This window comes from Pseudomonas sp. HPB0071 (assembly GCF_000478505.2).
In the GTDB taxonomy this organism is placed as follows: domain Bacteria; phylum Pseudomonadota; class Gammaproteobacteria; order Pseudomonadales; family Pseudomonadaceae; genus Chryseomonas; species Chryseomonas luteola.
The window spans coordinates 2818301-2875257 of the sequence record NZ_KI517367.1; the positions used below are offsets into that span (position 1 = coordinate 2818301).

The 56957-nt window shown below is 54.1% G+C and carries 52 protein-coding genes and 3 tRNA genes (2 of these 55 running past the window's edge); 28 read left to right on the top strand and 27 right to left on the bottom strand.

What is annotated here, in order from left to right; translation table 11 throughout:
• A protein-coding gene (gene radA, locus HMPREF1487_RS13195; protein WP_010797156.1) for a DNA repair protein RadA crosses the window boundary here: on the top strand, positions 1-786 show its 3' portion. Its footprint begins 576 nt before the window's first position; only the last 786 of its 1362 coding nucleotides appear in the window; its start codon lies beyond the left edge, outside the window; its stop codon occupies positions 784-786.
• A 10-nt stretch (positions 787-796) separates the two neighbouring features.
• Here radA and HMPREF1487_RS13200 read toward each other — a convergent pair whose 3' ends face one another.
• The gene (locus HMPREF1487_RS13200; RefSeq protein WP_010797157.1) at positions 797-1162 is read right to left on the bottom strand and encodes a PilZ domain-containing protein; all 366 of its coding nucleotides are present in this window, start codon (positions 1160-1162) and stop codon (positions 797-799) included.
• 308 nt (positions 1163-1470) lie between these two features.
• Between HMPREF1487_RS13200 and HMPREF1487_RS13205 the strand changes: the two genes are divergently transcribed.
• The 3 genes from HMPREF1487_RS13205 to yjiA all read left to right on the top strand — a co-directional run bounded on the left by HMPREF1487_RS13205 (position 1471) and on the right by yjiA (position 4799).
• Positions 1471-3537, top strand: coding sequence for a carbon starvation CstA family protein (locus tag HMPREF1487_RS13205; RefSeq protein WP_010797158.1), 2067 nt, complete (start codon positions 1471-1473; stop codon positions 3535-3537).
• A 12-nt stretch (positions 3538-3549) separates the two neighbouring features.
• Entirely contained in the window at positions 3550-3753 is a 204-nt protein-coding gene (locus HMPREF1487_RS13210) for a YbdD/YjiX family protein (RefSeq protein ID WP_010797159.1), read from the top strand.
• Positions 3754-3821: 68 nt separating this feature from the next.
• On the top strand, positions 3822-4799 hold the full coding sequence (yjiA, locus tag HMPREF1487_RS13215; RefSeq protein ID WP_010797160.1) for a GTPase: 978 nt from the start codon (positions 3822-3824) through the stop codon (positions 4797-4799).
• 49 nt (positions 4800-4848) lie between these two features.
• Here yjiA and glyA read toward each other — a convergent pair whose 3' ends face one another.
• Entirely contained in the window at positions 4849-6102 is a 1254-nt protein-coding gene (gene glyA / locus HMPREF1487_RS13220) for a serine hydroxymethyltransferase (RefSeq protein ID WP_010797161.1), read from the bottom strand.
• A 110-nt stretch (positions 6103-6212) separates the two neighbouring features.
• Positions 6213-10382 (bottom strand): EAL domain-containing protein, encoded by a 4170-nt coding sequence (locus HMPREF1487_RS13225; RefSeq protein WP_010797162.1) that lies wholly within the window; start codon positions 10380-10382, stop codon positions 6213-6215.
• 296 nt (positions 10383-10678) lie between these two features.
• Between HMPREF1487_RS13225 and ettA the strand changes: the two genes are divergently transcribed.
• Entirely contained in the window at positions 10679-12343 is a 1665-nt protein-coding gene (ettA, locus tag HMPREF1487_RS13230; RefSeq protein WP_010797164.1) for an energy-dependent translational throttle protein EttA, read from the top strand.
• 47 nt (positions 12344-12390) lie between these two features.
• Here ettA and HMPREF1487_RS13235 read toward each other — a convergent pair whose 3' ends face one another.
• From HMPREF1487_RS13235 to HMPREF1487_RS13245, 3 genes are all read right to left on the bottom strand, one after another.
• Entirely contained in the window at positions 12391-12888 is a 498-nt protein-coding gene (locus HMPREF1487_RS13235; protein WP_010797165.1) for a gluconokinase, read from the bottom strand.
• Positions 12889-13836, bottom strand: a complete 948-nt coding sequence (rhtA, locus tag HMPREF1487_RS13240) for a threonine/homoserine exporter RhtA (protein ID WP_010797166.1) — start codon at positions 13834-13836, stop codon at positions 12889-12891.
• A gap of 107 nt (positions 13837-13943) precedes the next feature.
• Positions 13944-14324 (bottom strand): hypothetical protein, encoded by a 381-nt coding sequence (locus HMPREF1487_RS13245; protein WP_010797167.1) that lies wholly within the window; start codon positions 14322-14324, stop codon positions 13944-13946.
• Between the two features lie 283 nt (positions 14325-14607).
• Between HMPREF1487_RS13245 and HMPREF1487_RS13250 the strand changes: the two genes are divergently transcribed.
• The 5 genes from HMPREF1487_RS13250 (at position 14608) to HMPREF1487_RS13270 (ending at position 19263) form a co-directional block, all read left to right on the top strand.
• Positions 14608-17040: a Lon protease family protein gene (locus HMPREF1487_RS13250; protein WP_010797168.1), complete on the top strand. Its 2433-nt coding sequence runs from the start codon at positions 14608-14610 to the stop codon at positions 17038-17040.
• 156 nt (positions 17041-17196) lie between these two features.
• Positions 17197-17538 carry a PA4575 family protein gene (locus HMPREF1487_RS13255; RefSeq protein WP_010797169.1) on the top strand — a complete coding sequence of 114 codons (342 nt, stop codon included), beginning with the start codon at positions 17197-17199 and terminating at the stop codon, positions 17536-17538.
• A gap of 120 nt (positions 17539-17658) precedes the next feature.
• The gene (locus tag HMPREF1487_RS13260; protein ID WP_010797170.1) at positions 17659-18153 is read left to right on the top strand and encodes a TIGR00645 family protein; all 495 of its coding nucleotides are present in this window, start codon (positions 17659-17661) and stop codon (positions 18151-18153) included.
• A gap of 61 nt (positions 18154-18214) precedes the next feature.
• Positions 18215-18532: a DUF6482 family protein gene (locus HMPREF1487_RS13265; protein WP_010797171.1), complete on the top strand. Its 318-nt coding sequence runs from the start codon at positions 18215-18217 to the stop codon at positions 18530-18532.
• Between the two features lie 113 nt (positions 18533-18645).
• Positions 18646-19263 carry a BamJ family beta-barrel-assembly machinery protein gene (locus HMPREF1487_RS13270; protein ID WP_010797172.1) on the top strand — a complete coding sequence of 206 codons (618 nt, stop codon included), beginning with the start codon at positions 18646-18648 and terminating at the stop codon, positions 19261-19263.
• A gap of 26 nt (positions 19264-19289) precedes the next feature.
• On the opposite strand, the gene HMPREF1487_RS13275 is transcribed toward HMPREF1487_RS13270, so the two are convergent.
• Together HMPREF1487_RS13275 and HMPREF1487_RS13280 are read right to left on the bottom strand one after the other, a co-directional pair.
• Complete coding sequence (locus HMPREF1487_RS13275; RefSeq protein WP_010797173.1) at positions 19290-19544, bottom strand: PA4570 family protein; 255 nt, start codon at positions 19542-19544, stop codon at positions 19290-19292.
• Between the two features lie 162 nt (positions 19545-19706).
• Complete coding sequence (locus tag HMPREF1487_RS13280; RefSeq protein WP_010797174.1) at positions 19707-20678, bottom strand: polyprenyl synthetase family protein; 972 nt, start codon at positions 20676-20678, stop codon at positions 19707-19709.
• Positions 20679-20989: 311 nt separating this feature from the next.
• Between HMPREF1487_RS13280 and rplU the strand changes: the two genes are divergently transcribed.
• The 4 genes from rplU to proB all read left to right on the top strand — a co-directional run bounded on the left by rplU (position 20990) and on the right by proB (position 24045).
• On the top strand, positions 20990-21301 hold the full coding sequence (gene rplU, locus HMPREF1487_RS13285; protein WP_010797175.1) for a 50S ribosomal protein L21: 312 nt from the start codon (positions 20990-20992) through the stop codon (positions 21299-21301).
• A gap of 23 nt (positions 21302-21324) precedes the next feature.
• On the top strand, positions 21325-21582 hold the full coding sequence (gene rpmA / locus HMPREF1487_RS13290; RefSeq protein ID WP_010797176.1) for a 50S ribosomal protein L27: 258 nt from the start codon (positions 21325-21327) through the stop codon (positions 21580-21582).
• Between the two features lie 107 nt (positions 21583-21689).
• Positions 21690-22916, top strand: a complete 1227-nt coding sequence (gene cgtA, locus HMPREF1487_RS13295) for an Obg family GTPase CgtA (RefSeq protein WP_010797177.1) — start codon at positions 21690-21692, stop codon at positions 22914-22916.
• A 10-nt stretch (positions 22917-22926) separates the two neighbouring features.
• Positions 22927-24045 carry a glutamate 5-kinase gene (gene proB / locus HMPREF1487_RS13300; RefSeq protein ID WP_037030764.1) on the top strand — a complete coding sequence of 373 codons (1119 nt, stop codon included), beginning with the start codon at positions 22927-22929 and terminating at the stop codon, positions 24043-24045.
• A gap of 104 nt (positions 24046-24149) precedes the next feature.
• Here proB and rpsT read toward each other — a convergent pair whose 3' ends face one another.
• Complete coding sequence (rpsT, locus tag HMPREF1487_RS13305; protein WP_010797179.1) at positions 24150-24428, bottom strand: 30S ribosomal protein S20; 279 nt, start codon at positions 24426-24428, stop codon at positions 24150-24152.
• A 236-nt stretch (positions 24429-24664) separates the two neighbouring features.
• Here rpsT and murJ point away from each other — a divergent pair, with 236 nt between their 5' ends.
• The 6 genes from murJ (at position 24665) to ispH (ending at position 32009) form a co-directional block, all read left to right on the top strand.
• The gene (murJ, locus tag HMPREF1487_RS13310; RefSeq protein ID WP_037030013.1) at positions 24665-26203 is read left to right on the top strand and encodes a murein biosynthesis integral membrane protein MurJ; all 1539 of its coding nucleotides are present in this window, start codon (positions 24665-24667) and stop codon (positions 26201-26203) included.
• A gap of 99 nt (positions 26204-26302) precedes the next feature.
• On the top strand, positions 26303-27247 hold the full coding sequence (gene ribF, locus HMPREF1487_RS13315) for a bifunctional riboflavin kinase/FAD synthetase (RefSeq protein ID WP_010797181.1): 945 nt from the start codon (positions 26303-26305) through the stop codon (positions 27245-27247).
• Between the two features lie 10 nt (positions 27248-27257).
• The gene (ileS, locus tag HMPREF1487_RS13320; protein ID WP_037030766.1) at positions 27258-30089 is read left to right on the top strand and encodes an isoleucine--tRNA ligase; all 2832 of its coding nucleotides are present in this window, start codon (positions 27258-27260) and stop codon (positions 30087-30089) included.
• Entirely contained in the window at positions 30082-30585 is a 504-nt protein-coding gene (gene lspA / locus HMPREF1487_RS13325) for a signal peptidase II (protein WP_010797183.1), read from the top strand. The genes ileS and lspA overlap by 8 nt, the downstream gene beginning before the upstream one ends.
• Positions 30578-31024: an FKBP-type peptidyl-prolyl cis-trans isomerase gene (locus HMPREF1487_RS13330; RefSeq protein WP_010797184.1), complete on the top strand. Its 447-nt coding sequence runs from the start codon at positions 30578-30580 to the stop codon at positions 31022-31024. Before lspA ends, HMPREF1487_RS13330 begins: the two co-directional genes overlap by 8 nt.
• 40 nt (positions 31025-31064) lie before the next feature.
• Positions 31065-32009, top strand: coding sequence for a 4-hydroxy-3-methylbut-2-enyl diphosphate reductase (ispH, locus tag HMPREF1487_RS13335; RefSeq protein WP_010797185.1), 945 nt, complete (start codon positions 31065-31067; stop codon positions 32007-32009).
• A 56-nt stretch (positions 32010-32065) separates the two neighbouring features.
• Here the strand turns inward: ispH and HMPREF1487_RS26790 are convergent, their stop codons facing one another.
• The 7 genes from HMPREF1487_RS26790 to HMPREF1487_RS28375 all read right to left on the bottom strand — a co-directional run bounded on the left by HMPREF1487_RS26790 (position 32066) and on the right by HMPREF1487_RS28375 (position 39576).
• The gene (locus tag HMPREF1487_RS26790) at positions 32066-32524 is read right to left on the bottom strand and encodes a type IV pilin protein (protein ID WP_312482355.1); all 459 of its coding nucleotides are present in this window, start codon (positions 32522-32524) and stop codon (positions 32066-32068) included.
• A gap of 8 nt (positions 32525-32532) precedes the next feature.
• Positions 32533-36492 (bottom strand): pilus assembly protein, encoded by a 3960-nt coding sequence (locus HMPREF1487_RS13345; protein WP_010797187.1) that lies wholly within the window; start codon positions 36490-36492, stop codon positions 32533-32535.
• 2 nt (positions 36493-36494) lie between these two features.
• Positions 36495-36968 carry a pilus assembly PilX family protein gene (locus tag HMPREF1487_RS13350; RefSeq protein WP_010797188.1) on the bottom strand — a complete coding sequence of 158 codons (474 nt, stop codon included), beginning with the start codon at positions 36966-36968 and terminating at the stop codon, positions 36495-36497.
• Positions 36965-37939 (bottom strand): PilW family protein, encoded by a 975-nt coding sequence (locus HMPREF1487_RS13355; RefSeq protein WP_010797189.1) that lies wholly within the window; start codon positions 37937-37939, stop codon positions 36965-36967. Before HMPREF1487_RS13355 ends, HMPREF1487_RS13350 begins: the two co-directional genes overlap by 4 nt.
• Positions 37936-38397, bottom strand: coding sequence for a type IV pilus modification protein PilV (pilV, locus tag HMPREF1487_RS13360; RefSeq protein WP_010797190.1), 462 nt, complete (start codon positions 38395-38397; stop codon positions 37936-37938). Before pilV ends, HMPREF1487_RS13355 begins: the two co-directional genes overlap by 4 nt.
• Entirely contained in the window at positions 38394-38873 is a 480-nt protein-coding gene (locus HMPREF1487_RS13365) for a GspH/FimT family pseudopilin (RefSeq protein WP_010797191.1), read from the bottom strand. Before HMPREF1487_RS13365 ends, pilV begins: the two co-directional genes overlap by 4 nt.
• A gap of 115 nt (positions 38874-38988) precedes the next feature.
• Complete coding sequence (locus HMPREF1487_RS28375; protein WP_083603038.1) at positions 38989-39576, bottom strand: GspH/FimT family pseudopilin; 588 nt, start codon at positions 39574-39576, stop codon at positions 38989-38991.
• A gap of 33 nt (positions 39577-39609) precedes the next feature.
• On the opposite strand from HMPREF1487_RS28375, the gene thiO reads away from it, so the two are divergent.
• Positions 39610-40719, top strand: a complete 1110-nt coding sequence (thiO, locus tag HMPREF1487_RS13375) for a glycine oxidase ThiO (protein WP_010797193.1) — start codon at positions 39610-39612, stop codon at positions 40717-40719.
• Here thiO and HMPREF1487_RS13380 read toward each other — a convergent pair whose 3' ends face one another.
• From HMPREF1487_RS13380 to HMPREF1487_RS13395, 4 genes are all read right to left on the bottom strand, one after another.
• The gene (locus HMPREF1487_RS13380; protein WP_010797194.1) at positions 40720-42060 is read right to left on the bottom strand and encodes a sigma-54-dependent transcriptional regulator; all 1341 of its coding nucleotides are present in this window, start codon (positions 42058-42060) and stop codon (positions 40720-40722) included.
• A gap of 2 nt (positions 42061-42062) precedes the next feature.
• A complete protein-coding gene (locus HMPREF1487_RS13385) occupies positions 42063-43646 on the bottom strand; it encodes a sensor histidine kinase (protein WP_010797195.1) in 1584 nt (527 codons plus the stop codon).
• On the bottom strand, positions 43636-43875 hold the full coding sequence (locus tag HMPREF1487_RS27945) for a PP0621 family protein (RefSeq protein WP_010797196.1): 240 nt from the start codon (positions 43873-43875) through the stop codon (positions 43636-43638). The genes HMPREF1487_RS13385 and HMPREF1487_RS27945 overlap by 11 nt, the downstream gene beginning before the upstream one ends.
• Before the next feature lie 216 nt (positions 43876-44091).
• The gene (locus HMPREF1487_RS13395; protein ID WP_010797197.1) at positions 44092-45105 is read right to left on the bottom strand and encodes an outer membrane protein assembly factor BamD; all 1014 of its coding nucleotides are present in this window, start codon (positions 45103-45105) and stop codon (positions 44092-44094) included.
• Between the two features lie 157 nt (positions 45106-45262).
• Here HMPREF1487_RS13395 and rluD point away from each other — a divergent pair, with 157 nt between their 5' ends.
• From rluD to HMPREF1487_RS13425, 6 genes are all read left to right on the top strand, one after another.
• Positions 45263-46225, top strand: coding sequence for a 23S rRNA pseudouridine(1911/1915/1917) synthase RluD (gene rluD, locus HMPREF1487_RS13400; RefSeq protein WP_010797198.1), 963 nt, complete (start codon positions 45263-45265; stop codon positions 46223-46225).
• Complete coding sequence (gene pgeF, locus HMPREF1487_RS13405; protein ID WP_010797199.1) at positions 46222-46965, top strand: peptidoglycan editing factor PgeF; 744 nt, start codon at positions 46222-46224, stop codon at positions 46963-46965. Before rluD ends, pgeF begins: the two co-directional genes overlap by 4 nt.
• Before the next feature lie 136 nt (positions 46966-47101).
• Positions 47102-49666 carry an ATP-dependent chaperone ClpB gene (gene clpB, locus HMPREF1487_RS13410; protein ID WP_010797200.1) on the top strand — a complete coding sequence of 855 codons (2565 nt, stop codon included), beginning with the start codon at positions 47102-47104 and terminating at the stop codon, positions 49664-49666.
• A gap of 191 nt (positions 49667-49857) precedes the next feature.
• A tRNA-Asn gene (locus tag HMPREF1487_RS13415) sits at positions 49858-49933 on the top strand.
• A 10-nt stretch (positions 49934-49943) separates the two neighbouring features.
• A tRNA-Pro gene (locus tag HMPREF1487_RS13420) sits at positions 49944-50020 on the top strand.
• Between the two features lie 6 nt (positions 50021-50026).
• Positions 50027-50102 (top strand) — tRNA-Lys (locus HMPREF1487_RS13425).
• Positions 50103-50289: 187 nt separating this feature from the next.
• Here the strand turns inward: HMPREF1487_RS13425 and HMPREF1487_RS13430 are convergent.
• Together HMPREF1487_RS13430 and HMPREF1487_RS13435 are read right to left on the bottom strand one after the other, a co-directional pair.
• A complete protein-coding gene (locus HMPREF1487_RS13430) occupies positions 50290-51588 on the bottom strand; it encodes an NAD(P)/FAD-dependent oxidoreductase (RefSeq protein ID WP_010797201.1) in 1299 nt (432 codons plus the stop codon).
• Positions 51589-51693: 105 nt separating this feature from the next.
• Entirely contained in the window at positions 51694-52176 is a 483-nt protein-coding gene (locus HMPREF1487_RS13435; protein WP_010797202.1) for an MOSC domain-containing protein, read from the bottom strand.
• Positions 52177-52379: 203 nt separating this feature from the next.
• Between HMPREF1487_RS13435 and HMPREF1487_RS13440 the strand changes: the two genes are divergently transcribed.
• A complete protein-coding gene (locus tag HMPREF1487_RS13440) occupies positions 52380-52853 on the top strand; it encodes a hypothetical protein (RefSeq protein WP_010797203.1) in 474 nt (157 codons plus the stop codon).
• A 90-nt stretch (positions 52854-52943) separates the two neighbouring features.
• Here the strand turns inward: HMPREF1487_RS13440 and yacG are convergent, their stop codons facing one another.
• The 5 genes from yacG to pilB all read right to left on the bottom strand — a co-directional run.
• Entirely contained in the window at positions 52944-53147 is a 204-nt protein-coding gene (yacG, locus tag HMPREF1487_RS13445; RefSeq protein WP_010797204.1) for a DNA gyrase inhibitor YacG, read from the bottom strand.
• On the bottom strand, positions 53140-53754 hold the full coding sequence (gene coaE, locus HMPREF1487_RS13450) for a dephospho-CoA kinase (RefSeq protein ID WP_010797205.1): 615 nt from the start codon (positions 53752-53754) through the stop codon (positions 53140-53142). Before coaE ends, yacG begins: the two co-directional genes overlap by 8 nt.
• Complete coding sequence (locus HMPREF1487_RS13455; RefSeq protein WP_010797206.1) at positions 53754-54623, bottom strand: prepilin peptidase; 870 nt, start codon at positions 54621-54623, stop codon at positions 53754-53756. Before HMPREF1487_RS13455 ends, coaE begins: the two co-directional genes overlap by 1 nt.
• A complete protein-coding gene (locus tag HMPREF1487_RS13460) occupies positions 54623-55840 on the bottom strand; it encodes a type II secretion system F family protein (protein WP_010797207.1) in 1218 nt (405 codons plus the stop codon). Before HMPREF1487_RS13460 ends, HMPREF1487_RS13455 begins: the two co-directional genes overlap by 1 nt.
• Before the next feature lie 131 nt (positions 55841-55971).
• Positions 55972-56957 carry the 3' portion of a type IV-A pilus assembly ATPase PilB gene (gene pilB, locus HMPREF1487_RS13465; protein ID WP_010797208.1) on the bottom strand. 700 nt of this gene lie beyond the right edge of the window, so 986 of the gene's 1686 nt are visible here — the last part of the coding sequence; its start codon lies beyond the right edge, outside the window; the stop codon is at positions 55972-55974.

A 56957-nucleotide genomic window follows, 5' to 3' on the forward strand; every position in this document is an offset into this window, starting at 1 on the left:
GAAAGCGCGGCACTTCTGGTGCGTTTTGCCAAACAGACCGGAACGGCTGTGTTTTTGGTCGGACATGTGACGAAGGAAGGTGCCCTGGCGGGTCCGCGCGTGCTTGAGCACATGGTGGACACTGTTCTGTATTTCGAGGGCGAATCGGATGGCCGTCTGCGTTTGCTTCGGGCAGTGAAAAACCGCTTCGGTGCTGTAAATGAGCTGGGTGTTTTCGGAATGACCGATAAAGGCCTGAAGGAAGTATCCAACCCGTCGGCCATTTTTCTGACCCGTGCACAAGAGGCCGTGCCAGGCAGTGTGGTCATGGCGACTTGGGAAGGCTCTCGACCAATGCTGGTTGAGGTGCAGGCGCTGGTCGATACCAGTCACTTGGCCAACCCGCGTCGGGTGACGGTCGGTCTCGATCAGAACCGTCTGGCCATGCTGTTGGCCGTACTGCACCGCCATGGCGGCATTCCCACCTATGACCAGGACGTGTTTATAAATGTCGTTGGCGGTGTGAAGGTGTTGGAAACAGCTGTGGACCTGGCCTTGATGGCAGCGGTTATCTCCAGCCTACGTGACCGCCCCTTGCCCCACGACCTGCTGGTCTTTGGCGAGATCGGTCTTTCGGGTGAGATTCGTCCAGTGCCCAGTGGACAGGAGCGCTTGAAGGAAGCCGCCAAGCATGGCTTCAAGCGCGCCATCGTACCTAAAGGCAATGCGCCCAAGGAGGCACCCGCTGGTCTTGAAGTGGTCGCAGTGACCCGTCTTGACCAGGCGCTGGATGCCTTATTCGAGTAAGCCGCCTGGGTCAGTCCTTGCCAAGGGCCGCCAGTTCGCGCTCAAGCAGGGACTGGTCGCCCAGGTTGAGCTCGACCAGACGGCGCAGGTGGCTGATGGAGTCGAGATCGATCTGCTGGCAGGCAAAGCCCAGCTGTTCGGCTTCTAGCCGTACCAGTTCGGCGCTCATCTCGACCTGTGTTTCCGCGTCCAGTGTAATGACGATCTGGAAGGGCACCTCCTGACGGCCGCTCCAGTCGTCAGGCTTTTGTGTCAGTAATCCCTTCAGGGAAATGTCGTTGACCAGCGCTGTCCAGTGCTGTTCGCCCTGTTGAATCCGCGCCGTGGCGTCAAACGCGAAGCGCTTGAAACGCCGACGTTCGGTTGAATCAGTCATGTCGCTACTCCTGAATGCGATAGAGGTGACTTCACCTCATTCTATCGGCCCAAGGCGCGGCGTCTAAAGTATTGCCGCTTAGCGTTACAGCTTAGTCAACGAACGGCAGGTTGTTCGACAAAAGGTCCGGGCTTGGTCTGCTGATGCAAGCGGGTGTCTGCATGACTATCCGGCATCTGCCTTCTGCGGTATGAATATTCAAATGACCACTACAAACCAAACGCTCTAGACCAAGGTCTGATGGCGGAATTGCTAGCTTGAACTAAGCTTGAGCGGCAGCTTCTTTGTCCGTTTGTCATGGAGCCTTTATGAATAATAACAAGAGTGTATTCCGCCACGTGCCCTGGGCCGTGGTCGCGGCTGTAGGGGCTTGCGCCTTGGGAGTGGTGGCCTTGCGCCGTGGAGAGACGATCAATGCGTTATGGATCGTCGTTGCAGCCGTCGCGCTCTATCTCGTTGCCTATCGCTATTACAGCCTGTTCATCGCTACCAAAGTCATGCAGCTGGACCCGAACCGGGCAACACCGGCTGTTCTCAATAACGATGGTCTGGACTACGTACCGACCAACAAGCACATACTGTTCGGTCACCATTTCGCTGCCATTGCAGGCGCAGGCCCGCTGGTCGGCCCGGTACTTGCCGCGCAAATGGGCTACCTACCCGGCACACTCTGGCTGATTGCCGGCGTGGTCTTTGCCGGTGCGGTCCAGGACTTCATGGTGTTGTTCATCTCCACCCGCCGTAACGGCCGCTCGCTGGGCGAGATGGTCCGCGAGGAGATGGGGCAGATACCGGGAACCATTGCCTTGTTTGGCTGCTTCCTGATCATGATCATTATCCTGGCGGTGCTGGCCCTGATTGTGGTGAAAGCGCTGGCCCACAGCCCATGGGGGATGTTTACCGTTCTGGCAACGCTGCCCATCGCGGTATTCATGGGCGTTTACATGCGTTATATCCGCCCGGGCCATATCGGTGAGATTTCTGTGGTCGGCCTGGTATTGCTTCTGGCCGCCATCTGGTTTGGTGGCGTGATTGCGGCTGATCCGGTATGGGGGCCGCGGCTCACCTTTACGGGTGAACAGATTACCTGGATGCTGATCGGCTATGGCTTCGTGGCTTCCGTGCTGCCCGTCTGGCTGCTGTTGGCGCCCCGTGATTATCTGTCGACCTTCCTTAAAATCGGCACCATCATCGCGCTGGCTATCGGTATTCTCTTCATTGCACCTGAGCTGAAGATGCCAGCTGTTACTCAGTTTGTAGACGGTACCGGCCCGGTCTGGAAGGGTAGCCTGTTCCCGTTCCTCTTTATCACCATCGCCTGTGGCGCTGTTTCCGGTTTCCACGCGCTGATCTCGTCAGGCACCACGCCCAAGCTGCTCAGCCGTGAGACAGATGCCCGTTACATTGGGTATGGCGCCATGTTGATGGAATCCTTTGTGGCGATCATGGCCATGGTGGCAGCATCGGTGATCGAGCCGGGCGTCTACTTTGCCATGAACAGTCCGGCGGCCATTGTGGGCGCCGATGCCGCAAGCGTTGCTGCCACGATCAGCTCCTGGGGCTTTGCGGTAACACCTGAGATCCTGACCCAGACCGCACAGGACATTGGCGAAACCACCATCCTGACGCGGGCCGGCGGTGCTCCCACACTGGCGGTCGGTATCGCGCAGATCCTGCATCAGGTGCTGCCGGGTGAAAACACCATGGCCTTCTGGTACCACTTCGCGATCCTGTTCGAGGCGCTCTTTATCCTGACGGCTGTTGATGCCGGAACCCGTGCGGGTCGCTTCATGCTGCAGGATTTGCTGGGCAATTTCGTACCGGCACTCAAGCGTACCGACTCCTGGATCGCCAATATGATTGGCACAGGTGGCTGCGTTGCGCTCTGGGGGTATCTGTTGTACCAGGGCGTTGTCGATCCGCTGGGCGGCATCAATACGCTCTGGCCGCTGTTCGGTATCTCCAACCAGATGCTGGCCGGTGTTGCCTTGATGTTGGGTACGGTCGTGCTGATCAAGATGAAGCGTCAGCGTTACGCCTGGGTAACTGCATTGCCGGCCGTGTGGCTGCTGATCTGCACAACCACGGCCAGTCTGATCAAGCTGTTTGACAGCAACCCGGCGGTTGGCTTCCTGGCTCAGGCGCACAAATACCGTGATGCGCTGGCGGCTGACCAGATCCTGGCACCGGCCAAGTCGGTTGAGCAGATGCAGCAGATCATGATCAACAGTTATACCAATGCGACTCTGACCGTACTGTTCCTGATCGTAGTCGCCAGCGTGCTGTTCTATACCGTGAAGGTGGGTTATGCCGCTTTGTCCAAGCCTCAGCGCACGGACAAGGAAACGCCTTTCCAACCGCTGACAAATGTCTGATGGGAGCTGCGCATGTTCAATGACCTCGCCAATCTTGGAAAGTACCTGGGGCAGGCGGCTCGCCTCATGGTCGGAATGCCGGATTACGACACCTACGTCGAGCACATGCGCGGCAAACATCCGGACCTGCCTGTCATGACCTACGAAGAGTTCTTTCGTGAGCGGCAGGAAGCGCGTTATGGTGGCGGCAAAGGCAAGACCTTCCGCTGCTGCTAAGCACGTCAAGGTGTGATTCAACCGGGCCAGGCCTTTTAGCCTGGCCCGTTTCATTTAAGGCCGCTTATATGTCTACAACCCCCATCCCTGTAACGGTTTTGACCGGCTTTCTCGGTGCTGGCAAGACAACCCTGCTGCGTTACCTGCTTGAAGGTGATCATGGCCTCAAGATCGCTGTCATCGAAAATGAGTTCAGTGAGGCCGACATTGACGGCGCCTTGCTGGGCGATAAGGCTGTACGCATCGTAAAGGTAGCCAATGGTTGCGTCTGCTGTACCGGTAGTAAAGACTTGTCCTACGCGCTGACGGTATTGCTGGAGCAGCTCGACCAGGGCGAGATCGAATTCGACCGACTGGTGATCGAGTGTACCGGCCTGGCCGATCCAGGCCCGGTTGCTCAGACCTTCTTCATGGATGAGGATCTGCGCGAACGCTATCTGCTGGATGGCATCATTACGCTGGTGGATGCTGTTCATGCCCAGGAGCAGCTATCCAGACCCATTGCCCAGGCCCAGGTGGGCTTTGCGGATCGCCTGTTGGTTAGCAAGCGCGATCTGGTGGATGAGACTGCCTTCACGGCTTTGAGCGAACGTTTGCAACGCATCAATCGAAGGGCGCCGGTTCATGTGGTGGATCATGGTCAGGTTGACCTGAGCGTCCTGTTGGATATCAGAGGGTTCAATCTGAACGATCAGCTGGATCGTCAGATGCTTTTCCGCCCGCTAACGCCGGTGCGTACCCAGAAGCCGGACAACATCACTTCGCTGGCGCTCAAGGCCGAACGTCCGCTCGATATCGACCGCGTCAGTCGCTTCATGGAAGGGGTACTTGAGCGGCACGGCAGTAATCTGCTGCGTTACAAGGGTATTCTGGATATTGCCGGAGAGCCTCGAAAGCTCTTGTTTCAGGGTGTTCAGCGGCTGTACGGCGCTGACTGGGACCGGGAGTGGGAGGAGGGCGAAGTGCGAGAAAGCGTGATCGTCTTTATTGGCATGGAATTGCCGGAGGCCGAGCTGCGCGAAGGTCTCGAGGCGGCACAAGTCTGAGGCATATGAAAAAGCCCGGCATAAGCCGGGCTTTTCGTAAGGCTTGAGCTTACTGACCGTAAACCGGCAACTTGGCGCAGATAGCCTGGACTTTTTCGCGTACGCCATCGATCACGGACTCATCGCCCATGTTATCGAGGATGTCGCAGATCCAGCCGGCCAGCTCACGGCATTCAGCTTCCTTGAAGCCGCGGGTGGTAACGGCCGGAGTACCGATACGCAGGCCCGAGGTCACGAAGGGGGAGCGGGGATCGTTCGGAACGGAGTTCTTGTTTACCGTGATGAATGCACGACCTAGAGCCGCATCGGCATCCTTACCGGTGATGTCCTGCTTGATCAAGGACAGCAGGAAAAGGTGGTTCTGAGTACCGCCAGAAACCACATCGAAGCCACGCTGGATAAACACCTCGGCCATGGCCTGGGCATTCTGGATGACCTGCTGCTGGTACTGCTTGAACTCAGGCGCCAGCGCTTCCTTAAAGCATACGGCCTTGGCGGCGATCACATGCATCAGCGGACCACCCTGGGCGCCCGGGAAGACAGCCGAGTTCAGCTTCTTCTCGATTTCCTCATTGGCCTTAGCCAGGATCAGGCCGCCACGAGGACCACGCAGGGTCTTGTGAGTCGTCGTGGTCACGACATCGGCGAACGGAACCGGGTTCGGGTAGATACCTGCAGCAACCAGACCGGCAAAGTGAGCCATGTCAACGAACAGGTAAGCGCCCACCTTGTCCGCAATTTCACGGAAGCGGGCGAAATCCAGTACCTGCGAGTATGCCGAGTAACCGGCCACGATCATCTTCGGCTTGTGCTCAACCGCCAGGCGCTCGACTTCATCGTAGTCGATCAGGCCGTTTTCATTGATACCGTACTGAACTGCGTTATAAATCTTGCCGGAAGAGCTGACGCTGGCGCCGTGGGTCAGGTGACCACCATGGGCCAGGCTCATGCCGAGGATCGTATCACCAGGCTGCAGCAGTGCCAGGTAAACAGCAGAGTTGGCCTGCGAGCCTGCGTGGGGCTGAACGTTGGCGTAGTCGGCACCAAACAGCTGCTTGGCACGGTCAATTGCCAGTTGCTCGACCTTGTCGACGAATTCGCAACCACCGTAGTAGCGCTTGTGTGGATAGCCTTCGGCGTATTTGTTGGTCAGGACAGAGCCCTGGGCTTCCATGACAGCCGGGCTGGTGTAGTTTTCCGAAGCGATCAGTTCGATGTGATCTTCCTGACGCTGGGCTTCCTGCTCCATAGCGGCATACAGATCGGCGTCGAAGCGGGCGAGGGTTAAGTCACGGCTGAACATGGGGTTCCCCTGAAAAGCGACTGGGCTAAAAGAGGGCGCATTCTATCCCAATCCACAGTGGACTGGGTATGAGCACCCGTCATGCAGCGGTCGAACAGCATTCATGGCGGCTACATCAGCCGCAATCGGGCCTCGATCAGCTCGGGTGACAGCGGTTTGTCAAACAGATACCCCTGAACTTCGTCGCATTCATGGTCACGCAGGAATTTGAGCTGCTCTTCATTTTCCACCCCTTCGGCAATGACCGACAGGTTGAGGCTGTGGGCCATGGCAATGATGGCGCGCGCAATCTGGGCGTCCTGCTCTCCATGGGGCAAGCCATCCACAAAGCTGCGGTCGATCTTGAGAATGTCGATGGGAAGCTGCTTCAGGTAGTTGAGCGAGGAGTAGCCGGTTCCAAAGTCATCTACCGAAATGCATACACCCAGCTCTTTCAGGCTTTTGAGTGTCATCAGCGCATCATCCACGTTCTGCATGAGGATGCTTTCCGTGAGCTCAAGCTCAAGACAGGCGGGGGGTAAGCCCACTTCCTGCAGGATCTGGGCAATATGTTCGCCCAAGCGATTGTCGGCGAACTGTCGGGCCGAGAGGTTGACGGACACCTTTGGAATGCGAACCTTTTCATCATGCCAGACGCGCAGCTGGCGACAGGCTTCCTTGATGACCCAATCCCCAACCTGAATGATCAAACCGGTTTCTTCGAGCACTGGAATGAAATCGACAGGCGAGACGTTGCCGCGGCGCGGGTTGCTCCAGCGGAGCAGGGCTTCAAGGCCGGTCAGCTGACCATTGGAGCACCGGTACTGCGGCTGGTAATGCAGGGTAAATTCATTTTGCAGCAAGGCGTGTCGCAGATCGGCTTCAAGCTCGATGCGCTCCAGCGCACGGGCGTTCATTTCCGCCTGGTAGAACTGGAAGTTGTTCTTGCCCATCTCCTTGGCGTGGTACATCGCCGTGTCCGCGTTTTTCATTAGCTGACTGAGCTCACTGCCATCCTGAGGCGATAGCGCGATCCCGATACTGGCGCTGACGAAAAACTCACGATTTTCCAGAATAAATGCTTCGGACAGGCTTTCCAGGATATTTTCGGCCACGCGGATAGCACAGGCCATGGCCTCCTCCCGACTACCTAGGTTGGCCAGCAGCAAGGTGAACTCATCGCCACCCATGCGAGCCACGCTATCCTCCGTTCCTACACAGGCGGTTAGGCGTACAGCTACCTCCTTGAGCATTCGGTCGCCAGCAGCGTGCCCCAACGAATCGTTGATCGGCTTGAAACGATCCAAATCTAGGAACATCAGCACAACCCAGCTGGCATGGTGAACCGCCTGCTCCAATGCAGTGTGGAGGCGATCCTGGAACAGCGTGCGGTTTGGCAGGAGCGTCAGGGCATCGTAATAGGCCAGACGGTGAATATGTCGCTCACTGGCCTTGCGCTCACTGATATCCACGAAGAAACACACGAAGCTGACCAGATCACCTTCATCGTCGCGTACGCCGGTAATGCCGATCCAGGACGGGTAAGGCTCACCATCCTTGCGCTTTTGCCACAGTTCACCTTCCCAGCTGCCCTGTACCGCCATATGGTTCATGATATGAGAGAGCTGGTTGGCTTCCTGAAGGTCTGCACATAGCATGCGCGGTTGCTGGTCGATGACTTCCTCTGGCTCGTAACCGGTCATACGGGTAAACATCTGGTTGACGCGTACGATGTAGCCAGCCGGATCGGTGACCAGAATGGCGGCTGCCGAGTGATCGAAAACGGTAGCGGCCATCCGCATGTCTTTTTCCGCGCGTCGCTGGGCGGTAATGTCCCGGCAGATGCCCAGCAGCCCTTCGAAACGACCATGCTTGTCCCATAGCGTTTCCAGACGCATTTCCAGGCTTAACTTGTGCCCGTCGGCGTGGAGGCAGTCCAGGATAATGACCTGACTGGATTCCTGATCTACTTCCGCCATTAACTGGGTTGACCTAAGCGATCGACGCAGCTTTTTTATCCAGTCCCGCAGTTTCTTGAGTTGCTGGGAGTGCGTCGCCAGATCATAGGGGTTGAGCTGGTAGAGCGTTTCGAGTTTGTAGCCCAGAAGGTTTTCAGCCGAAGAACTTATGTAGTTGATAGCCAGCTGCTGGTCCGTGCTGAAAATGATGTCGCTGATACTTTCCGCCAGCAGGCGATAGCGCCGCTCCTGGTCACGCAGCAGATCATTGGCGTTGACCATCTCGGTAACATCCAGCGCAAGGCCGATGATCTGGCGCATCTGACCCTGGCTGTCACGTTGGAACGCCTGCTCGCGCAGATCGAACCAGCACCAGTGGCCATTCTTGTGATGCCAGCGAACCAGGCAGTCGTTCACCTGGCCTTCCTGAATGATCTGCCGCATGGTGCGCAGGCGCTCGTACAACTCATGGTCATCCGGATGCAGGAGCGTGGTCAGGTAGTCCGGGCCCAACGCGTCCAGTTCGGCTTCGCTATAACCAAGCTTGAGTCCCAGCGGATGGTTTTGATAATCAATGGTCTGGGTCTTGAGGTCATAGGTATAAAGCGTGTCCGGCGCCGCTTTGACCAAGTCGGACCAGAAGCGCTCCCGCTCGATCAGCGAGAGTTCGGTGCGTTTGCGCCGTGATACATCCGTTATGCTCAGCGGTACGGCCTCGTATCCCATTTCTGCCGGAGGAAGGTGGACAGAGAACCAGAGATGGCGATCACCTTGCGGTGTTATGAGGCGGCCTTCCACATCCAGGGTCTGCTGTCCTTCAGCCAGCGCGGCAATCATCTTCATGCGCTTGCCATGGGCGTTGGGTTTGCTATCGCCGATCAGGTTGGCCAGTGCCTGATCAATGGTCTTAATGCCTAGCAGGGTCAGCGCCATCTGATTCATTTCAGTGATGCGAATCAGGCCAAGCAGCTCATGGCCCCGTGAAGGGTTGATCTCAAGCCATTGATAGAACGTCCGGGCACTTGTGATGTGATGTGCTAGCAGGACCTGCTGCAGGCGGGAGAAGTCCAATACACAAATGCCGGTGTTGATGCCTTCGAAAATGCTCTGGTAGCGCTGGCGTGTACTTTCTATCGTCCGGAGCGCCTGCTGCTGCTCGGTGACGTCCCGCAGTATCCAGGCGCACCCGGTAAAGGCTGACGTATGATCTTCCAGTTCCTCCAGGGAACGATTCGAGCCTACGCCGTAGCGGCTGACGGCAAACAGTCTGCGCTGGCCGTCAGGTTGGGATAGCTCGACGATCCAATCCTTGTCGGCCTCTTGCGGAGTTGATAGGTCTAGTGCAGGGAGCAGACCCCTCAAGGTGTGCTGCTCCGCATCTGTCTGTTCGATGCCCAAAAGAAGGGAGGCTTTCCGGTTGAGGTAAAGCAGGCGGCCCTCTTCATAGGTGACCAGTACGCACTCATCTACCGCATTCAGGGCTTGCATCATCAGGCGCAGGCTCTGCCGTGACGAGCGTGAGGAAAGATGAAAGCCGGATTGCTCCCGCTGCAGGCAGTACACCAGAAGGGACGCGCATAGGGTCAGCAACACAAACGTGGCAACTCGCCACAAAAACAGGGTTTTCCAGGTCAGGACCGAAGGGCTCAAATGGCTACGGAGCTGCCAGTTGGTGCCATCTAATGTGAGGGCAAAGGTCTGGCTGTCCGAAACGGCAGGCTCCTCAGGCATATCCCTGGCCAACGTGGCGCCGCTTGCCTTGTCTGTAATAGTCCAGATCAGTTCATGGGTGTGGTTTTTCAGCCTTTCCAGCCCCAACCCGGCTTCGCCCGTAATCAGCCACCAGCCCTGATCGCTCTGGCTTCTCTGCCTGAGGAGCACATAGCTACCGTCGTGAGGCGTATAGCCGTAGTAAAACGGTCTCGCCTCCAAACGTCGTAGGGCAGGGCTCAGGTAGTTTGGGTCGACTGCTGACGGAAATAAGGACGGGTCTTCAAGCGCGTCGGCTGGAACCCAATAGAGGTGGTTGGCCTTAGGATAGATAGCCTGCAACTGTGCCGGTAGCGCCTCGATGCCTGTCTCCGGCGTTACGTCATCAAGCTCTGCCGCCGCTTGGTGAGCAAGAAACGCAAGGGCTTGCTCGATATATTCGGCCTTTTGCAGGCTCTGCTCCCGAGCGAAGCTGCCCAGCATGGCACTTCGCTGATTCAGCTCCTTATGGAGTTGCCAGGACAATACACCCAGCAATAACAGAATCAGCCCAGCCAGCACCCACTTCAACATACGGAGTGCAGGAGAGCGCGTCAGCAGGTTTTGTAAGGGTAGGCCGGCAGAAGCTTTCACATCGGTTTTCCAAAAGAGTGCAGTTACAAGCGGTAACCGCACACGCTATAGACAGTCCTGTCACTGGGTGAGGCGCTCATGGAAGGTATCGTCATCATCCTGTCCACCATTACAAAAGAGAATTTGGGATATCCTTTGCGTTATCGCCCGCGGGGTGCAGATTCTTGAATGATTGTTTGGCTGTCGTCTGAAGCGATAACCTGCAATCCATCAAATAGTGTGTGAGGGACTTCGACAGCTTGGCTCAGTCCCGCCATACTATTCGCCTACTTTTGCATCAGTACCAAGGTTCATCCATGGCTCAATACGTTTACTCCATGCATCGGGTCAGCAAGATCGTGCCCCCGAAGCGAGAGATTTTGAAAGACATCTCCCTGTCCTTCTTTCCTGGCGCCAAGATCGGCGTGCTGGGCTTGAATGGTGCGGGTAAGTCTACCCTGTTGCGCATCATGGCCGGGGTCGATACGGAGATCGACGGCGAAGCTCGCCCGATGCCCGGTATCAACGTAGGTTATCTTCCGCAGGAGCCGCAGCTCGATCCGAGCAAGACGGTTCGGGACATTGTCGAAGAGGCCGTTGGTGCGATCAAGGACGCTCAGGATCGCCTGAACGAAGTATACGCCGCTTATGCCGAGCCGGATGCCGACTTTGATGCGCTGGCTGCTGAGCAGGCGCGTCTGGAAGCCATCATTCAGGCCTCTGACGGCCACAATCTCGAGCGGCAGCTGGAAGTGGCCGCCGATGCCCTGCGCCTGCCGCCATGGGATGCGAAGATCGAGCACCTGTCCGGTGGTGAAAAGCGTCGCGTGGCGCTGTGCCGTCTGCTGCTGTCTGCACCTGACATGCTGTTGCTCGACGAGCCTACCAACCACCTGGACGCCGATTCCGTTGCCTGGCTCGAGCACTTCCTGCACGACTTCGCTGGTACTGTCGTAGCCATCACGCATGACCGCTACTTCCTGGACAACGTGGCTGGCTGGATTCTCGAACTGGACCGTGGCCACGGTATCCCGTTTGAAGGTAACTATTCCGGCTGGCTGGAATCCAAAGCCAACCGTCTGGCGCAGGAAGCCAAGCAGGAAGCGGCTCACCAGAAGGCCATGAAAGCGGAACTGGAGTGGGTGCGCTCCGGTGCCAAGGCCCGTCAGTCCAAGTCCAAGGCTCGTCTGCAGCGTTTCGAGGAATTGCAATCTCAGGAATTCCAGAAGCGCAGCGAGACCAATGAAATCTACATCCCGGCTGGTCCGCGCCTGGGTGACAAGGTTATCGAGTTCCATAACGTCACCAAGGGCTACGGTGATCGCGTTCTGATCGATAATCTGAGCTTCAGTGTGCCCAAGGGCGCGATTGTTGGTGTGATCGGGGGTAACGGTGCCGGTAAATCCACACTGTTCCGCATGATCACCGGCAAAGAGCAGCCAGATTCGGGCACCATCGAGATCGGTGAAACCGTACAGATCGCCAGTGTCGATCAGAGTCGTGATAGCCTGGAGGGCAACAAGACCGTATGGGAGCAGGTCTCCGATGGTCTGGACATGATTCGCGTGGGTAACTATGAAGTGCCTTCCCGCGGCTATGTCGGTCGCTTCAACTTCAAGGGTGCCGATCAGCAGAAGTTCGTCAAGGACCTGTCCGGTGGTGAGCGTGGCCGCTTGCATATGGCGCTGACGCTGAAGCAGGGCGGTAACGTACTGCTGTTGGACGAACCGTCCAACGACCTCGACATCGAAACCCTGCGCGCACTGGAAGAAGCATTGCTGGACTTCCCGGGCACCGCCATCGTGATCTCGCACGATCGCTGGTTCCTCGACCGTATCGCCACTCATATCCTCTCCTATGAAGACAACTCTCAGGTGGTGTTCTTCGAAGGGAACTACACTGAGTACGAAGCGGATCGCAAGAAGCGTCTTGGCGATGCTGCCACGCAGCCCAAGCGAGTGAAATACAAAAAGCTGAGCTGATCAGCCCTTTTGTACCCAAAGGCCGCCGCGTAATGCTGCGGCCTTTTTTATTTCTTGTGCTGAGTGGCCCGGAGAATGCTGTCTATGATTTCATCCGGAGACTGGCGAATATCAACCAGTAGCGCCTCCTGCTCACCGGGCGGCTCAAGTGTGTCGATCTGACTTTGTAGTAGCCGTGGATCGAAAAAGTGCCCGCGTCGATTGAGGATGCGCTCGCTGAGTACCTCGGCCGGTCCATTCAAAAAGACCAGAACGATCCCGTCGGTGGCGGTTTGCAGCCGTTCCCGGTACTGCTTCTTCAGGGCTGAGCAGGCAAATACCTGGGTTCGCTGATGGCGATGGGCATCCTGCATCGCAGTGCGAATGGCATCCAGCCACGGCCAGCGGTCCTCATCATCAAGAGGAATGCCCTTGGCCATTTTTTGCCGGTTGGCGTCGCTGTGGAACTCGTCGGCATCGGAAAACTGGCAGCCCAGACGCTGGGCCAGGCGTTCCCCTATAGTGGTTTTTCCACTGCCAGATACACCCATGATCAGATAAATCATTCATCCTCCACGATTGGGTTTCGATCCTTTAAGGGTAGTCCCTTCACCCGCAAGCGCCTCCCCGGATTCAGGGGGAGGTGCATCAGAAGATTTCCCGATGGTAAGTGTCGTCCCGATAGAGGCAGCTACAATACAGGCCAGCGCCGTCCATTGGCCGAGGGTCAATGTTTCGCCGAGAAAGATAAAGCCTGACAGGGCACCCAAGGCCGGTGACAGGCTCATCAAGGTGCCAAAGGTCTGGGTAGGCAACTTTGTCAGCGCCATCATTTCCAGAACGTAGGGGAGCGCGGAGGACATGACGGCGATTGCCAGAATGACCGGCAGTGTTTCCACCGCAAACAGACCGGGACCTGTCTCATAAAGTCCAAGTGGCAGAACTCCCAGTGCTGCGATGCACGAGCCCAGCGCAACGGTGCTCGCACCATAGACGGCCCCGGCTTTCTTGCCGAATACAATGTAGAGGGCCCAGCAGGCACCTGCCAGCAAGGCGAAAAACGCGCCCAGTAGATCTACACCGCTGGCAGCATGCCCGACCGGCAAAAGCAATACCAGCCCTAAAATGGCCAGGATGATCCAGACAAAATCGATCAGCCGGCGAGAGGCAATTATGGCGACAGCCAGGGGGCCTGTGAACTCAAGGGCGACTGCGATTCCAATGGGAATCCGCTGCATGGCCAGATAAATCGAAACATTCATGATGCCTAGGGCAATGCCATATACGACCAGAGATTTCCATGGCTTCCCTTTGCCAAGGACTTTCCACGGTCGAAGAACAGCTACAAGCAGCAGGGCGGAAAAGAGAAGGCGCAGCGCGGTTACACCAATCGGACCCAGGACAGGGAAAAGACTTTTGGCCAAGCTGGCGCTGCTTTGAAGAGAGATCATTGCCACCAGTAACAGGCAGACCGGTATGAGAGTAGCCAGGGGGCGAGCGTTTAGTTGAGACATTCTGCTAGTGCTTATCCGTTTTGATTGAGCAATAGCAGAATGGGAAAGCCAAAGCGAGCACTACTTAGTAGCGTCACGCCAGAGCGTCGGATGTTTCTGATGTGCTTTCAATTGCTGTCTTTCTGTTCCTTGCTGTCGCCGCGCAGGGCCCGGGCCATTCCACGGCGTTTGCTGCGTTCCCAGTCCTCCTCGTGCTCACTCCAATGTTCTTCATAGTAGCGACGGGTCTGTTCGTTCTGAGCCGTGCTGGCACACTGGCGGTAGCCGTCCTCCCACCCCTGCGCGTAATAACGCTCCTGGTCATAGCGGGGGACGTTCTTATGGAGGGCCCCAATGCCATTTACCGCCTGTTTACCTGTCAGACACCCGTCGTGATAGCCATCGGCATAAGGAGGTGGATAACCCTTTGCAACCAACTGGTCATGGTAGCTCTCACAGCCGCTCAGCCCGGTAAGTAGCGTTACAGCCAATAACATTCTCATCCACATGGTCTTACTCCTGCGCAAACTTCGTCGCTGGCGCAGTACGAAGACCCTTGGATTGACTGCGCATAACCTGTTTCTTTTCCTGCTCCCTTCCCTTAAGCGTAGCCCCGGACTGGCGAGTCGGTGTTATTTCTGAAGTTAGGCACTTCCATGTCACAAATTCGTCAAAACGGTGTGACCGCTTCGTGTGCCATGATGACCGGGTAGGCAGTGCCATGCCTTGCTCTTATCCGGCTCGCAACGCCAGAATGCGGACAGATATGTCCGAACGACACAAGGATTTCCGATGCATGATCCTGTAGCTGCCGGCCTGCGCCTGGCACCTGACGAATTGACCAGTCCCTTTGATCCCGCCCAGCTGTCCTTTAGTACTACCGATGAGCTAGACCCATTCCGGGGTATTCTCGGACAGGAGCGCGCTGTAGAGGCCCTGCAGTTTGGTGTGGCGATGCCACGTCCAGGCTATAACGTATATGTCATGGGAGAGCCGGGAACGGGACGGTTTTCCTTCGTGCAACGGTTTCTGAAAGCGGAAGGCAAGCGCTTGCCTACGCCCTCGGACTGGGCCTACCTGAACAATTTCGAAGAGCTGCGCGAGCCCCGTGCTGTCGAGCTGACCCCAGGCAATGGCGATGACTTCATCGCTGATATCGAGCAGCTGATCGATAACCTGCTCTCCACATTTCCAGCGGTGTTCGAGCATCCTGCCTATCAGCAGAAAAAGAGCGCCATCGATCGAGCCTTCAACCAGCGCTACGACCAGGCGCTGGATGCGGTAGAACGTGCAGCGTTGGAAAAAAGCGTAGCGCTCTACCGCGACAGTACCAATATTGCCTTTACGCCCATGAAGGAGGGCAAGGCTCTGGATGAGGCTGAATTCGCCCAGTTGCCTGAAGCGGAGCGCGAACAGTTCCATGCCGATATATCCTCACTAGAGGAGCGGCTCAATGAGGAGCTGGCCAGTCTGCCGCAATGGCGTCGCGAGTCCAGCAATGAGTTGCGCCGCCTGAATGAAGAAACCATCACGTTGGCTCTCCAGCCGCTGCTGGCTCCGCTGGTTGAGAAATACAATGACAACCCGGGTGTATGTGCCTATTTGCAGGCCATGCAGGTCGACTTGCTCAAAACGGTGGTCGATCTGCTGATCGACGATGCCAAAACGGACACACAGCGCCGTAAGGATCTGAAAGAGCAATACCTGCCCAATCTGGTTATTGGGCACCATGCGACCAGTGGTGCACCGGTCATTTTCGAGCCTCATCCCACCTACGACAATCTTTTCGGTCGCATTGAGTACAGCTCTGATCAAGGCGCGCTCTACACCAGCTACCGACAGTTGCGTCCAGGGGCACTGCACCGGGCCAACGGCGGCTTTCTGATCGTCGAGGCGGAAAAGCTGCTTACCGAACCCTTTGTCTGGGATGCCCTGAAGCGTGCCCTGCATTCACGTCAGCTCAAGATGGAGTCGCCGCTGGCTGATCTTGGTCGCTTTGCGACCGTCAGCCTGACCCCCCAGGTTATTCCGCTAAACATCAAGGTCATCATTATTGGCTCGCGGCAGCTCTATTACACCCTTCAGGAGCTCGACTCGGAGTTCCAGGAGATGTTTCGTGTGCTGGTGGACTTTGATGAAGAGATTCCGCTGCGTGACGACAGCCTTGAGCAGTTTGCACAGCTCCTCAAAACACGGACCTCCGAAGAGGGCATGGCGCCCCTGACCGCAACGGCAGTTGCGCGTCTTGCCACTTACAGCGCTCGCCTGGCCGAACATCAAGGTCGATTGTCGGCTCGAATCGGTGATCTGTTCCAACTGGTCAGCGAGGCGGATTTCATTCGTCAGCTGGCAGGTGACGAAGTGACCGATCGAGGCCACGTAGAGCGTGCGTTGAAAGCCAAGGAAACCCGTACAGGTCGTGTCTCGGCCCGTGTGTTGGACGACATCATGGCGGGTCAGATCCTGATTGATACAGAAGGCGCCGCGGTTGGCAAATGCAACGGCCTAACCGTTCTTGAGGTAGCAGACTCGGCCTTTGGTATGCCTGCTCGTATCTCCGCTACGGTCTATCCCGGCGCCAGCGGCATTCTCGATATCGAGCGAGAGGTCAGTCTTGGGCAGCCGATCCACTCCAAGGGTGTGATGATCCTGACAGGCTATCTGGGGAGTCGCTACGCCCAGGAATTCCCCCTGGCCATTTCTGCCAGCATTGCCCTTGAGCAGTCCTATGGCTATGTGGATGGTGACAGCGCCTCTCTGGGAGAAGCCTGCACCTTGATTTCCGCGCTTTCACGTACACCGTTGAAGCAGTGTTTTGCCATAACCGGCTCCATTAACCAGTTTGGTGAGGTGCAGCCTGTTGGCGGCGTCAACGAAAAAATCGAAGGCTTCTTCCGCTTATGTGCTGCTCGCGGCCTCACCGGCGAGCAGGGCGTGATCATTCCTAGGGCCAATGTAATCAACCTCATGCTTGATGAGCGCGTGGTAGAGGCGGTTAGAGAGGGGCGCTTCCACATCTATGCCGTTCGTCAGGCAGACGAAGCGCTAAGCCTTCTGGTCGGTGAGCCGGCAGGTGCACCAGACGCACAAGGGCGTTTTCCTGAGGGCAGCGTGAATGCTCGGGTTGTCGAGCGGCTTAAAGACATCGCTGAACTCGAGATAGAAGATGAACTGGCCGACAAATTGAAAGATAAGAGCAAAAAGGACACGCACGACGAGAACTGAGTACATAGCGGTCAGGTCGGAAGAATGAGAGATGTGCCATGGCCTGCGGGTCATGGCACACCGCAGCTGGCTTGCGCTGCTGAAGTTCGTTATCGCTCCTCGATAACTCCTCGGGCACGACAGGCTTATTAGAAAAAACAGATCGAGGAAGATGCCATGCCGCGCAGCATCACTCTAATTCGTCCTTGCCTGGGTCTTGTTACCCGTATCGAATGTGAAGTCAAACCATTGGCTCATCAGCCAGGAATGTGGACTCTACTGTGTGCTGCTGGTCTGACGGGTCAGCATCCAACGGCGATCAAGGCGCAAGGGCCTTTTCACGGACCGGTTGTCGCTGAGGCAGTCATGGCAGCGATTGCCGAGAATCTGCAGGAACAAGGCTATGTTCCTGCGTCTGATCCACAGATCTGGCGCTTGCACATTCAAGGTGAACTCCGTCGAATGAACGGAGAACGTGCACAACCTGTCATGAAGTACCAAGCTCGACCCGAGCTGTGAGCAAATTGGCCTAAAAGGGTTGGGCCTCTCATGATTTGCCATGATTTGTACCGTTCCAGGCGTTTGTCGGGGCGGTATGCGCCGGTATACTCGCCGGATCACTTGTCATGAGCGAGTTACATGGAACGCTTTTTCGAAAATGCTATGTATGCTGCCCGCTGGCTGCTGGCACCTATCTATTTTGGCCTTTCGCTAGCCCTGGTCATGCTGGCCATCAAGTTTTTCCAGGAAATCTTTCATTTACTTCCGCATATATTCGAACAAACTGAAGCAGATCTGATCCTGTTGGTCCTGTCGCTGATCGATATGGCTCTGGTGGGCGGTTTGCTAGTCATGGTCATGCTGTCAGGCTACGAGAACTTTGTGTCTCAACTTGAGTTGGGAGATGACAAGGAAAAACTCAGTTGGCTCGGCAAAATGGATTCCAGTTCATTGAAGAACAAGGTCGCCGCTTCCATTGTTGCGATTTCATCGATTCACCTGCTGCGAATCTTCATGGACGCAAAAAATGTCGATACCACCTATCTGAAATGGTACGTGATCATTCACCTGACCTTCGTGCTCTCGGCATTTGCCATGGGTTATCTAGACAAGCTCACCAAGCATGACCATTAACGGGTCATAAGAGGTCAAGACAGTTGTTAGCCGTGCTGGCAGCTACTTTCCCGGAGGCGCTATGAGACTCGAAGAGTTAAAGGCATTAGCCCAGGCAGGTCGCATTCAGGAACTCAACCTTCTATCGCTGGAAGGAGGGTTCTATATCCTTGACATACTCGGCGTAGAGACTCGCAGCTGTCTTCAGGAAAACGATGGCAAGACCATGCACTTGCGCTCGCCCGGCCATGCCCAGCATGTGCTCAGGGAGATACCGGAGCTTCCCTTCTACCTTGTGCAGTATTCTCCCTATGACGAAATGGTGGGCGCTGCGCCGCGTAGCGAGGCGCCTTTAAAGACGCGCCTTGGTTTCAACCGTAACGGTGAAGCAAGCGTTTGAGCCTGAGCGGTAGCTCAAAGAGAGACAGTATCACCCGTCATTTACCTGCCGCATGCACGCCGAGCCTTGCAGTCGTCTGTGTTAGGCTGGGCGTTTTGTAGCCGAGGTAACTAATGAGCGAACTCAATCTGGACACGCATGAAAGTCGTGTGAGCTACGGCATTGGCCGTCAACTGGGCGATCAGCTTCGTCAGAATCCGGTACCTGGCATGTCTCTTGAGGCTGTGCTAGCGGGTTTGTCGGATGCCTACACCGAGCAAGACAGTCGTGTGTCGGTTGATGATCTGAATGACAGCTTCAAACACATTCGCGAGCGTATGCAGGCTGAAGCGCAGGCCAAGGCTGCTGCAGCCGCAGAAACCGGTGCCGCCTACCTGCTGGAAAACGCCAAGCGCGACGGTGTTGTGCTGTTGCCTTCTGGCCTTCAGTACGAAGTGCTGGTTGAAGGGCAGGGCGACAAGCCTAGCCGCCAGAGTCATGTGCGTACCCATTACCATGGCACCCTGATCGACGGCAGCGTCTTTGACAGCTCTTATGAACGTGGCCAGCCTGCCGAATTTCCCGTCGGTGGCGTCATTGCAGGCTGGACCGAAGCGTTGCAGCTGATGAGTGTAGGCAGCAAATGGCGCCTAACCGTGCCGAGTGAGCTGGCTTATGGCGCTCAAGGTGTTGGCAGTATCCCGCCCCATAGCGTACTGGTCTTCGATGTAGAGCTGCTCGAGATTCTCTGAGTCTTAGGGCTGGCCGCAAGACCAGCTTAGCCAAAGCTCTGCTGACTGCTGTCCTCCGGCCGCAAGGCGCGTGCATAGCAGAACAGAAAGAGTTGGCGGACCTGTTCCTTTTGGCGAGCAGGTTCGCTGCTGCTCAAACTTTGCACATCAAGCTCGCCCATCTCCCACAATTCATTCAATGCGTCTTCATCCAGTACAACGCATACCTGTCCAGTCTCGCGATTGAGTATGCGAAGGTAGGGGTGTGGGCGGTCCAGCCAAGCATCGATCAAATAAGTCATGACATATCCCTCCATATCGGGTGTATGAATGAGAATAATTCTTGTTATTGATTAATCAAGGGTTAATCCGAATTTTTCTGGCCAAGGCGACCAGCAGCACAAAACAGACATAAAAAAACGCCACGAGCCTGACGGCAGGTGGCGTTCTTTTTGGTTGCTATATCAGTGCGTACGCGCTACTGCAAATTGGCTTAGCTCGATGAGCGCATCACGGTGAACGCTGTCAGGCAGGCTTTCCAGGCAGGCAATGGCCCGCTCGGCATAGTCACGTGCCAGATTGGCGGTGTAGTCAAGCGCGCCGGCGGCTTCGACTGCAGTGCGAATACCCTCCAGGTCCTTGCTGCCACCTTGCTGGATGGCCTTGCGAACCAGGGTCGCCTGTTCCTCGGTGCCTTCTCGCATGGTTACGATCAGGGGAAGGGTAGGCTTACCCTCTGCCAGGTCATCACCCACATTCTTGCCTAGCGTCGTAGCGTCGCCGCGGTAATCCAGCAGGTCATCGACCAGCTGGAAGGCGATACCAAGATAATCCCCAAACTGCCGAAGGGACTCTGCCTGCGCACTTGAGGCGCCACACAGGGCCGCAGCACTGTGTGTTGACGCTTCGAACAGCATGGCGGTCTTACCCCGAATGACCTCCATATAGATCTCTTCGGTTGTGCTGGCGTCACGGACCTTGGAAAGCTGTAGCACTTCCCCTTCGGCAATAACGCGTGTTGCCTGGGAGATAATGCGCATGACCTCCATGGAGCCCAGCTCGACCATCATCTCGAAGGAGCGGGCATAGAGAAAATCACCCACCAGCACGCTAGGGGCATTACCCCAAAGGGCATTGGCCGTTGAGCGTCCGCGACGTAGACCTGAGGCATCGACAACGTCATCGTGCAGCAGGGTTGAGGTGTGCAGGAACTCGATGGTGGCTGCAAGTAGCCGAATCGGGTAATCGCTATGGCCCAATGCATTTCCAGTCAGCAGGACCAGGAGGGGACGTAGGCGTTTCCCGCCAGCGGAGACGATGTAGTCTCCGATTTTTTCGACCAGGGGCACGCGGGAGGTGAGTTGTCGGCGAATGATGCCATCGACTGCGGCGAAATCATCAGCCACCACGCGATAAAAGGCCTGGGGTTGCGTCATGTAGGGCGTATCCAAGTGCGGTGCGTTGTTACAGCACAGTGCGCGCCGGGGCGGAGCGCTGGGCGCGTAACCTGCCGGGGCTCCAATAGGGTTGCGCGGCATGCTAGGGGGGAGGGGTGGCACTGTCAAGGCAGAGTAGTGCAGCCCTTGCTACATTATCCCTTCTTGCGTAGAATTGCTGGCCCTGAAATCCCAAGGGTTAACCCCCTGTCTTACGCAATTGCCTGGGCGTCTATCCACCCCATGCAGCCATGCCGGTCAATCACTCTTTTTATAAAGCACCGGGTGAGCAGGTTAAACGGAGATATTCCATGTACGCAGTAATCGTTACCGGTGGCAAGCAGCACAAAGTCACCGAAGGTGAATTCCTGAAAGTCGAGAAGCTCGACATCGCAACTGGCGAAACCGTGACTTTTGATCGCGTTCTGCTGGTTGGCAACGGCGATGACGTCAAGATCGGTCTGCCGGTAGTTGATGGCGCCAAAGTAACTGCTGAAGTAGTTGCTCAGGGTCGTCACGACAAGGTCAGCATCATCAAATTCCGTCGTCGTAAGCATCACATGAAGCGTCAGGGCCACCGTCAGTGGTTCACTGAAATCAAAATCACCGGCATTCAGGCCTGATTGCCTTTTCGGAGAATTGACACATGGCACACAAAAAAGCTGGCGGTTCCACCCGCAACGGTCGCGATTCAGAATCTAAACGCCTTGGCGTGAAGCTGTTCGGCGGCCAGGTTGTTAAAGCAGGTAACATCATCGTGCGTCAGCGCGGTACTCAGTTCCACCCCGGTTACGGCGTTGGTCTGGGCAAGGATCACACTCTGTTCGCTAAAGTCGACGGCGTGATCAAGTTCGAAGTGAAGGGCGCCTTCGGCCGTCGCTATGTAAGCGTCGTTGCTGCCTAAGCGCAGATTCACCGAAAAAGCCCTGTCTTAACGACGGGGCTTTTTTGTTTCTGTATTCTATTCTTTTCCAGTTATTTTCAGTCGGCCCGCTCCGGCGGGAGGTTTTAATGAAATTTGTCGACGAAGTTTCCATTCACGTGCAAGCCGGCGATGGCGGTAATGGCATGATGAGTTTCCGCCGGGAAAAGTTCATCGAGAAAGGTGGGCCGAACGGTGGTGATGGTGGTGACGGTGGCTCTGTATGGTTGGAGGCCAACGTCAACCTCAATACCCTGGTGGATTATCGGTACACCCGCCGTTTCCAGGCGCAGCGTGGCGAAAACGGTGGCAGTACGGATTGTACGGGTGCCAAGGGTGAAGATCTGGTTCTCCAGGTGCCTGTAGGTACGACTGTTATCGATGCGGGCACCCAGGAAGTGATTGGCGATCTGACCCAGCCGGGACAGCGTCTGCGTGTAGCGCAAGGCGGCTGGCACGGGTTGGGTAACACGCGCTTCAAGTCCAGTACCAACCGTGCTCCCCGTCAGACCACCAAAGGTAAGCCTGGTGAGGCGCGTGATCTCAAGCTTGAGTTGAAGGTCTTGGCAGACGTAGGTCTGCTTGGTCTGCCAAATGCGGGCAAGAGTACATTTATCCGGGCGGTGTCGGCAGCCAAGCCCAAAGTAGCGGATTACCCCTTTACAACGTTAGTGCCTAACCTGGGTGTTGTGAGTGTGGGGCGCCTCAAGAGCTTTGTTGTGGCGGATATTCCCGGTCTGATCGAAGGCGCTTCCGAAGGTGCAGGGCTAGGGATTCGCTTCCTCAAGCACCTGGCTCGTACACGCCTGTTATTGCATCTGGTCGATATGGCGCCGCTGGATGAAAGCGATCCGGCTGATGCGGCTGAGACGATTCTCAATGAGTTGAACAAGTTCAGTCCGGCGCTGATGGAGCGTGACCGCTGGCTGGTTCTGAACAAGGCTGACCAGATCCTGGATGAGGAAGAGCGTGATGCTCGGGTCAAGGCTGTCGTTGAGCGTCTGAACTGGGAAGGGCCTGTCTTTGTGATCTCGGCCCTGGAGCGTAACGGCACCGAAGCGTTGTGTCAGGCTATCATGCGTTATCTGGATGAGCGTGCCGAGCGTATCGCTGAAGATCCAGCCTTTGCTGAGGCGGCGCAGGAGCTGGATCAGCAGATCGAGGATGAGGCCCGTGCTCGCCTACAGGCGTTGGACGATGCGCGTGCGCTGCGTCGTGCTGGCATAAAGAGCGTCGATGATGAAAGTCTCGACGATGACTTCGATGATGATGACGAAGACGATGGTGAAGGGCCAGAGATCATCTATGTCAGATAAAGAGCTTTCGATACGCGATCGGGTGACTCGCTCCGAGCGTTGGGTGGTAAAGATTGGCAGTGCCTTGCTGACGGATGATGGGCGCTGCCTTGATGGCCGTGCCATGTCGGGCTGGGTCGAGCAGATGGTTGCTCTGCATCGTGCGGGTGTTGAGCTTGTCCTCGTATCCTCTGGCGCAGTGGCGGCAGGCATGAGTCGATTGGGCTGGGCTTCGCGGCCCAGTGCCATTCACGAGTTGCAGGCTGCTGCGGCTGTTGGTCAAATGGGCTTGGTTCAGGCATGGGAGTCCAGTTTTGCCGAGCATGATGTGCAAACGGCACAGGTGCTGCTTACCCATGATGACTTGTCCGACCGAAAGCGTTATCTGAATGCTCGAAGCACCCTTCGAACCCTGGTTGAGTTGGGGGTGGTGCCTGTCATCAATGAAAACGATACGGTCGTTACGGATGAGATCCGTTTTGGTGACAACGATACATTGGCTGCTCTGGTGGCAAACCTGGTTGAAGCGGATCTGTTGGTTATCCTGACGGATCGTGATGGCATGTTCGATGCCGACCCGCGACATAATCCTGAAGCCGCGCTAATCAGCGAGGCTCGTGCAGACGATCCTGCGCTGGATGCGGTGGCTGGTGGCTCTGCAGGGGCGTTGGGGCGTGGTGGTATGCAGACAAAGCTGCGTGCGGCTCGTTTGGCAGCTCGCTCTGGTGCCTGTACGGTTATCGTAGGTGGGCGCATTGAGCGCGTACTGAGCCGGTTGCGTGAGGGTGAGCGGCTGGGTACGTTGCTTTCCCCTGAGCGGGGCTTGGTGGCGGCTCGCAAGCAATGGCTGGCAGGTCATCTTCAAATGCGTGGCACATTGGTGCTGGACGCGGGGGCGGTAAAGGCCCTTACTGAAGACCATAAGAGTCTCTTGCCTGTAGGTGTTAAAGCGATAGAAGGCAGTTTCCGTCGTGGTGAGATGGTGGCGTGTGTGGGGCCTGACGGAAATGAAGTGGCGCGCGGACTGGTAAATTACAGTGCTGCCGAGGCACAGAAGATCATGGGGCAGTCCTCGGAGTTCATTGGTCAGGCGCTTGGGTATGTCTACGAGCCTGAACTTGTTCATCGAGACAATATGGTGCTGGTGTAACGTCACCCGCATAAAAAACGGCGCCGATGGGCGCCGTTTTTTATGCCTGAAAACGCAGGCAATAAAAAACCGGCTTTCGCCGGTTTTTTATTGCAAGCTAAGCCTTAAGCGGCAGCAGCTTGGCTCATAGCCTTGATATGGGCATTCAGGCGGCCTTTGTGACGAGCAGCCTTGTTCTTGTGAATGATGCCCTTGTCGGCCATGCGATCAATCACAGGTACTGCAGCGGCGTAGGCAGCTTGTGCTTTTTCCAGATCTTTAGCGTCGATCGCTTTAACTACGTTCTTGATGTAAGTACGAACCATTGAACGCAGGCTAGCATTGTGGCTGCGACGCTTCTCAGCCTGTTTGGCGCGTTTTTTGGCGGAAGGTGTGTTTGCCACCGTCGAGCTCCTCGAAAAACTGGGGGGGTACCACGCAAATAAGGCCGCGAATCATGCCGATGTGTTAATCGATTGTCAAGGTTATAAAGACGGCTGGACGAGTGGTTGATAACAACTGCATCTGTACGTGCTTTATCTGTTTGATCGTCCTACACTCGCGGGCTTGCCTATGAGGCATCTTCTTGAGGCTTGGAGATACACAGGCCCTGTCATCGGTATGTATAGAATCCAAACGCATGAACCTTCTTAAATCGCTAGCTGCGGTTAGCTCAATGACGCTTGTTTCCCGGGTGTTGGGCTTTATTCGCGATACCATCGTAGCACGTATTTTTGGCGCAGGGATCGCCACTGATGCTTTCTTCGTAGCGTTCAAGCTGCCGAATCTGTTGCGGCGCATCTTTGCAGAGGGCGCATTCTCCCAGGCGTTTGTCCCGATTCTGGCAGAATATAAGAGCCAGCGCGGAGAAGAGGCGACCCGAACCTTTATCGCCTACGTATCAGGCCTGCTGACGCTGGTCTTGGCGATTGTGACCTTGGTGGGCATGGTAGCTGCGCCCTGGGTTATCTGGATTACCGCCCCTGGCTTTAGCGATACGCCTGAAAAGTTTGCGCTGACCACTTCACTTCTTCGCGTAACCTTTCCGTATATTCTGTTGATTTCCCTGTCATCGCTTGCCGGTGCAGTGCTCAACACGTGGAATCGCTTCTCCGTCCCGGCGTTTGTGCCCACGCTCCTAAACGTCAGCATGATCTTTTTTGCTGTCTTCCTGACGCCATACTTTGATCCACCGGTCATGGTGCTTGGATGGGCTGTACTGGCGGGCGGTTTTCTACAGCTGGTGTACCAACTGCCACACTTGAAAAAAATTGGCATGCTTGTGCTGCCTCGCCTCAATCTACGGGACAGCGGGGTCTGGCGGGTATTGAGGCAAATGATCCCGGCCATTATCGGAGTGTCGGTTAGCCAGATTTCCCTGATCATCAACACCATCTTTGCCTCTTTTCTGGCCGCCGGTTCGGTTTCATGGATGTATTACGCCGACCGCTTGATGGAGCTGCCTTCCGGTGTTCTGGGTGTTGCGCTCGGTACTATCCTTTTGCCGGCGCTAGCCAAGACTTATGCTAAGGATGATCGGCACGAGTACTCCCGTCTTTTGGATTGGGGACTTAGGCTTTGCTTTCTTTTGGTTCTGCCGTGCTCGTTGGCACTAGCGATTCTGTCCGAACCGTTGACTATTTCCCTGTTCCAGTACGGTCGTTTTACGGCTCATGATGCACAAATGACCCAGCATGCCTTGATCGCCTATTCGGTAGGTTTGGTCGGAATCATTTTGGTCAAGGTACTGGCCCCTGGGTTTTATGCTCGACAGAACATCAAGACCCCTGTTCGGATCGCTATTTTCACATTGGTAGTAACCCAGCTCATGAACCTGGCCTTTATTGGTCCGCTTCAGCATGTAGGTCTGGCCTTGGCGATCGGGCTGGCCGCCTGTATCAACGCAGGTCTTCTTTATTGGCAGTTGAGAAAGCACAAGCTTTTCGAGCCGCAGCCCGGATGGACCTTGTTCCTGACCAAGCTAGTGGTTGCGGTTGTGGTCATGTCGACCGTACTTCTAGGGCTGCTTTATGTCATGCCCGCATGGGATCAGGGCAATATGCTGGCGCGCTTTTCACGGCTTGGGCTAGTCGTTGCTGCTGGAGTGATCGCTTATTTTGGCGTGTTGGCGGCATTTGGATTTCGTATCAAAGACTTCACGAAAAAAGCGCTGGCATGACCAATGGTTTGATGTTCATGGGCAAGCTTGTCAGTGACTGCCTGTTGTCTGCGGGCAAGCGTGCGTATAATCGTAGAATTTGCAAATAGAACGCGTGCTATGCAGCTGGTTCGAGGCCTTCATAATCTCAGTCCCCTGCCGCAGGGCTGTGTTGCCACCATAGGCAATTTCGACGGAGTACACCTGGGACATCAGGCGATTCTGGCTCGTCTGCATGAACGAGCAATAGAGCTCAGAGTGCCTAGTTGTGTAGTTATATTCGAGCCACAGCCGCGTGAGTACTTTGCGCCTGAACAAGCTCCAGTGCGGTTGACGCGCCTTCGCGAGAAGCTGGAGTTACTATCCAGGGCAGGCGTAGACCGTGTTGTGTGTCTGGCCTTCAACCGTCGACTGCGCGAGCTTTCAGCACGAGCCTTTATCGATCAGGTGCTTATCCAAGGATTAGGCATCAAGCACCTTGAGGTCGGAGATGACTTCCGCTTTGGCTGTGACCGTGCCGGCGACTTTGATTTTCTGGTCGATGCAGGGCGGATCAACGGGTTTACGGTTGAGGCCGCTACTACGGTCGAGTTGGATGGCATGAGAATAAGCAGTACGCGCATTCGAGAAGCGTTGGCTTCGGGGGATCTGTCTCTTGCAAATCGAATGCTGGGACGCCCCTATACCTTATCCGGGCGTGTACTGCATGGACAGAAGCTTGCTCGCCAATTAGGCTGGCCTACTGCTAATGTTCAGCTGAAGCGCCGTCTGCCACCTATGAAAGGGGTTTATCTGGTCAACGTGGATATTCATGGCCAGATCCGGGGAGGCGTTGCAAATATTGGTCTTCGTCCTACTGTAAAAGGCGATGGCCGTCCCCATCTTGAAGTACATCTTCTCGAATATGCTGGCGATCTGTATGGTCAGCATCTGACTGTTGTTTTTCACCGCAAGCTGCGAGACGAGCAGCGTTTCGCCTCTCTGGAGGCATTGAAGGCGGCGATTGATGCCGATGTCGCCGCCGCCCGAGCTTATTGGCTGGGCCAACCGCTTGATGAGATCTGAAGAGCCCGAAATGACCGATTACAAAGCCACGCTTAACCTTCCAGCTACCGATTTCCCCATGAAAGCCGGCTTGCCGCAACGCGAGCCTGAAACCCTTAAGTACTGGAATGGTATTGGTCTCTACCAAAAGCTGCGCAAAATTGGCAAAGGGCGTCCTACCTTCATCCTTCATGATGGCCCGCCCTATGCCAACGGCAATATTCATATTGGTCATGCGGTCAACAAGATCATCAAGGACATTATTGTCCGCTCCAAAACCCTGTCGGGTTATGACGCACCCTATGTTCCCGGCTGGGATTGCCATGGCCTGCCTATCGAACACAAGGTTGAGATCACCCACGGCAAGAATCTGCCAGCCGACAAAACCCGCGAACTCTGCCGTGCCTATGCGGCTGAGCAGGTAGAAGGGCAGAAAGCCGACTTCATCCGCTTGGGTGTGTTGGGTGAGTGGGATAATCCCTACAAAACCATGGATTATGCCAACGAGGCGGGAGAAATCCGTGCGTTGGCTGAAATGGTTCGTAAGGGCTTTGTATTCAAGGGTCTGAAGCCGGTCAACTGGTGCTTCGATTGCGGTTCTGCATTGGCCGAAGCTGAAGTGGAGTACGCGGACAAGCAGTCCATGACGATCGATGTGGCCTTTCCCAGCGCCGAAGATGACAAGCTTGCTGCTGCCTTCGGCCTGGAAGCGCTGCCCAAGAAAGCCTATATCGTCATCTGGACTACCACACCCTGGACCATCCCGGCCAACCAGGCGCTTAATGTGCATCCCGAGTTTGACTATGCACTGGTGGACGTGGGTGACAAGCTGCTTCTGCTGGCTGAGGAACTGGTCGAGAGCTGCCTGAAGCGGTACTCGCTGGAAGGAAAGGTCATCGCGACGGCCAAGGGTGAAGCGCTGGAGCTGATCGCCTTCAATCATCCTTTCTACGATCGCCGTTCGCCCATTTATCTTGCTGACTATGTTGAGCTGGGTGCTGGTACAGGTATTGTGCACAGTGCGCCTGCTTACGGTGAGGATGACTTCCGGTCCTGCAAGCGCTATGGCATGACTAACGATGACATCCTGAGCCCCGTGCAGAGCAACGGCGTTTATGTCGAGTCGTTGCCCTTCTTTGGTGGCCAGTTTATCTGGAAAGCCAATCCCGCCATTGTCGAGAAGCTACGCGAAGTCGGCTGCCTGATGGCCAGCGAGAATATTACTCACAGCTACATGCATTGCTGGCGTCACAAGACCCCGCTGATCTACCGTGCGACCGCGCAGTGGTTTGTGGGCATGGACAAGCAGCCGGTAGAGGGCGGCACCCTTCGTGAGCGTGCCTTGGCAGGCATCGAGCAGACCCAGTTTGTGCCCGCCTGGGGGCAGGCGCGTCTGCATGGCATGATTGCCGGTCGGCCTGACTGGTGTATCTCGCGTCAACGCACCTGGGGTGTTCCGATTCCATTCTTCCTGCATAAGGAAAGCGGAGAGCTGCATCCTCGCACGGTAGAATTGATGGAGGAGGTTGCTCAGCGCGTTGAGCAGGCCGGTATCGAGGCGTGGTTTAAGCTGGATGCCGCCGAGTTGCTGGGTAATGAAGCCGCCCAATATGAGAAAATCGCCGATACGTTGGACGTCTGGTTCGACTCGGGTACTACCCACTGGCATGTGCTGCGTGGCTCGCATCAGCTGGGCCATGATCAGGGGCCAGTTGCTGATCTGTATCTGGAAGGCTCCGACCAGCATCGTGGTTGGTTCCACTCATCGCTGCTGACCGGTTGTGCCATCGACGACCACCCACCCTACAAAGCATTGCTCACGCACGGGTTTACCGTCGATGAGAATGGCCGCAAGATGTCCAAGTCGCTGGGCAACGTGATTGCACCGCAGCAGGTAACGGATACGCTGGGCGCTGACATTCTGCGCCTATGGGTTTCGGCGACTGACTACTCGGGTGAAATGGCGGTTTCCCAACAGATCCTGCAGCGTTCGGCTGACTCTTATCGCCGTATCCGCAATACTGCACGTTTCCTCCTTTCCAACCTGAACGGCTTCGATCCTGAGCGGCATCTGCTGGCATCGGAAGACATGATCGCCATTGATCGCTGGGCTGTGGATCGCGCGCTCCTGTTGCAACATGAGCTTGAGGAAGCCTACAACGAGTATCGTTTCTGGAACGTGTACCAGAAAGTGCACAACTTCTGTGTGCATGAACTGGGTGGCTTCTATCTCGACATTATCAAGGATCGCCAGTACACCACGGGCACTGACAGCCGTGCTCGCCGTTCCTGCCAAACAGCCATGTTCCATATTGCGGAAGCACTGGTTCGTTGGATCGCGCCCATCCTGGCCTTCACTGCCGAGGAAATCTGGCAATACCTGCCAGGCAAGCGCAACGAGTCTGTCATGCTTAATACCTGGTATGACCAGTTGACCGAACTGCCAGCTGACACTGAGCTTGATCGCGCATTCTGGGATCAGGTGATGGCGGTCAAGGCTGCTGTCAACAAGGAGCTGGAAAACCAGCGTAACGCCAAGACAATCGGCGGCAACCTTCAGGCAGAAATCACGCTGTTCGTTGACGGCCCGCTGAGTGCGGTACTGAAGAAACTGGGTGAAGACCTGCGCTTTATCCTGATCACTTCTCGGGTCGAGGTTGCAACGTTTGACGAGGCGCCTGACGAAGCGGTAGAGAGCGAGGTGGCAGGTCTCAAACTTCTAGTTCGCAAATCAGGCAGCACCAAGTGTGCCCGTTGCTGGCACCATCGTGATGACGTAGGAGTTGATCCCAACCACCCTGAAATCTGTGGCCGTTGCGTCAGTAACGTCTTTGGCAATGGTGAGGTGCGCCGCTATGCCTGAGGCAGGCCGTTTTGGCCGTCTGGCCTGGTTATGGTTGAGTGTGGTCGTCGTTGTGTTGGATCAACTGAGCAAGGCTTATTTTGAAGGGCAGCTCAGTCTGTATCAGCGCATCGAGGTGATTCCTGATCTGTTCAGCTGGACGCTCGCCTATAACACAGGCGCAGCGTTCAGCTTTCTGGCGGATCATTCCGGTTGGCAGCGTTGGCTTTTTGCTGCGATTGCCATTGCAGTCAGCATTACCCTGGTAGTCTGGCTCAAGCGATTGGGACGCAACGATACCTGGATTGCTATTGCCCTGGCGCTGATCCTGGGCGGCGCTATCGGTAACCTGTACGACCGTATCGTGTTGGGGCACGTTATTGATTTCGTCCTTGTACATTGGCGGGAACATCTGTTTCCCGCTTTCAACCTGGCAGACAGCGCCATTACCGTAGGTGCCATCATGCTTGCCCTGGATATGTTCCGTACCAAAAAGACAGGAGAAGCCCATGTCTGAGATAACGGTTGGTCCGGAAACGCGCGTAACGCTCAATTTCGCGATCAAGCTGGAAAACGGCGATATTGTTGACACGACCTTCGACAAGGCGCCCGCAACGTTCAGGGTAGGGGACGGTAATCTCCTGCCTGGCTTCGAGCAAGCGTTGTTCGGCTTGCCTGAGGGCGCGCGTAGTAGCCTGACGATTCTGCCTGAGCAGGGGTTTGGTCAGCCAAACCCGCAAAATCTGCAGCAGATGCCTCGAGACGATTTCGAGAATATGGACTTGTCCGAAGGGTTGCTGATTATCTTTACCGATGCGGCAGGAGGCGAAATGCCCGGCATCGTTAAATCCTTCGATGATCATGCGGTGATTATAGACTTCAACCACCCGCTTGCTGGGCGCACGTTGACGTTCGAAGTCGAAATTATCGCCATTGAGCCGGTTGTTGCCCATTGAGGCCTGCTCAGTAGCAGACGCTGAGCGAAAGGAATTCAACATGCAAATCAAATTAGCCAACCCTCGCGGATTTTGCGCAGGGGTTGATCGCGCAATCGATATCGTCAATCGCGCGCTTGATGTGTTTGGCCCGCCGATCTATGTCCGACATGAAGTGGTGCATAACAAGTTCGTCGTAGAAAACCTACGCAACCGTGGCGCTGTTTTTGTCGAAGAGCTGGATCAGGTGCCTGATGACGTTATCGTGATCTTCAGCGCCCATGGCGTTTCCCAGGCGGTACGCAAGGAAGCTGAAAGCAGAGGGCTCAAAGTCTTCGATGCTACTTGTCCGCTGGTGACCAAGGTTCACATGGAAGTAGCCAAATACAGCCGTGACGGCCGCGAATGCATTCTGATTGGCCATGAAGGTCATCCGGAAGTAGAGGGCACTATGGGCCAGTACGATACGCGTAATGGCGGATCGATCTACCTTGTAGAAGACGAGGAAGACGTTGCGGCGCTTCAGGTCCGCAACCCTGACTCGCTAGCTTTCGTTACTCAGACTACGCTGTCTATGGACGACACAAGCAAGGTCATCGATGCCTTGCGCGGCAAGTTTCCGAACATTGGCGGCCCACGTAAAGACGATATTTGCTACGCCACTCAGAACCGCCAGGACGCGGTTAAAACACTAGCAACTGAGTCTGACATCGTTCTAGTCGTTGGAAGTCCTAATAGCTCCAATTCCAACCGTCTGCGTGAGCTCTCCGAGCGTATGGGTACGGCTGCCTACCTTATTGATGGTGCGGAAGATCTCAAGCAGGAGTGGTTTAGTGGGGTAGAGCGGATCGGTATCACCGCAGGCGCGTCAGCTCCTGAGATTCTGGTCAAAGGCGTTATTGACCAGCTGAAAGCCTGGGGCGCAAGCGAGGGCCTTGAGCTTGAAGGGCAGCCAGAGAATATTACGTTCTCGCTGCCGAAGGAGCTTAGAGTAAAAGCTATATAATGTTTAAAACCGCCTTTGAAGACTCAAGGGCGGTAGTCGTTCCTTCACTTATTGTTTTATCGTCGCCAACACTCAGTCGAAGTTCCTGTCGCTGCTTGTCCTCTTACACCTGTGTTTGTAATCGTTAATGTTCCACAACGATCACTTGCCATCACTTTTCCGGCAACCGGCACCGCTTGTAGTGTGAAACTACTTTTAGTTACCGAACTTAGCTCTAGATTGTAAACGGCATTTCCATCTCTTGGAGAGGTTGTAAACGGTAAAGCCGGAGCTGTTCCGTCCGAATTGGAATACATTCCAGTTGAGGTGTAATTTCTTTCCATAAATTGCACAAGCTCCATTAAAGAAGCTTGTGCAGCTGTTCTGTTTGTTTTACGTATATGCTCGGTGTAAGACGGATAAGCTATTGCTGCAAGTATTCCAATAATAGCAACTACTACCATTACCTCGATTAAAGTAAAACCACGCTGAATAGTGCGGCGAGGGACAGCTTTGCCTAATCGCATTTTGCTCATAACTTTTATCATCTGATTTCTCGCCATGAAACTCTGTCAGACGTTCTTGATCCTGGAGGCGCAGGACTGCAGACGGGCTGATCTGCATTTGCGGACCCCGCAAAACAGATGAGGTCGGTACTACCTTCATTAGTAGCGTTGTCACTAGCTTCATTAGTAGCATTGCCATTGAAATAGCTAGGTGTATCTATGGCACCTAAATCGGGATTGGAAATTCCAGAAAAAGGAATCTTATTTCCATTAGAGTCGGTGAAATAGTCATTATTATTGATAAGCCCGTCGCCGTTGAAATCAAAATAGTTGTACGCCAATCGAGCACCAGTAAATACGTCTAGAGACATTACCCAACTAGTGGCCCCGCCTGAACAGGGATCATCAGAGGGTGTTAATGTACTGAATGTGATGGTGCCATTTCTTAAAACACCTGCTGAAACAACCCGTTCACCAGTAAGCGAATTGGATCCACCCTCAGAGGCCTTCCATAATAGATCTAATACCCAACCAGACTTACCGGACATGTCCCCAGTGGCTGCTTCGCTCAAAATTCGGCCTTTTTGGCCGTTTACGTTTACTTCTTTTAGAATCTTACGTTCAGCTAGGTTCGTTCGGTTAACCGAACTCTCTCTGTCAATGATGGCGTAGTAGGACTCAATGCGTTGATTCTGCAAGAGATCAGTATCGACGGTTTGGTAGAAACTACCTGTACCAAATAGAATAATTGGTTTGCCATCGGTATTAAGAGCGGCTGTAAGAGGTGCTGTAATAGGCTGGACTCTACCTGAGCTATCCCGTGCCGAGAAAATGGGAATGATGTTTTGGTTACCATTTCTAAAACCATCCCACTTACTTACGTCCTCCCCTGTTATATCGAATCGCCAAAGATTGCCTTGGGTATCGCCTACGTAAATGCGATCCGCTAATCGGTCATTATTAATATCGATTGCTAAGGGTTGTGCCATTCCGCCAGTAGTATTGACTGTGAATTTTTTCAGCACATTCCCGTTAGCCGCATCAAGTACCCAAACATGACCTTTAGTAACGGATGAGTTTGTAAATCCACTACTAACGATAACGCCAAATTTTCCATTTGCTAATGCAACCACTGAGGGCTTCTGGACTGGATAAGACATGTCAGGTGCGGTGAACTCCCACATTACACTCCTGGCAGACATAGTGTCCGGGTTGGTGGCGTCTAAAGCGAAAACGCTTTTGCCTCCAGCACCGGTTGTGCCCACAACAATAGTTTTCCAGCTACCGTTTATCCAGGCGTCAGAGCTCGTCGGCGAGCCATCTACATAATACTGGTGGGAGTAATTTGGGTCGGTAAGCTTATATAAGTCACCTGTTATGCTTCGAGGTATATAGGCAAAGAGCTCACTACCTCCAGTTGACGAAACGGTCGCGTCAAATCCATGCAGCATCCCATCATTTGTACCTACCACCACCATGGGCTTACGATTGATATAGTCAGTGCTGCGACGAAAGCTCAAATAGCTACTGCCTGCACCGCCCCACATTGAGCCGGTCAGTAAGTTATAGCCATAATCTTGATTAGAAACATATTGGGGATCTGAGTTAATAATATCGCCCAATCGGCTGCCCCTTGAGCGGAACGGGTTAGAAGGAGTCGTTTTGGTTTTTTCTAGGTTTCGCTCGCCACGTAAGTAATTTAAGCGATTCTGGCCGGTATCACCTTCTACAGTAACGCCATTCGCTCTAGGTGTCTGAAGAGCGGTTTTGGCGTCATTGTCCAGATTATTATTCCAGAAAAAGTCTATACCTCCGATGGATGTAGAGTAGACCCCTTGCTCTCTGGCAGTAAATCCATTCGATAGGAATATTTTTCGTGTACTGAGATTAGTTAACGCATCTAGTTTAGACGCAGCGCTCCACGTTGGCGTTGCCGCAACTGAGCCAGAACCGCTGACAGTTTTTGCGAGAAGGTCTCCACTCCAGTTGGAGCTATTATAGAGAGTCTGAAAAACAGCGCTTTCCGTATTAAGCTGAGTCGAGTTGGTAGCAAGAGACGTAGATGTGCTTCTAACCTCTTTAACAATTTGGGAGAAAGCTGTTTTTAAGCTGGCTGTCATGTTGGCCGCGTCGCTTGCTACGAAAAAGTTATCAGGCCGCTTATCTCCAGTGGACAGTTTTTCACCATTTGTCCACCAAAGATCATCTGTAATGATGGCGCTGGTGGTCTCGTTTGAATAAGGAGAAAAGTTAGATGGTACTTTAAAACCGCCATATTTAGCGGCAAGCCAGTATTGGTTCGACGCACGCCCCGCCAAACTCTGGTTCTCTCTTACGTCTACCCAATATGTAGAAAGTGTTTGCTTGCCGCCCATATTGGGTCTGAGATCAACAGTATGCGAGTCGTAAGCTAAGCCTGCTATATAAGCTGAGTTAGAACGTCCAGTATAGCTACTCGACGTTTCTTTAAGGTTGACGCCTTCAAGACTGCCAACTTTTGCTGTGGCGGTAACGACGTTAACTGTCGTATCTTCTACGACCTCTTGTGGCTTAGGGCTAACTTCATCTACTGAGCTGGTTGGGCCGGGGAGGTTTTTATCTCTATGAGTGTTTGTGTCGCCAATGCCTAAAATAACATTTTTTTGGCATGAATAGTTAATAGGATCCTGCCAGTTTGTAATAACAGGAAAACCATCTGCTTCTGCGTATCGCTCTGCTGTGGTTTTTCCAGAGAAATCGCTATATGCTGAGACGTTTTTTTGATTTTTATAATATCTTACAGCTGTATAATAAAGCTCACTGACAGGGTCATGGCTTTTAAGTTTTTTATAAGCAGTTGGGTTTGTTTGATAAGGCATTGAGCCAAATTTGTTTAAGTAATTAATTACACCGCTATCAGCAACACCATTGCCTGTACTAGTAGCATCGGCAGGGTTAGGGTTTTTTACTAAAATGCCAGTGGTGACATTCCATTCTGCATATGGGTTCGTTGATCCGTCAGTATCTTTCGGACCTATACCTTTTTGGTTGGCTCGTAAAACGCCTCCATCGCGTCCCTCGCTGGAGTCGTTAAGGTAGCCAAATACGCTGTAGCGCAGCGTATCCGCATATTGCTGAAGTAGGCCTTCTGGTTTGTAGTTAGTTGACGAGTAGCGCTTACAGTTACTTTCCAGACCGCCAGCCGCAGGGCTTGGGTCGCATACTTTTACCTGAATTCTTAAACGATAAACGCTTTTAACTTGTGATCCTCTGTTCTCGTTGACGCGATACGAAGGTATGAGCCTGCCACTGTTAAACTGGGCGCTATTGTTTGGGTCATAGTCGACCCATTCACTCCTTGATGTTGAATCATCGCCAAGCTTGTCCGACCAATTTGAAAATACCATGTCGGTATCTAGACCACTTAGACGGATATACATGCTATTCCAGCCAGAGGATACTGGTGTGGCGCCCGAGAACTCGGCTGCTGGAATCATTCCTTGACCTGAGTTAGTCCTATCGCCTGTACTATTTTGGCCACTGTGACGCGCCTTTTGCAAAATAGTAAGGTTTTCTTGGTCAACAGCTCTTAATCCCCCCGTTAGCGCGCTGCGGAAGGGATCAATAGTCGGCGTTGCAGCCCAGTTTAAGAAGTTTCCGCTCCACTTACCATTACATTTATGGTTAGTGGCTAAGCCATTTGGATAGAACCAGCCATCATTGCTGGTCTTGTTATATAGATAGCACTTGTCAGAATCGAAGTAACCAGAGTACTCATTGGCTGAACTATAACTGCCTAGGTTTGCAACGGACAAAACAGTAGGCCATTCCACGGAAGGCACCAATGCTAAGCTTCCAGGAACGTTTCCACTGCCTAGTAACAGCGGTGTCTGGGAAACTTCTGCATGAACGCCTGTTGCTGTAAAGGAAGCAAAAGTTGCTAAAGCAAGACTTTTAAAGATTGAGTAATTATTTTTTAAGGGAGTCATTGTGGCGATAATTTCCTTATGCGTTAGCATCTTTAGCGCCTGATAAAAGTTGATTGGAGTAATACATTTGAGCTTGCCGTAGAGTCGTTAGTATCGACTGCGGCGCCGTAACCTTCTGCTTCTACTCTTACTAGAGCAACTTCAATTGCCTTGCCAGCTTCAAGGCTATCGCCAGGCTTTATAATAGTTACACCAGGGATGGGTGTGATTCGGAACCGTGGCTTGCTTACGCCAGTAAGGTTATCGACGTTTTGCCAGCTTCTTTCTGTAGAGGTATTCTGCCAAAAGCTGACTTCTTTACTTAAAGCAAATGCTTCGGCTTGGCGCATAGCCGTTTCTGCGCCTTGGAAAGCTAGATTTTGATCGCGCATGTTTCCCGCCATTCGCTCTTGTAATGACGTGACGCGCATGCTGCTTATACCAATAATGGTCATTAGCAGGAGTACGATAAGAGCGACGAGAAGAACAGCGCCTTTCTCTCTAGTAGGAAAAATTTCTGTTCTCATGGCAGACGATTCCGTATTCCTACGGTGGTAGAAAAAACCTGAGCTAAACGGCCATTGTTAATAGTGATGTCTTGCCCGTTAAATCTTATTACTTGATTTGGTGAAACAACATTACTGTCATTGCTAGTGGCTAGTAGGGTTATTTTTACAGAAACCACACTTGACCAATCGGTAATATTATTGGCGTCTAGATAATCTCCAGTAATATTTCCTTCGCTGTCACCTTGGGCATATTTTATTTGCATGTTTTGTATGCCCTCTACAATCTCTTCGGTAACTATGTCTGAAGGGTTGTCATAACGAACTCGCCATAAAGATGGAGTGTTGCTACTGCCGTTATCAATGTAGTAGATTGAGCTTTGATATTTAAGTAGATCTGCTTTTTGACTATAAGCGTATCGAAATTCGTTTGAAGAGCTTATAGATAGTGATGTTGCAGTTTTCTGGTTTTGAAAGATGTCACATCCAACTGGCTCAGCTATAACTAGAAGTGTGCCAAAAGCTAGTTTTGTAGCTGTGGTTGTCGTAATCGTATCATTAGTTGGCGCGGATGCTAATGTGACGCCTGCAGAGTTAGCGGCATGTTTAAGCAAAACCATATCTGTTCCAGGTAACCTTTTTGAGGCTGGAAACCAGCTAGGTAGTGCAGAGTCGGCTTCACTATTATCCCAGCCTTTAATGCCAGATATTAAAATATATCTTTCATCATTATTAAGTGGTGAGGGTAGATTATTTAAACTTCCAACGCACTCGCCTCGGTAAGACGCATTGCGAGTGTCAAAAGTCAAAAAATCCATTGCAAATCGGCCGGACTCTTGTACTTTAGAAAGGGCAAGGTTTGTAATATAGGTGTTTTTACTTGACAAGAATATTTGTAGAACGCCGCCAATTAGGAGAAGGCCTAATACCATTGCCACCATTAGTTCGACTAATGACAGACCACTTTGCTTGGTCTGAAAAAAAACTCTCATAGCTGGGTCCGGTAGGTGAATATAAAGTCTTGATTTGTGTCTTGGGCTGAAGAGCTTCTAATCCTGGCACGGTTGTCGTTCCATTTTATGGAGATGACAAAGATTTTGTTGCTGTATTCTATTTTTCCTGTCCCGTCAGGAAGCAGGCTTGCAAGTGAGTTCAGCCACTCTGCCTTATCTTTCTCAGCGCGTACTGCGTTGGCAGTATTGTTTGTTGTGGAGGAAGAGGGAAAAGAACTTATATTGTAACTTCCTGCTAAGGCCGCTGTGCGGTTAGCTCGCATGCGATCTGCCATATCCCCAGCTAAGAGTGTCGCTTGTGATCTGTAATAAGCGCCTTGGTTGCTCTTAATGCTAGTTGATTGCAAACCTGCAAGGCCTAAAAGCCCTACTGCAAGAATAAAAACAGTAACTAGGACTTCAATAAGTGTAGCGCCTCTTTGGCAAGTGTTTTTCATTGGGATTTACACGCTATGCCTGTGCTGCCTGTAGAGGTAACAGACACCGTTGGTTTTTCGTCATTTTTTTTGCAATTTGTCGGGCTAATAACTAGTTTGCCTCCGGCAGTAGCTGCTCCATTAGGCAAAAAAGTAAATCCAGCGGCAGGATCAGCCTCGACAGTTAATGATTGAGCATCCCAAACGCGAATCACATCGCCGCCTACTTGGCGAATCAACCAGCCATTAGACCAGTCTGTCCCGTTATCACAGGCAGTACCTGCTTCATTACGACGGCAGACAATCACATTCTTGCGCCGTTTTAGTGCTTCAGAACGAGCAATCTGAAGCGTGCCGTTGAGTTCATTAACGAGGGCGTTCGTGCGGGAGCTTTGAATTAAGTTGCTGAATGATGGCACTGCAATAGTAAGTACAATCGCAAGGACTGCTACAGTCACCATGAGCTCGATTAGCGTAAAGCCGCGTACGGAACGCATCCTTGATTCCTTGCAGAGAAATAATCGGCATGATGCCTTTGCAGATCAGGTTGCTCAAAAACACAGGTGACGTCTGGTCAATTGTTTTATCTGTGTGGTCGCCAAGCCATTTCCACTAGCATCGGCTACCAGTCGGAGCAGACTGTATCCGTACTCTACCTGCTTTATTAATCACCACCTGTTTTAGGGCTTCGCTGTTTCGACAGAGAGTAAAGGTGCCATTCTGATAATCAGTAGCGCCGTTAGGCTTGAAGGTCAGGAAGGGGCGTGCGCGAAAACCGGACCAGTGCCAACTGTAGCCAGTCGGTATATTTTCGCTTGATAGGATATTAAGTATTTCATCAGTCTGCTCGTGTTGGTTTGCAGTCTGGTAAACCAGCATCGCTCCTTGCCAGATGAAAGAGCTACTGCAACTACCCTGGCTTTCGTGACAGACAGTTGTGCTTCTATTTTGCGTTATAGCCTGAAAGCGGGCGCGGTAAAGCGTCTGAGCTAATCGGTTAGTAGCTTCGTACTGTGTTATTCGGTCTGTAAGCGTGCTAAAGGAAGGTATGGCGATGCCAATGGTAACGCTAAGAACAACGATAGTTGTAAGTAGTTCGATAAGGCTGAAGCCTTGTTGATAGACTTTCATTAACGGCGTCCATGTACGTGAAGTCAGTTTAGCCATCCTGGCATGATGGCTTTTTGCTCCTGTATGCATTACTTGTCAATTGAGCGGTTATTGAGGTGTGATGTGGTTTTTGACGTGGCGATCATTGGTGGGGGCGTTATTGGCCTGCTTTCGACTTTGCAGCTCGCCTTGGCAGGGCAGAAAGTCTTGCTTCTGGAAAGAGCAGAGCTTGGTCAGGAGGCCTCCTGGGCCGGCGGAGGTATCGTTTCTCCGCTTTATCCCTGGCGCTACAGCGCACCCGTCACCGCATTGGCGCACTGGTCTCAAGATTTCTACCCGGAACTTGGCGCTCAGCTTTTCGAAAGGACAGGTGTAGATCCTGAAGTCCATGTAACAGGGTTGTATTGGCTGGATCTTGATGATGAAGCTGAGGCGCTTGCCTGGGCCAAAGACAAACAACGGCCTCTGGCCTCGGTACCTATTCAAGAGGCCTATTCCCACGTTCCGGTATTAGGGGAGGGCTTCAAGAAGGCTATTTATATGGCGGATGTGGCTAATGTCAGAAACCCGCGGCTGGTTAAGTCCCTTCAAGCCGCTCTGGCGGCTATGCCCAACGTAACCATAAAGACTGGAAGCGAAGTGCAGGCATTTCTTCAGGAAGGGGACGCTGTCACCGGTGTTTATGTAGATGGCATTGCCGTCCAGTCTAGGCATGTTGTGGTTTCAGCGGGAGCATGGAGCGGCTCGTTATTGAAGAGCGTTGGCATCAGCTTGCCTGTCGAGCCGGTTAAGGGCCAGATGATGCTATTCAAATGCGCAGATGATTTTCTGCCCAGTATGGTGCTGGCTAAAGGGCGCTATGCCATCCCGCGGCGAGATGGGCATATTCTGCTAGGCAGTACATTGGAGCATGCAGGCTTTGACAAGAAGCCTACCCAGGCAGCGCACGAAAGTCTTTTGCGTTCAGCCATCGAGCTGTTGCCTGCACTGAAAGGTAGCCCAATGGTCGCTCATTGGGCTGGGCTACGACCAGGATCGCCTGAAGGCATTCCCTATATTGGCCCAGTATCCGCGCGGCCTGGCTTGTGGCTCAACTGCGGTCATTATCGTAACGGTTTGGTTTTGGCGCCTGCCTCCTGCCAGCTGTTGACTAATCTGATCACAGGGGAGGCGCCTATCATCGATCCGGCACCTTATCTGCCGGATTCACGGCTGGAGATCAGCTACGTGTAATCAATCGATGCCCAGCTTTTTCAGGCGATACCGCATCGAGCGGAAGGAAAGCCCGAGCCGTTCAGCGGCAGCTGTACGGTTCCAGCGCGTCTCCTCAAGCGCTTGCATGATCAGCTTTCGCTCAATCTCCTCCAGATAATCCTCAAGATTACTGATATTGGCCAGACTGGTTTCGCCAGTGCTGGACGACTGGGAGGTATCTGCAAGGCGCAGATCGCTTGGTTTGATCAGGTTGTCTTCACAAAGGGTATAGGCTCGCTCAAGCATGTTCTCCAGCTCGCGAACATTACCCGGAAAGCGATAGCTCTTGAGTTTGGCGAGAGCATCATCTGTCAGCTGGGCCAGATCCTGTTGTGATTCCTTGGCGAGACGCTTCAGGATAGTCGAGCACAGTTCCGCAATGTCTTCGCGTCGTTCACGTAGCGGAGGGACACGAAGTTCGATGACGTTGAGGCGATAAAACAAGTCTTGCCGGAAGCGATCAGCGGCTACTTCAGCGGCCAGATCTTTATGTGTGGCACTTAGTATCCGTACATCCAGTGCTACTTCCTGTTGCCCACCGACGGGGCGTACAGCCTTTTCCTGAATGGCACGAAGCAGTTTTACCTGCATGGCTAGCGGCAGATCGGCGACTTCATCCAGAAATAAAGTACCGCCCTGGGCGGCCTGGAATAGGCCCTGTTTGTCTTCAATGGCGCCCGTAAAGCTGCCTTTTTTGTGACCAAAAAACTCGCTTTCCATCAGCTCTGATGGAATAGCGCCACAGTTGACTGGAATAAAAGGGCGATCCGCACGAGGGCCTTGCTCGTGAATCAGTCGGGCGACCAGCTCTTTACCGCTGCCGGATTCACCGCTGATATAGACGGGCGCCTGGCTGCGAGCGAGTTTGCCGATCTGAGCACGTAGCGTACGCATGGGCGGTGAGTCACCCAGCAGCCTGTGATCTGCCACCTTGATGGGGGCAGGCGCTGAGCTGCTCAGGCGTAAGGCGGTGCTTACAAGCTCCCGGAGCCGAGGAAGATCAACAGGTTTGGTCAGGTAATCGAAGGCGCCGGCTTTCAATGCCTGGATGGCCGTATCCAGACTTCCAAAAGCGGTAATCATGGCTACAGGAACATTTGGATATTTCTGCTGGATGTATTGCACAAGGTCAAGACCGGAGCCATCTGGAAGACGCATGTCGGTCAGACACAAGTCAAAGGATTCTCGAGCCAGCAGATCCTTTGCGTCTTTCACGTTCTTTGCGCTAAAGGTGTCGAGCTTCATGCGACCCAATGTAATTTCTAATAGCTCTCGGATATCGGGTTCGTCATCAACGATCAGGACTTTCTGTCGATTCATGTTCAGCTCAACTTGCGCGGATGGGCAAAGGTAATGCGGAAGCAGCCGCCTTGTTCCTGCTGGCGGTAGTCGAGGCGGGCCTGGTTACTCTCGCATAATTCGCGGGAAATATAGAGGCCGAGCCCGGTTCCTTTGCTTTCGGTGGTAAAGAAGGGTTCGAAAAGGTTGGTGATCTGGTCTTCAGGTACACCTGGCCCATCATCAATGACATCCAATATGGGAAGGTCTGAGTCGGGGTCACGGAAGAGATCCAGCCACACTTGTCCCTTGCCGTGCAGCTTGCTGCTATGGCGTAGGCCATTTTGAACAAGGTTGGTTAGCACCTGAGTCAGCTGGCTAGGGTCCATGCGGGTCTGTATCGTACCTGATGTCGTTTGCACATAGACAAACTGTTGCTCACGTAGAGTGGTTCTGAATTCACCTGCAAAGCGGTGTACCCAGTATTTAAGGTCCAGCAGCTGGGGCTCTGCCTGGCGGCGTCTGGAAAGTTGCAGGACATTCTCGATGATGATGTTCATGCGCCGGGAGTGATCCTGAATGATCTGGGCCAGGCGAAGATCATGCTGATCGAGTGCTTCTGATTCCTGAAGAAGCTGTGCCGCGTGGCTTATGGCCCCCAGCGGGTTGCGAATTTCATGGGCAATGCCCGCCGTGAGGCGTCCCAATGATGCAAGCTTTAGCTGCTGGGCCTGCTGAGCAATACGGGAAATGTTTTCCAGAAAAATCAGAATATGCTGATTGCCGCTCCGTTGGATGGGGACGAAGCTGGGCTGGATCAGTGGGCCTTCGCTGAACGCTTGCATGGGTGCAGGACGAAGCGTCCGGTTCCGTTCCCATTGTTGTAGGCGGTCCATCAATTCGGGGCACTGATCATTCAAGTCCCCGGTATCGAGTTCTGGATGACCGAGCAGCTCTCGAGCGGCAGGGTTGGCCAGAATAGGTGCCATTCTTGAGTCCAGAACCAGAATGCCGGTGCGCATACGGTCCAGGATCAGCGCATTCAGATTTTCCAGATCGGCAACAACGTGCGCCCGCTCTTCTGCCAGAGTCTGGCTTTTGGACAGTCGGCTGACGAGACTTTGCACCAGAAATGCGGCGGCAAAGCACAGTGCGCCCAGGCCTCCCGCCTGAACATACTGATTGGCCTCTGAAGGAAGGCTAAGCGTTCTATAGGCGGTGGCATAAATGAGGGCAAGGGTAGCCAAGGCCGCCAGCAGAATTCCAATACGCCCAACGAGAAGAATGTTGGCGATCGATACGGTAATGATGATGAGGTTGCCAATACCACTCGGTGTACCGCCAGCGCTGTACATGAGATAGGTCAGCAGCCCGATATCCACTAGAGCCAGGGCAAAGATCTGTTTTTGCTTGCGCAGTGGTGGCAGAAAAATCGCCAGGATATTACCCGCTAGGTAAATCCAGCTGCCGACCACAAAGTTTTTACCCTCGGTTACCTTCAGAAGGTTGTCGTCCAGATTGGTGGAAACCAGAAGGATAAAAACCAGCCCGACAATGACCCGGTAGTAGTGATACAACCTCAGGATACGACTGTCCTGCAGGTTGTAATGAAAAAAATCAGCGCTCACTGCTCAGGCTTTTTTGTAAGTGATCTTGGCAGCAGAACCAGAACTCCCCGTGGGGTAGGGCTTTATCGCGAGGAATGTGTACCCCGCAGTGACCGCAGCGAACCATTGGCTGTGGTTTGGCCAGGCGTGTTTTCTGTGACTTCTGTGGTTTCGCCTGTAGCAGGCGGCGGCACAGCCATACAACAGCGATAATCAGAGCTAGCCAGAAAAGCAGGCGAAACAAACCCATAGTGTTCTCTAAATAGTGGTACGGCCGTTACAAAATTCGTTTCGGGTGTTACGGCACATTAGAAGACTGCAAAAGTAAACTCCATCACAGCGTGTGATGGCCGTTGAAGCGTTATACCTCATCATGGTCTTCATATGAATGAGGTGTCTTATTTTGCGGACCTTCAGGAGTAAATAAAAAGGAGGCTTAAAGCCTCCTTTTTTGTTCAGGTTCGCATCAGTCGAAAAGACCAAACGTCAGACGGCTGAACCATGAGCGACGCGGAGCATCAGGATTTTCGGCCTCTCCAGGCGCAGGTTGATTCTCTGGAAGCAGCTCCTGAGGAATTTCACGCTTCGCATCTTCGTATTGGCGCTGTACATCCTGAGCAGCTCGTGTCTCGCCTGGCGGAAGCGGCTCGCTGGGGCGATCAACCAAACCGAGGGTTGCGCGTGCCAGCCATGAGCGATCATCTTCGCTACGCTGCTTGGGTTTGAACTCACCGTTATCCAGGCTTGGGTTGTCCGGATAGTTCATTTTCAGCGTTTCCAGGCTGGTAGCTGCCAGGTCGTTGAGGCCCAGATGCTGATAGGCCTCAGTCATGACTGCCAAGCCATCCCCTACCGATGGGGTGCCCTGAAAGTTTTCGACAACATAACGACCACGGTTGGCCGCAGCGACATAAGCCTTGCGGCGCAGGTAGTAATCGGCCACATGGACTTCATACGCTGCCAGCAGGTTGCGCAGATAGGTCATGCGCGCCTTGGCGTCAGGTGCGTACCGGCTGTTTGGAAAACGGCTGGTGAACTGAGCAAAGTCATTGAATGAGTCACGGGCAGCACCCGGGTCACGCTTGGTCATATCCAATGGCAGGAAGCGCGCCAGAAGACTGCGGTCCTGTTCAAAGGATGCTACACCTTTCATGTAGTAGGCGTAGTCGACATTTGGATGCTGGGGGTGCAGACGAATGAAGCGGTCTGCCGATGTACGGGCAGCTTCAGGCTCTCCGTTCTTGTAGTTGGCATAGATAAGCTCAAGCTGAGACTGATCTGCATAACGGCCAAACGGATAGCGGGACTCAAGAGCCTTGAGTTTGCTGACAGCCTGGTTGTAGTTGTTGTTGTTCAAATCTTCCTGAGCTTGCTTATAGAGCTCGGTTTCGCTCAGGTTTTCTGCCACTTCAGGTGCTTTGGAGGAACAGGCAGCGGTGAGGGCGAGGCTGGCGATCAGCAGCAGGTGCTTCAATTGCATGGCGGCTTTGCGTTCCCTGAAACGGTCGGCTGACGGAGCCGGAACCGTCCTGTTATGATGAACAACCCGGCATGAACATCATGCCAGGGCAAAAAGTTTTCGTATTTAACCACAGCGTGTGGCTGAAACCAAAAGCTACACGCCTTTGTTGGCTGCTATGTCCGATATTATCCAACTCAACGCCGAAGTGCCTACAGAACTCGGCGGTCAGCGTCTCGACCAGGTAGCGGCTCAGCTGTTCTCTGAATATTCCCGTTCTCGCCTGTCGTCCTGGATCAAGGAAGGCAGCCTAACTGTTGATGGCGCGGTTCTGCGTCCACGTGATCTGGTGCATGGCGGCGCCGTACTGTCCTTGCGCGCGGAGCGAGAAGCGCAGGGTGATTGGGTGGCGCAGGATATCGAGCTCAATATCGTCTATGAGGACGACCATTTGCTCGTGCTGGACAAGCCTGCCGGGCTAGTCGTCCATCCTGCGGCAGGCCATGCCGATGGTACGCTCCTCAATGCGTTGCTCCATCATGCACCGTCGCTGGCAAACGTGCCCCGTGCCGGTATTGTCCATCGTCTGGACAAGGATACGACCGGCCTGATGGTTGTCGCCAAGACCCTGGAAGCACAAACCAATCTGGTGGCCCAGCTTCAGGCACGCTCCGTCAGTCGTATTTATGAGGCGGTTGTAGCGGGCGTGGTGGTTTCCGGCGGTACGGTAGATGCGCCTATAGGTCGTCACTCCCAACGGCGCCAGCAAATGGCTGTGGTTACCGGTGGAAAGCCGGCGGTCAGCCATTATCGTGTCCTGGATCGATTCCGGGCCTATACGCATGTGCGCGTCAAGCTGGAGACTGGCAGAACCCACCAGATACGGGTCCATATGACCCACATTGGCTTTCCGCTGGTAGGGGACCCGGTATACAGCGGGCGTTTCCGAATTCCGCCTGCTACCAACCCAACACTGGTCAAGACGCTTCGAGAGTTTCCTAGGCAAGCGCTGCACGCCCGCTTCCTGGAACTCGATCACCCGGTGACGGGGGAGCGTATGAGCTGGGAGTCTCCTCTGCCTGAGGATATCGTCTGGCTGCTTAGCCTTTTGCGTCAGGATCGTGAGGCGTTTACCGGATGAATGACTGGCTGATTCCCGACTGGCCTGCGCCTGCCAATGTGAGAGGCTGCGTTACGACTCGGTCAGGGGGCGTCAGTCATGGCCCTTATCAGAGCCTTAATCTGGGCGATCATGTGCAGGATGATCCGGCCGCCGTGGCGGAAAACCGGCAACGGTTGGTCGACTCGCTAGGGTGTCGACCCGCCTGGCTAAAGCAGGTGCATGGGATTTCTGTCGTTGAGGCTGATCCGGCCCAAGTGCTTGAGGCTGATGCCTCCTGGACGTCGACGCCTGGCATTGCTGCAACGATCATGACGGCAGACTGCCTGCCTGTCTTTTTTTGTAATCGGCAAGGGACGCGTGTCGCGGCTGCTCATGCTGGATGGCGAGGGCTGGTAAGTGGTGTGCTCGAAGCAACGGCTGCGTCGCTTGAGTCGAGCACACGAGATATCCTGGTGTGGTTTGGGCCTGCAATCGGTCCTGACGCCTTTGAAGTTGGGGCTGAAGTACGCGAGGCGTTTGTGTCAGAGCATTCCCGGGCAAAAACAGCCTTCAAACCCAGCGTCAATGACGGACGCTTCATGGCGGATATTTACCAGCTGGCGCGGTTGCGGCTGGCATCCATCGGCATTGATGCCATCTACGGTGGCGGATGGTGCACGTATACCGACACTGCGCGATTTTATTCCTTTAGGCGCTCCTCGCAGACAGGGCGCCTGGCCAGCCTGATCTGGCTGACCCAACCTCTGGATGAGGCGTAATCCGACTGATCCAGGTCAAATGGCCAGCGCTTGAATCGAGCAGAATTGTCCTTATGTAAGAGGCATCTCGGCGGGTAATCGTTGTGACGCTTTTTATGGTGCGTCCCTGACCCGCGCTCATATAAAGGACATAGTCATGCGAATTGACCGTTTAACCAGTAAATTGCAACTTGCGTTGGCCGACGCCCAATCCCTCGCGGTAGGGCATGACCATCCGGCCATCGAGCCCGTGCATCTTTTTTCTGCCTTGCTGGATCAGCAGGGCGGCTCGATTCTACCGCTGCTTCGTCAGGTCGGCTTTGATATTCAGATGCTCCGCCAGGCCCTGACCAAGGAGCTGGACAGTCTGCCAAAGATTCAGAACCCTACCGGGGATGTCAGCCTGTCTCAGGATCTGGCTCGTCTGTTGAATCAGGCCGATCGGCTGGCTCAGCAGAAGGGAGATCAATTCATTTCAAGCGAGCTGGTGCTGCTGTCTGCTATGGACGAGAACACCAAGCTTGGCAAGATACTGCTGGCGCAGGGGGTTTCCCGTAAGGCTCTGGAAAATGCCGTCAACAACCTGCGCGGCGGTGATGCTGTCAACGATCCTAATGCTGAGGAGTCCCGTCAGGCGTTGGATAAGTTTACGGTTGATCTTACCAAACGCGCGGAGGAGGGCAAGCTTGACCCTGTGATCGGTCGTGACGATGAGATTCGCCGCACTATCCAGGTTCTGCAGCGCCGTACCAAGAATAATCCGGTGCTGATCGGTGAGCCGGGGGTAGGTAAAACAGCCATTGTTGAGGGGTTGGCTCAGCGGATCGTCAACGGTGAAGTGCCCGATGGCCTGAAGGATAAGCGTCTGTTGGCCCTGGACATGGGATCTCTGATTGCCGGTGCCAAATTCCGGGGAGAGTTCGAGGAGCGCCTCAAGGGGGTGTTGAATGAGCTTTCCAAGCAGGAAGGGCGTGTCATCCTTTTTATCGATGAGCTCCATACCATGGTGGGTGCCGGTAAGGCGGAAGGCGCCATGGACGCAGGTAACATGCTCAAGCCTGCATTGGCTCGTGGCGAGCTGCATTGTGTAGGCGCTACCACGCTTGACGAGTATCGCCAGTACATTGAAAAGGACGCCGCCTTGGAGCGTCGCTTCCAAAAGGTCCTGGTCGATGAGCCGAGCGAGGAGGATACCATTGCGATCCTGCGCGGCTTGAAAGAGCGGTATGAAGTGCACCACAAGGTCGCGATTACTGATGGGGCCATCATTGCGGCCGCCAAGCTGTCGCATCGCTACATTACGGATCGGCAACTGCCCGACAAGGCAATTGACCTGATCGACGAGGCCGCAAGCCGTATTCGGATGGAAATCGACTCCAAGCCCGAAGCGCTTGATCGTCTGGAGCGTCGTTTGATCCAGCTGAAGGTTGAGCAGGAAGCGCTCAAGAAAGAAAGTGACGAAGGTGCCCTGAAGCGCCTTGGCAAGCTGCGTGAAGACATCGCCCGGCTCGAGCAGGAATATGCCGATCTGGAAGAAGTCTGGAAGGCTGAGAAAGCGGAGGTTCAAGGTTCTGCACAACTGCAGCAGAAGATTGAACAAGCCAAGCAGGAGCTTGAGTTGGCGCGCCGCAAGGGGGACCTCAACCGTATGGCAGAATTGCAATACGGCATCATTCCTGACCTCGAGCGTAGCCTGCAGATGGTGGACCAGCATGAAAAGCCGGCCAACCAGCTGCTGCGCAACAAGGTGACCGAGGACGAAATTGCTGAAGTGGTCTCCAAGTGGACGGGCATTCCGGTCAGCAAAATGCTCGAAGGCGAGCGTGACAAGCTGCTGCGCATGGAAGATGCGCTTCATCAGCGTGTCATTGGGCAGAATGAGGCGGTGACGGCGGTAGCGAACGCCGTTAGACGCTCGCGTGCAGGATTGGCTGATCCGAACCGGCCGAGCGGGTCGTTCCTGTTCCTGGGCCCAACCGGGGTAGGTAAGACCGAGCTTTGCAAAGCGTTGGCTGAGTTCTTATTCGATACAGAAGACGCCATGATTCGTATCGACATGTCTGAGTTCATGGAGAAACATTCCGTTGCCCGTCTGATTGGTGCGCCTCCGGGATATGTCGGCTATGAGGAAGGTGGCTATCTCACCGAGGCGGTGCGGCGTAAGCCATACTCCGTGGTTCTGCTGGACGAAGTGGAAAAGGCGCATCCGGATGTCTTCAATATCCTGCTGCAAGTGCTGGACGATGGCCGCCTGACTGATAGCCAAGGGCGTACTGTCGACTTCCGTAATGCGGTTGTCGTCATGACTTCGAACCTGGGGTCAGCGCAAATACAGGAGTTGGTTGGCGACCAAGGGGCTCAGCGTGCTGCTGTCATGGATGCGGTGTCGGCCCACTTCCGGCCGGAGTTCATCAACCGTATCGACGAGGTGGTTGTGTTCGAACCGCTCGGACGTGATCAGATCGCTGGTATCGCTGATATTCAACTGAGCCGCCTGCGTCAGCGTCTGGCTGAGCGTGAGCTGGATCTGGCGCTTTCGGCAGAGGCAATGAACAAGCTGGTTGCAGTAGGTTACGACCCTGTCTATGGGGCGCGTCCCTTGAAGCGTGCCATACAGCGCTGGATCGAGAACCCTCTTGCCCAACAGATTCTGTCTGGGCAATTTGTTCCAGGCAGCAAGATAGAGGCGAGGGTAGAGGGCGAAGACATCGTATTTGCTTAGTCTGCTAAAGGGCGCCTTAAGGCGCCCTTTGCGTTTCCAGACGAGGCGTATCTTAAGTGCATGAATTTTTTGCAATAAAATTTGCTAAAGGGTGTTGACACAGGAATCAATACCCGTAAAATGGCGCACCTCAGCTGATGCAGCGCAGCTTAACGCTGAAGAGCAAAGGTTGAGATTGGAAGCTTAGAAGTTCCGCGATAGCTCAGTCGGTAGAGCAAATGACTGTTAATCATTGGGTCCCTGGTTCGAGTCCAGGTCGCGGAGCCAACTTCCTTGTCGGGGTATAGCGCAGCCCGGTAGCGCGCCTGCTTTGGGAGCAGGATGTCGGGAGTTCGAATCCCCCTACCCCGACCATTAAGTGGGTCGTTAGCTCAGTCGGTAGAGCAGTTGGCTTTTAACCAATTGGTCGTAGGTTCGAATCCTACACGACCCACCACTTTCTTATCTAAGCGTTAACCTCCTAAGCATTTCTGCTAAGCAGCGAGTTCTTCGCTGTGTCTCGTTTTAAAGTCTTCTTCTTTTCAGTACATGTTTGTTTGGCGCAGCGCTATTTGCTTTGTGCAAATTCGTCATGTCCAGGGTTTTGTGCCCTGTCTGCACCTTGCAAACAGGGCATCTACCATTTAATGCAGCTTTAGCCTTGGCTTGAGTGTATGGCCCAAGTGATCGCTAATGATCAGCAGCAAGGTTCTGAAGTTTCCATAGAGCGCCCGCTGGTGCAGCCGATAGAGCGACACGTAAAACATGCGCGCCAGCCAACCTTCCAGCATGACGTTCCCGGTCAGATTACCCATCAGGTTGCCCACGGCTGAGTAACGCGAAAGCGAGATCAGTGAGCCATAATCCTTGTAATGGTATTCAGGCAGCGCTTCGCCTTTCAGGCGAGCCGTTATGGATTTCACCAGTAGAGAGGCCTGTTGGTGCGCGGCCTGCGCCCGGGGCGGGACATTACGATTGTCCTCTCCAGACATCGGACACGCCGCGCAATCGCCAAAGGCAAAGATGTCATCATCCTGCGTGGTTTGAAGCGTAGGGCGTACCACCAGCTGATTGATTCGATTGCTTTCCAGCCCGTCCATGTTAGCTAGAAACTCCGGTGCACGAATGCCAGCTGCCCATACCTTAAGCTTGGCAGGGATGAATTCGCCGCTCTTGGTGGTTAGACCATCTTCGGTGATAGAGCTTACGGCTGCGCCCGTTATGAGGCGGACACCTAGTTTCTGCAGCTGCTGAGCGACCGGCTCTCCAATGCGTTCGGGTAATACCGGCAATACACGTGGGCCTGCTTCGATGATCGTGATGCGAAGGTCTTCCGGGCGAATACGATTCAAGCCATAGGAGACCAACTGCTGAGCGGTATTGCGAAGTTCTGCCGCCAGCTCCACGCCAGTGGCGCCAGCGCCAACAATCGCGATATCAATGGGCGCTGCCGTTTCACTGCTTGCCTGAGCATGCAGATATTGATTGAGCAGCTGCTGATGAAAGCGCTCGGCCTGGGCGCGGGTATCCAGAAACAGGCAGTGCTCTGCAGCGCCAGGCGTGCCGAAGTCATTTGTTTTACTGCCGATGGAAATAACGAGCGTGTCATAGGGCATGGTTCGCTCAGCAAGAACTTCCTTGCCTTGCTCGTCGGTGATAGGTGCAAGACGAATGCGCTTATTTGCTCTGTCCAGGCCAGTCAGGCGACCTAGCTGAAACTCAAAGTGATTCCATTTGGCCTGGGCGACATAGTTGAGTTCGTCAGCTGAAGAGTTCAGGGAGCCCGCGGCGATTTCATGCATGAGTGGCTTCCAGATATGGGTCAGGTTGGCATCGACCAACGTGACATGTGCCTGGTTGCGCTTACCGAACTTTCTGCCCAGGCGGGTAGCCAGCTCCAAGCCCCCAGCGCCGCCGCCGACGATTACGATTCGATGTGTCATGGTGTTTCATACTCATAGTGTTGGAATTCTTTGGCGCGGGCAGCCAAGGCGCCTGCGGTGATACGATCCGCTGATGAGTCGGCTCGTATGAAATAATTCGTTGGGTTAGTCGTCGATGACGCTTACGGTATCGCCGACTCTGATGATTCCGCCGCTCAAGATGCGGGCAGTGATTCCACCGTGGCCACGCATCGCTTGAAACGTGCCCGGTCCTAGGCGCTCTTCCAGGCGAGCGCATGGCTGGCACCAGCCGGTTGTTTCGAAAATGGCCTGACCGATCTGAAAGCGGCGATTTTTAAGGCTGAAAAGGTTAATACCTGTGACTGCTATATTGCGGCGCAGGTCCTGAGGTTCAAGCGATCGTCCGATGAGCGCGCTGACAACTGCCAGATGCTCCCATTGGATAAGCGTGACCTGACGTGCATTGCGTGGGCTGGGGCGGGTATGGTCGCCCGTCAAGCCAGCCTCGCGGCGAGCCTCAACAGCATTAACAATGATCATCTCTGCTCGAGCGGCGGGGCGGACACCCATCCACTGTACGGTTCCCGTTTGAGGCACAGCTGTCAAAAGCTCTTTTAGCGGTATCATCAGGTGGGCCTATTACGATAGTAGGGTAGCGGCGTACAACGCCCTTGCTCTAGAGGAGGCTTGCGGATCTGCGGCAGATGTTCTGCTTACATTGAAAAATGACAGGCGTGAATATTTTTACAGTGATGACAGCGAAATGCCAGTCACCCTGGCGCTGCTCGCTGATACAGTTTTCACTCTTTGAACCAGTAACTGGAGGCTCCATGCGCGTCTTGCGCTCTGTGCTATTGCTGATTGCTTTACTGCCCGGATTGACCTGGGCACTGGCGCCAGGAGAGCGCCTTGCACCCTGGACGCTGTTGGATCAGAACGACCAGCCTTATACGCTGGACGATAATCTGCAGGTTCTGCTGGTTGCACGCAGCATGACGGGTGCAAATCTCGTGAAGGCGGCTTTGAAGGATCAGCCCAAGGGCTATCTAGAGGCTAACAAGGTAGCCTTCCTGGCTGATATCAGTCAGATGCCCAAGGTGATATCGACGTTGTTCGCCATTCCTGCCATGCGTGACTATAACTACCGCGTGCTATTGGATCATGAAGGGCGGGTGGCGCCCCGTTACCCTGGTGACAAGGAAAAGGTTCTTTGGCTCATGCTGGATCATGGCCGTTTCGTAGGGCAGCGGGAGTTTGATTCTGCCGAAGGGTTGAAAGATGCGTTAAAGGCCAAGGCCAAATAAGGGAGGCGCTAGCCGAAACGTTATTGAGCGCTTCGGCTTAAGGCCGGATGTGGCGAAAATGGTCAGTATGGGACGCCATGGAGCAGTGGTTCAATGGTCCCGGCGTGGCATGTCTTCTGAAAACAAATCGTCTTCCAGATCGTTGCCGGGAATGGCGTGCTCCTCTGCTGCCCAGGCGCCCAGGTCTATTAGTTTGCAGCGGTCTGAACAGAAGGGGCGGTTGGGGCTGGCTTCGCTCCACTCTACGGGGGCGCCGCACGTAGGGCAATCTACAGTCAAAGGTGGCTTAGGCATGCTTGCCTCCTTGTAGGGTGAGATAAAAGTGATGCAGGCGTTCGACATGCTCATGTAGCTGCGCAAGCGTCCCGTCATTAATGAGGACATCATCCGCGTGTTTCAAGCGCTCGTCTCGCTTCATTTGCGCCTGAAGGATGGCCTTGATCTGTGTCTCGTCAGCCTGATCGCGCCGCATGGCGCGTTCGAGCTGCAAAGCTTCCGGCACATCTACGACGAGTACCCGTTGGGTCAGCTGCGTCTGGCCGGATTCGATAAGCAAAGGGGAAACCAGAACGGCATAGGGCGATGTGGCTTCGTTTAATGCTCGAATGATTTCCTGGCGGATCAAAGGGTGTAACAACGACTCAAGCCAGTGCCTTTCTTCGGGGATGGCGAATATACGAGCACGCAGCCCTGGGCGATTCAGGCGGCCATCATCGAGCAGGATATCGCTGCCAAAATGCAGAGCAATCTGTTCAAGAGCGGGCTGACCAGGCTCTACCACCCAGCGGGCCGCGTGATCAGCATCTACTGTGTGAATGCCCAGCGAGCCGAAATGTTCGGCAGCGGCGCTTTTACCGCTGCCAATCCCGCCCGTAAGGCCGAGAATCCAAGGGTTGCTCATCAAAAACCGGCAAAGTGAAGGTACATGCCTGTTATTTGATCACCCCAAAGCAAAGCAATCCACCCCGCAATGGCCAGATAAGGCCCAAACGGTATCGGGGTGCTGTTTTCGGCATTCTTGAGGCGAAGCAGAATGATGCCGAGGATTGCGCCCACTAAAGAAGACAGCAATATCGTAAGCGGTAGGATTTGCCAGCCACCCCAGGCGCCCAGCATGGCCAACAGCTTGAAGTCGCCAAAGCCCATGCCTTCCTTGCCTGTGATCAGCCTGAAAAGCTGGAAGACCACCCACAAGCTCATATAGCCCGCTGCTGCGCCCCAGACTGCATCGGAAAGGCTAGAGAAGAGCTCAAATTGATTAACCAGCAGGCCAACCCATAGCAACGGAAGAACGATGACGTCAGGAAGAATCTGATGATCGGCATCAATCAGGCTGGCGGCGAGCAGGCTCCAGGTTAGTAACAGGGCGCTGGCTGCCTGCCAGGTAAAGCCAAAATGCCAGACAACAAACAGGGAAAGCAGGCCGCATGTTAATTCAACCAGCGGATAGCGAGCGCTGATAGGGGCCTTGCAGCTAGAGCACTTACCACGCAGCATGACATAGCTGATAACAGGGATGTTTTCCCATGGCCGAATGCGATGTTGACAGTGAGGACAATGGGAGTGGGGCTTGGCAAGGTTATAGGTTTCCGCCTCGCCTTCGCTGGGTAACTCCAGCATTTGGCGGGACTGGGCTATCCAGTCCCGCTCAAGCATTTTGGGAAGCCGGTGTACGACCACATTGAGAAAGCTGCCAACCAATAAGCCTAGTACCAGCGTACAACCCAAGTATGCGGCGGGGTAGGTTGCCAAAAGCTCGATAGCCTCCATTAAACAACCGAGCCCAGCTGGAAGATAGGAAGGTACATGGCGATGATCAAACCGCCCACCAGTACGCCCAGAACCGCCATGATCATAGGCTCCATCAGAGCGGTAAGGCTGTCGACCATGTTGTCCACTTCTTCTTCATAGAAAGCGGCCACTTTATCCAGCATTTCGTCCAGTGCACCCGACTCCTCACCGATGGCCGTCATTTGCACTGCCATAGAAGTAAACACGGCAGTGGTTCGCATGGAGAAGTTCAGCTGCATACCGGTCGAGACGTCTTGCTTGATCTTGTCGACGGCATTGCGGAAGACAACGTTACCCGTAGCCCCTGAAACTGAGTCCAGTGCATCTACCAGCGGTACGCCCGCAGCAAAGGTAGTGGACAGCGTACGCGCATAGCGTGCAATCGCAGACTTATAAAGAATGGCGCCCACGACAGGTATTTTGAGTACAAAACGGTCAACGGCATCGCGGAATTTTTCAGACCGTTTGTGCGCCATTTGAAAGCCGAAACCTAAAGCGAAAAGGGCCAGCAGAACGATGAACCACCATTCCTGCAAGGTTTCTGAAAGGCCAATTACCATTAATGTAAATGCGGGCAGCTCTGCGCCAAAGCCCTCGAAGACGGATTGGAACTGAGGTACAACCTTAATCAGTAGAATGGCTGAAACCACAATCGCTACCACTACAACCGCGGCAGGGTAGGTCATAGCCTTTTTGATTTTTTTCTTGAGCTGCTCGGTTTTTTCTTTGTAAGTCGCTACGCGATCCAGCAGCGTTTCCAGCGCACCAGACTGCTCACCCGCATCAACCAGGTTGCAGTAGAGGTCATCGAAGTATTGGGGCTTTTTACGCAACGAGCTAGACAGGCTGTTACCCGCCGCCACGTCCTGCTTGATGTCGTCGACCAGCTTGCGCATGTTCGGATTATCAAAGCCTTCGCTGATAATGTCGAACGATTGCAGCAAAGGAACACCTGCCCCCAGCATGGTAGCCAGCTGGCGAGTGAATAGGGCGATGTCCATCGGCTTGATCTTTTTGCCGCGGCTGAAGATCGAGACTGATTTTTTGCGTACGCGCGTGGGGTTGATCCCCTGTTTGCGTAGTTGGGCCTTGACCAGGGCAGGGTTCAGCCCGGTCATCTCGCCCTTGATCTTGACGCCTTTACGGTCCGTTCCCTCCCAGGTAAAAGCGCTCATTTTTAATGCTTTGTCGGCCATGCAATCCGCTCTTCAGGTGCTGGAGTGCGTCTTGTCAATGTGCAGCCATGCTGTTTGACGACGTCCACTCTTGTTCATGTGACTGACCAGCCCTTCATGGGCATCGAGTGGACACGCAAAGTTCGCGCCAATCAGTCCTTGGTGACGCGGTTTACTTCTTCCAGGCTGGTTACACCTTGCATGGCCTTGAGCAAACCAGATGTTCGTAAGTCATTAAAGCCCTCTTCACGCGACTTACGGGCAATCTCGATCGAGTTGCCTTCTTCCATGATCAGGTTCTGCATGGCAGATGTGATCTTTACCACTTCATAAATACCTACGCGGCCACGGTAGCCGTTATTGCACTCCTCGCAACCAACAGGTGAGTACAGCGTAAACTTGCCGATCTGGCTTTCAGGGAAGCCTTCACTTAACAGGGTTTCTTTTGGCACATCATGCGGCTTTTTGCATTTAGGGCACAGCTTGCGTGCCAGCCGTTGAGCAATGATTAGGTTAACCGATGTGGCAATGTTAAAGGCAGGTACGCCCATGTTCCGAAGGCGCGTCAGTGTTTCTGCCGCGCTGTTGGTATGCAGCGTCGACATAACCATGTGGCCCGTTTGTGCAGCCTTGATTGCAATCTCTGCCGTTTCAAGGTCGCGGATCTCGCCCACCATGATCACGTCAGGATCTTGACGGAGAAACGCTCTGAGTGCCTGAGCAAAGTCCATTCCTTGACGCGGGTTGACGTTAACCTGGTTGATACCCTCCAGGTTGATCTCTACCGGGTCTTCTGCCGTCGAGATATTGATATCGACTGTATTGAGGATATTCAAGCCTGTGTACAGCGATACCGTTTTGCCGGAGCCCGTAGGGCCAGTCACCAGAATCATGCCCTGTGGTTGGCTAAGCGCCTCCATATACAGCTCTTTCTGGCGCTCTTCATAACCCAACGCATCAATACCCATCTGCGCGCTGGAGGGATCGAGAATTCGCATCACGATCTTCTCACCCCAAAGGGTAGGCAGGGTATTCACACGGAAATCGATGGACTTGCTTTTGGAAACCTTGAGCTTCACGCGCCCATCCTGAGGCTTGCGGCGTTCGGAGATGTCCATGCTCGCCATAACCTTCAGGC

Coding starts and splice junctions, on each gene's coding strand:
- HMPREF1487_RS13280 (WP_010797174.1), bottom strand. CDS start 20,678: ATGACGCAACCCCAGGCCTTTTATCGCGTGGTGGCTGATGATTTCGCC.
- HMPREF1487_RS13460 (WP_010797207.1), bottom strand. CDS start 55,840: ATGGCCGACAAAGCATTAAAAATGAGCGCTTTTACCTGGGAGGGAACG.
- HMPREF1487_RS13345 (WP_010797187.1), bottom strand. CDS start 36,492: ATGCTAACGCATAAGGAAATTATCGCCACAATGACTCCCTTAAAAAAT.
- rplU (WP_010797175.1), top strand. CDS start 20,990: ATGTACGCAGTAATCGTTACCGGTGGCAAGCAGCACAAAGTCACCGAA.
- rhtA (WP_010797166.1), bottom strand. CDS start 13,836: ATGTCTCAACTAAACGCTCGCCCCCTGGCTACTCTCATACCGGTCTGC.
- HMPREF1487_RS13210 (WP_010797159.1), top strand. CDS start 3,550: ATGTTCAATGACCTCGCCAATCTTGGAAAGTACCTGGGGCAGGCGGCT.
- HMPREF1487_RS13440 (WP_010797203.1), top strand. CDS start 52,380: ATGCGCGTCTTGCGCTCTGTGCTATTGCTGATTGCTTTACTGCCCGGA.
- glyA (WP_010797161.1), bottom strand. CDS start 6,102: ATGTTCAGCCGTGACTTAACCCTCGCCCGCTTCGACGCCGATCTGTAT.
- murJ (WP_037030013.1), top strand. CDS start 24,665: ATGAACCTTCTTAAATCGCTAGCTGCGGTTAGCTCAATGACGCTTGTT.
- HMPREF1487_RS26790 (WP_312482355.1), bottom strand. CDS start 32,524: ATGAGCAAAATGCGATTAGGCAAAGCTGTCCCTCGCCGCACTATTCAG.
- HMPREF1487_RS27945 (WP_010797196.1), bottom strand. CDS start 43,875: ATGGGTTTGTTTCGCCTGCTTTTCTGGCTAGCTCTGATTATCGCTGTT.
- ileS (WP_037030766.1), top strand. CDS start 27,258: ATGACCGATTACAAAGCCACGCTTAACCTTCCAGCTACCGATTTCCCC.
- clpB (WP_010797200.1), top strand. CDS start 47,102: ATGCGAATTGACCGTTTAACCAGTAAATTGCAACTTGCGTTGGCCGAC.
- pilV (WP_010797190.1), bottom strand. CDS start 38,397: ATGAAAAACACTTGCCAAAGAGGCGCTACACTTATTGAAGTCCTAGTT.
- ribF (WP_010797181.1), top strand. CDS start 26,303: ATGCAGCTGGTTCGAGGCCTTCATAATCTCAGTCCCCTGCCGCAGGGC.
- ispH (WP_010797185.1), top strand. CDS start 31,065: ATGCAAATCAAATTAGCCAACCCTCGCGGATTTTGCGCAGGGGTTGAT.
- cgtA (WP_010797177.1), top strand. CDS start 21,690: ATGAAATTTGTCGACGAAGTTTCCATTCACGTGCAAGCCGGCGATGGC.
- HMPREF1487_RS13365 (WP_010797191.1), bottom strand. CDS start 38,873: ATGCGTTCCGTACGCGGCTTTACGCTAATCGAGCTCATGGTGACTGTA.
- HMPREF1487_RS13270 (WP_010797172.1), top strand. CDS start 18,646: ATGAGCGAACTCAATCTGGACACGCATGAAAGTCGTGTGAGCTACGGC.
- HMPREF1487_RS13255 (WP_010797169.1), top strand. CDS start 17,197: ATGCCGCGCAGCATCACTCTAATTCGTCCTTGCCTGGGTCTTGTTACC.
- HMPREF1487_RS13250 (WP_010797168.1), top strand. CDS start 14,608: ATGCATGATCCTGTAGCTGCCGGCCTGCGCCTGGCACCTGACGAATTG.
- HMPREF1487_RS13435 (WP_010797202.1), bottom strand. CDS start 52,176: ATGATACCGCTAAAAGAGCTTTTGACAGCTGTGCCTCAAACGGGAACC.
- HMPREF1487_RS13275 (WP_010797173.1), bottom strand. CDS start 19,544: ATGACTTATTTGATCGATGCTTGGCTGGACCGCCCACACCCCTACCTT.
- rpmA (WP_010797176.1), top strand. CDS start 21,325: ATGGCACACAAAAAAGCTGGCGGTTCCACCCGCAACGGTCGCGATTCA.
- HMPREF1487_RS13355 (WP_010797189.1), bottom strand. CDS start 37,939: ATGAGAGTTTTTTTTCAGACCAAGCAAAGTGGTCTGTCATTAGTCGAA.
- rluD (WP_010797198.1), top strand. CDS start 45,263: ATGTCCGATATTATCCAACTCAACGCCGAAGTGCCTACAGAACTCGGC.
- yjiA (WP_010797160.1), top strand. CDS start 3,822: ATGTCTACAACCCCCATCCCTGTAACGGTTTTGACCGGCTTTCTCGGT.
- HMPREF1487_RS13260 (WP_010797170.1), top strand. CDS start 17,659: ATGGAACGCTTTTTCGAAAATGCTATGTATGCTGCCCGCTGGCTGCTG.
- HMPREF1487_RS13330 (WP_010797184.1), top strand. CDS start 30,578: ATGTCTGAGATAACGGTTGGTCCGGAAACGCGCGTAACGCTCAATTTC.
- HMPREF1487_RS13235 (WP_010797165.1), bottom strand. CDS start 12,888: ATGATTTATCTGATCATGGGTGTATCTGGCAGTGGAAAAACCACTATA.
- HMPREF1487_RS13430 (WP_010797201.1), bottom strand. CDS start 51,588: ATGACACATCGAATCGTAATCGTCGGCGGCGGCGCTGGGGGCTTGGAG.
- HMPREF1487_RS13455 (WP_010797206.1), bottom strand. CDS start 54,623: ATGGAGGCTATCGAGCTTTTGGCAACCTACCCCGCCGCATACTTGGGT.
- HMPREF1487_RS13245 (WP_010797167.1), bottom strand. CDS start 14,324: ATGTGGATGAGAATGTTATTGGCTGTAACGCTACTTACCGGGCTGAGC.
- yacG (WP_010797204.1), bottom strand. CDS start 53,147: ATGCCTAAGCCACCTTTGACTGTAGATTGCCCTACGTGCGGCGCCCCC.
- HMPREF1487_RS28375 (WP_083603038.1), bottom strand. CDS start 39,576: ATGCATACAGGAGCAAAAAGCCATCATGCCAGGATGGCTAAACTGACT.
- HMPREF1487_RS13265 (WP_010797171.1), top strand. CDS start 18,215: ATGAGACTCGAAGAGTTAAAGGCATTAGCCCAGGCAGGTCGCATTCAG.
- HMPREF1487_RS13205 (WP_010797158.1), top strand. CDS start 1,471: ATGAATAATAACAAGAGTGTATTCCGCCACGTGCCCTGGGCCGTGGTC.
- HMPREF1487_RS13380 (WP_010797194.1), bottom strand. CDS start 42,060: ATGAATCGACAGAAAGTCCTGATCGTTGATGACGAACCCGATATCCGA.
- HMPREF1487_RS13395 (WP_010797197.1), bottom strand. CDS start 45,105: ATGCAATTGAAGCACCTGCTGCTGATCGCCAGCCTCGCCCTCACCGCT.
- coaE (WP_010797205.1), bottom strand. CDS start 53,754: ATGAGCAACCCTTGGATTCTCGGCCTTACGGGCGGGATTGGCAGCGGT.
- pgeF (WP_010797199.1), top strand. CDS start 46,222: ATGAATGACTGGCTGATTCCCGACTGGCCTGCGCCTGCCAATGTGAGA.
- HMPREF1487_RS13200 (WP_010797157.1), bottom strand. CDS start 1,162: ATGACTGATTCAACCGAACGTCGGCGTTTCAAGCGCTTCGCGTTTGAC.
- lspA (WP_010797183.1), top strand. CDS start 30,082: ATGCCTGAGGCAGGCCGTTTTGGCCGTCTGGCCTGGTTATGGTTGAGT.
- ettA (WP_010797164.1), top strand. CDS start 10,679: ATGGCTCAATACGTTTACTCCATGCATCGGGTCAGCAAGATCGTGCCC.
- HMPREF1487_RS13350 (WP_010797188.1), bottom strand. CDS start 36,968: ATGAGAACAGAAATTTTTCCTACTAGAGAGAAAGGCGCTGTTCTTCTC.